Below are 55,554 nucleotides of genomic sequence, written 5' to 3'. Positions count from 1 at the left end.
AAGGATGATGGGCCTGGCCTCTGAATCTGAAGCTCAACTCACCACCGCCAGCGCCAGCGCCGATTCCGCCAGCGTCAGCACCACCCTCCCCCGCACCCGCAGCCCGCTCGATGCCGCTGCAAACCCCACCATGTGCACGCCTGAATCGAGCTGCGCCGCGACTTCATCGCCGCCCTCGCCGCGCGCCACGCGCGTGATGCGCGCGGGCCAGCGGTTTTCGCCGCCAGCTTGACCCGATGCGTCCATCCGCTGCACCTGCACCGCCGTGGCTTTGGCCAGCGCCAGCACCGGCAGGCCGGGCGCCAGCGCCAGCAGTTCTGCGCTTTCGCGCGTGATGCGCGCCACCAGCTGCAGCGCCTGCGCGTCCGCGCCGCGCAGCTGCACGCGCACCAGCGGCCCCTGGCCCTGCAGCGCCTCGACCACGCAGGGCCACTGGTTGCGCATGCTGGTGCGCAGCGCCAGCCGCGCCGCCACCGGGGCCTGGCCGCTCAGGCGCGCCAGCACCTCGGCACGCGCGGCGTCCATGGCCGCGGCCGCGTCCAGCAAGGATTGGCCCGCAGGCGTGAGCATCGCGCCGCCGCCGCCCGCGCCGCCCACCACGCGCTCGACCAGCGGCACGCCGGCGAGATTGGTGAGCGTGTCCAGCGCCTGCCACGCGGCCTTGTAGCTCACGCCCACGCTGCGCGCCGCCTCGGAGATCGAGCCGCCAGCGCCGATCTCGCGCAGGATGGCAATGCGCCGGTCGGCCGGGCCGTGGTCCAGCGCCGCGGCCAGAGACAGGGAAGAGGACGGATGTTGCATGGCGCCATCATGCCCCCGGTACGGGCAGCCCGGGCGCAACCGGCGCACCGGATGCGCGCTACACTGCGTTATTCATCCAAGGAATAGCGCCATGAACCACCCTTCGATCCGTCCCGTGCTGCGCCTTGCAGCCCTCGCTGCTGCCTGCCTGGCTGCCTGGCTGCCGGCGCAAGCCGCCGAAGTCGCGGTGGCCGTGGCCTCGAACTTCACCGCGCCGATGAAGCAGATCGCCCAGGACTTCGCCAGGGACACCGGCCACACCGCCCAGCTGTCCTTTGGCGCCACGGGCAAGTTCTACGCGCAGATCGTCAACGGTGGCCCCTTCGAGGTGCTGCTCGCGGCCGATGACACCACCCCCGAGAAGCTGGTGCGCGAAGGCCATGCGCTGGCCGCGTCGCGCTTCACCTATTCCACCGGCCAGCTGGTGCTGTGGAGCCCGCGCGCCGGCTTTGTGGACAGCCAGGGCGAAGTGCTCAGGAGCGGTGATTTCAGGCACATCTCGGTGGCCAACCCGCGCCTGGCCCCCTATGGCGTGGCGGCGATGCAGACACTGGACAAACTGGGCCTGACGGCCACGCTGCAGCCGCGCATGGTGACCGGCGAGAACATTGCCCAGACCTACCAGTTCGTCGCCAGCGGCAACGCCCAGCTGGGTTTCGTCGCGCTGTCGCAGGTCATGGAAAACGGCAAGATCATCTCGGGCTCGGCCTGGCAGGTGCCGGCCAGCATGCATGAGCCGATCCGCCAGGATGCGGTGGTGCTGAACAAGGGCAAGGACAACGAGGCCGCCACCGCGCTGATGGACTATCTGCGCGGCGAGAAGGCACGCGCGGTGATGAAATCGTTCGGCTACAGTTTCTGAACGGGCCGATGCCGCTGTCTGCCGAAGACCTGTCCGCCATCGTTCTGACACTGGAACTGGCCGCCACCACCACCGTGCTGCTGATGCTGCTGGGCACGCCGCTGGCCTGGTGGCTGGCGCACACCGCATCGCGCTGGCGCGGCGCCGTCGGCGCGCTGGTGGCGCTGCCGCTGGTGCTGCCGCCCACGGTGATCGGCTTCTACCTGCTGGTGGCCATGGGCCCGCATGGCGCGGTGGGCCAATTCGTGCAGTGGCTGGGCCTGCCGCAGCTGCCCTTCAGCTTTGCCGGGCTGGTCATCGGCTCGCTGGTCTACTCGCTGCCGTTCACGGTGCAGCCGCTGCAGCGCGCCTTCGAGAGCCTGGGCCGGCGCCCGCTGGAAGCCGCGGCCACGCTGGGCGCGGGGCCGGTGGACCGCTTTCTCACCGTGGTGCTGCCGCTCGCGCGCCCTGGCTTCATCACCGCCGCGGTATTGACATTCGCGCACACCGTGGGCGAGTTCGGCGTGGTGCTGATGCTCGGCGGCAATATCCCCGGCGTGACGCGCGTGGTCTCGGTGCAGATCTACGACCATGTCGAAGCCATGGAGTACACCCAGGCGCACTGGCTGGCCGGCGGCATGGTGCTGTTCTCCTTCCTGGTGCTGATGGCGCTGAACCTGCTGCAGCCCAAGGAACGCCAGGCATGAGCGCGCGCATCCATGCCCGGCTGCAGCTGCAGCGCCCGGGTTTCCTGCTCGATGTCGATCTGGACCTGCCGGGGCGCGGCGTGTCGGCGCTGTTCGGGCCCTCGGGCTGCGGCAAGACCAGTTGCCTGCGCGCCATTGCCGGGCTGGAGCGCGCCAAGGGCCGCGTCGAGGTCAACGGCCAGGCCTGGCAGGACGACGCCCATGGCCTGTGGCTGCCCACGCACCGCCGCCAGCTGGGCTACGTATTCCAGGAAGCCAGCCTGTTCAGCCATCTCACCGTCCAGGCCAATATCGCCTATGGCGCGAAGCGCCAGCCGCTGGCGCGCGTGGCCATCGAACAGGCCGTGGAGCTGCTGGGCATTGGCGCATTGATGGCGCGCATGCCGGCCAGCCTCTCGGGCGGCGAGCGCCAGCGCGTGGCCATTGCGCGCGCGCTGGCTTCCAGCCCGCAGCTGCTGCTCATGGACGAACCGCTGGCCGCGCTCGATGCCCAGCGCAAGGCCGAGGTGCTGCCCTATCTCGACCGGCTGCAGCGTGCGCTCGATCTTCCGATCCTTTACGTCAGCCATGCACTGGACGAGGTGGCGCAGCTGGCCGATGCGCTGGTGCTGCTGCAGGACGGCCAGGTGCGCGCGCAGGGCACGACCGAAAGCCTGCTGGCGCGGCTGGACCTGCCGCTGAGCCGGGGCGACACGGCCGCGGCGGTGGTGTCGGGCATCGTGACCGCGCATGATGCCGCCGACCATCTGAGCACGGTGGATTTTCCCGGCGGGCCGCTGCAGCTCGTAGCCTCGCACCCGCATCCCGTGGGCTCCCGGGTGCGGCTGCGCGTGCCGGCCGGCGGCGTCAGTCTGGCGCTGGCCGCGCCGCAGGGCAGCTCCATTCTCAATATCCTGCCGGCACGGGTGCAGGCCATGCGCGACGATGGGCCGGGCCTGGTCATGGTGGCGCTGCAGGCCGGGCCGACGCCGCTGCTGGCGCGCATCACGCAGCGCTCGGCGAGGCAGCTCGGTCTGGCGCCTGGAGTGGGGGTCTATGCGCAGGTAAAGGGGGTGGCGCTGCTGGATTGATGGCTGCATTCGATAATGCGCCATGTCTTCCGCCATCGCCCCTTTGCACCCGCAATCCGTCACGCTGCACCGCCTGCCCGAAGTCCAGGGCCAGCCCGCTGAAATACTGGCGCAGCAGCGCACCCTGGCCAGCGAAGTGCCGATCGCGCTGGTCTTCAACGGCATCTCGCATGCCGTGATGCTGGGCACCCCCCTGGACCTGGAGGATTTCGCGCTGGGCTTTGCGCTCAGCGAGGGGATCGTCGACAGCGCAGCCGACTGCTTTGGCGTGGAAGCCGCGCCGGTGGCCGCCGAAGCCGCGGGCCTGCCGGCGGGCATGGACGGCATGGAGGTGCAGGTGGAGATTTCCTCGCGCTGCTTTGCGCGCCTGAAGGACCACCGGCGCAGCCTCAGCGGGCGCACCGGCTGCGGCGTCTGCGGTGTGGAGAGCTTTGCGGCGCTGGACCTGTCCTTTGCGCCGCTGCCCGCGCGTGAATGGATTGGTGGGATCGAACTACCGCAGGTGCTGCGCGCGATGGATTCGTTGAAAGACAAGCAGCTGCTTAATGCGCAGGCCGGCGCCATCCACGCCGCCGGCTGGGCACTGGCCGACGGGCAGCTGCAGGATGTGGTGGAGGACGTGGGCCGGCACAATGCGCTCGACAAGCTGCTGGGCCGGCTGGCGCGCGCCGGGCGGTTGCAGGAGCCGGGCTTTGTCGTGCTGTCGAGCCGCGGCAGCCATGAGCTGGTGCGCAAGTGCGCCAAGCTGGGCATCGGCGCGCTGGCAACGATCTCCGCGCCCACGGCCATGGGGGTGCGCATGGCCGAGCTCACGGGCCTGCGTTTCTGGGGCCTGTGCCGCTCGCCCAGCGCCGTGCTGTATGCGCCGGGCGCGGGCCAGCCGCCCATTGCCTCCTAGCTGCGCATTGTCCCGGCGCGCCGCTGCGCCAGCGTCAACTTTCGTAGAATCGCGGGCTCAGCCACTGGATATACACCATGCACCGCTGCTCTCATCCATCTTTCGCGCGCGCGCTTGCCGCCAGCCTTGTGCTGCTGGGCAGTGCCGCCGCGCTGCCCGTCCAGGCGCAGCCCGTGTCCTCCGTGACCGCTGCCGCCGCCGGCACGCGCAACTTCCCGCCCGATGCCCAGCGCGGCAAGCTGGTGATCGGCACCATGCCCGAGGTCACGCTCAACGGCAAGGCGATCCGCACCACGCCGGGCTTTCGGCTGTTCAGCGCCGAAGGCCGGCTGCTGATGGCCCACACCCTGGCCGGCCAGAACCTGCTGGTCAACTATGTGATCGAGCCCAGCACCCAATGGCTGCATGCGGCCTGGATCCTGACGCCTGAAGAAGCTGCGCTGAAGCGCCCCTGAGTAACGGGGCTGCATGCCCTGCCCTGATCCATTGCTGCCTTGCGCCTGCGCGCAGGGCATGTCCTTTTTCCCGAGAATTCCACGATGTCCAAAAAAGTATTTATCAAGACCTTCGGCTGCCAGATGAACGAGTACGACTCGGACAAGATGGCCGACGTGCTGGGCGCCGCCCAGGGCTACGAGCCGACGCAGGATGTCGATGAAGCCGACCTGATCCTGTTCAACACCTGCTCGGTGCGCGAGAAGGCGCAGGAAAAGGTCTTCAGCGACCTGGGCCGCATCAAGCACCTGAAGGACAAGGGCGTGCTGATCGGCGTGGGCGGCTGCGTCGCCAGCCAGGAAGGCGCCGAGATCATCAAGCGCGCGCCCTATGTCGATGTGGTGTTCGGCCCGCAGACCCTGCACCGCCTGCCCGAGCTGCTGAACGCGCGCGCCGCCAAGGCCAAGCCGCAGGTCGACATCAGCTTTCCCGAGATCGAGAAGTTCGACCACCTGCCGCCGGCGCGCGTCGAGGGCGCATCGGCCTTCGTGTCGATCATGGAAGGCTGCTCCAAGTACTGCAGCTACTGCGTCGTGCCCTACACGCGCGGCGAGGAAGTCAGCCGCCCCTTCGACGACGTGCTGGTCGAGGTCGCGGGCCTGGCCGACCAGGGCGTGAAGGAAGTCACGCTGCTGGGCCAGAACGTCAACGCCTACCTCGGCAGGATGGGCGATACCCAGGAGATCGCCGACTTCGCGCTGCTGCTGGAATACGTCAGCGAGATCCCCGGCATCGAGCGCATCCGCTACACCACCAGCCACCCGAACGAGTTCACGCCGCGGCTGATCGAGGCCTATGCGAAGCTGCCCAAGCTGGTCAGCCACCTGCACCTGCCGGTGCAGCATGGCTCGGACCGCATCCTGATGGCGATGAAGCGCGGCTACACCGCCATGGAATACAAGAGCACGGTGCGCAAGCTGCGCGCCATCCGCCCGGAGCTGGCCATGAGCAGCGACTTCATCGTCGGCTTCCCTGGCGAGACCGAGGAAGACTTCCAGAAGATGATGAAGCTGATCGACGACCTGCGCTTCGACAACAGCTTCAGCTTCATCTTCAGCCCGCGCCCGGGCACGCCCGCCGCCAACCTGCACGACGACACGCCGCATGAAGTCAAGCTGCGCCGCCTGCAGGAGCTGCAGGCCGTGATCAACCGCAACATCTTGGACATCAGCCGGGAGCGCGTGGGCACGGTGCAGCGCCTGCTGGTCGAAGGCGTGAGCAAGCGCGACGGCAGCGAACTCATGGGCCGCACCGAATGCAACCGCGTGGTGAACTTCGCGGGGCAGGAGCGGTTGATCGGACAGATGATCGATGTGCGGATCACCGAGGCCAAGGCGTACACCTTGCGGGGTGAGGTGGTGTTACGGGATTGAGGGTGCGGGGCTTCGGGCCTGTGGCCGGCCGCGTCAACAATTCTGTAGGGGTGGCCCTTCACCCCGCAAACACCGTCCGCGCTTCAGTAAACCGCTTGCTGAAATAAGCGCTCCCCATCCCCACCACCTGCACCGTGCCCCCGCTCGACGGCGCATGCACGAAGCGGTCGCCCCCCACATAGATCCCCATATGTGAATAGCGCCCCCCCGAGGTGTTGAAGAACACGAAGTCCCCGCGGCGCAGATCGCTGCGGCTCAGCGGGGTGCTGACGCCAGCCCACTGGCTGGTGCTGCGCGGCAGGCGCTTTTCGGTGATGCCCTGCAGCGCGTACTGCACCAGCCCGCTGCAGTCGAAACCGCCATCGGGCGTGTTGCCGCCATAGGTATAGGGCGTGTTCACCACCAGCATGGTGCGCGCGTAGAGCGCATCGCGCAGTGAACCGTCAAGCGCCAGTGGTTTGACTGGAGGCGGGGCAGTACGTCCGCGGCGCGTTGGCGACGAACTGCAGCCGGCCAGGATCGCGGCGCTGGCGAGGGCTGCGGAAAGCATGAGCCTGCGTGGCGGCACGATGGGGGTTTCGGTCGGCATTTGCATGCGGACATTATGGGCGTGGGGGGCTGGGGGAAACAAATCGGGCTTGTACGACCGGATACGCTGGGGCTTTTCTCCCGGGCAGGCCGTCCACCCTTCGACAGGCTCAGGGCGAATGGAAAACCGGGTACGGGTACGGGTACGGGTACGGGTACGGGTACGCGGACGCGGACGCGGACGCGGACGTAGCCTAGGGCGAACGGAAATTACCGTTCGTCCTGAGCTTGTCGAAGGATGAAGGGCCTGCCCTCCAAAACAAAAAACCGGCCTGTGCATCACGCACGGCCGGTTTCCAGGGGGACCCGTCAACTTCAGAAGGGCAGCTTCGGCATCCCACCGCCGCCACCCATCATCCCCTTCATCGCCTTCATCCCGCCCATGCGCTTCATCATCTTCATGAGGCCGCCGCCCTTCATCTTCTTCATCATGTCCTGCATCTGCTCGAATTCCTTGAGCAGGCGGTTGACTTCCTGCACCTGCACGCCCGCGCCCATGGCGATGCGCTTCTTGCGCGTGGCCTTGATCAGCTCGGGCTTGCTGCGTTCCTTGGCGGTCATCGAGCAGATGATGCCTTCCTTGCGGCGGATCTCGCGCTCGGCCTTGTCCATGTCGACCTGGCCGGCCTTGGCCGTCATCTGGCTCGGCAGCTTGTCCATCAGGCTCGACAGGCCGCCCATCTGCTTCATCTGCTGGATCTGGCCGAGGAAGTCATTGAGATCGAAGCCGTCGCCGCTCTTGACCTTGGCCGCCAGGCGCTGCGCGGCTTCCATGTCCACGCCGGCCGTGACCTGTTCCACCAGCGCGACGATGTCACCCATGCCCAGCACGCGGCCCGCGTGGCGCTGCGCGTCGAACACTTCCAGGCCGTCGAGCTTTTCGGAGACACCCGCGAACTTGATCGGCGCGCCCGTGATCTGGCGCACCGACAGCGCCGCGCCGCCGCGCGAGTCGCCGTCGAGCTTGGTCAGCACGATGCCGGTCAGCGGCAGCGCCTCCTTGAAGGCCTTGGCGGTGTTGATCGCATCCTGGCCCTGCATCGCGTCGACGACGAACAGCGTTTCGACGGGCTTGAGCGCGCCGTGCAGATCCTGGATCTCGCGCATCAGCGCTTCGTCGATGGCCAGCCGGCCCGCGGTATCGACCAGCAGCACGTCGAAGAAGTGGCGCTTGGCGTAATCGAGCGCGCCGCGCGCGATGTCCAGCGGCTTCTGGTCCGGGGTGCTCGGGAACCATTCGGCACCGGCCTGCGCCGTGACGGTCTTGAGCTGCTCGATGGCCGCGGGGCGGTACACGTCGCCCGAGACCGTCAGCACCTTCTTCTTACGCTTCTCGATCAGGTGCTTGGCCAGCTTGGCGGTGGTCGTGGTCTTGCCCGCGCCCTGCAGGCCGGCCATCAGGATCACGGCCGGCGGCTGGGCGTTGAGGTTGATGTCGCTCACGCCCTCGCCCATGGTCGCGGCCAGCTCGGTGTTGACGATGGACACCAGCACCTGGCCCGGCTGCAGCGAGGACAGCACCTCCTGGCCCAGCGCCTTTTCCTTGACGCGCGCGATGAAATCGCGCACCACGGGCAGCGCCACGTCGGCCTCGAGCAGCGCCATGCGCACCTCGCGCAGCATGTCCTGCACGTTGGATTCGGTGATGCGGGCCTGGCCACGCATCTCCTTGACGAGGCGCGAGAGTTTGTCGGTAAGAGCGGAGGCCATAGGCGGGAAGTTCCGGTAGGTGCTGCCGCCCGCGGGGCAGCCTGGGGCATGCAGCATGCAAGAGTGAAGAGCGGATTTTACCCGCAGGCCCGGCGCGCGGTGGCCGCCCCTGCGCTTGCCGCGGCGCACCTGCGGGGATTGGAATGTGTACGATTTGATACACCCGCGCGCACCGGCGCATGCTGCAGCCCTGCGTGGGCCTGGCCGGGCTGCGCCGGTCTATCATTGCACGATGGTTCCCTTTGCTTCCATGCATACCCCCTCTCCTACCGTGACCTGGCTGCTGGCCCTGTTGGCGGCCTGCGCCTACGCCCTTCCCGCCGCACGCATCGGGGAAACCGCGGCGCGCACCGCGCTGGCCATCGCCTGGGGGCTGCACGCGGCGTTTCTCGCCTGGGGGCTGCTGGGCATGGCGCCGCATTTCGGCTTTGCCACGGCACTGTCGATCACTGCCTGGCTCATGCTCACGGTGTATGGCGTCGAGCAGCAGCTCTATCCGCAACTGCGCACGCGCGCGCTGCTGGGGCTGCTGGGCGCGGCCGCGGTGGTGCTGGCGGCGCTGTTTCCGGGCATGCCGCTGCAGGTCAATTCCTCGGCCTGGCTGCCGCTGCACCTGGCGCTGGGCATTGCCTCCTATGGCCTGTTTGCCGCGGCCGTGGTGCATGCGGCGCTGATGAACCACGCGGAAAAACGCATCCGCGTGGCGGCCGATGACGACAGCGGCATTCCGCTGCTGGCGCTCGAGCGGCTGACCTTCCGTTTCGTTTCCGCCGGCTTCTGGCTGCTCTCGGCCACGCTGCTCGCCGGCTGGCTGTTCGGCGAGGCGCTGTACGGCCGGGCCTGGCGCTGGGACCACAAGACGATCTTCTCGCTGCTGGCATGGTTCACCTTCGCCACGCTGCTGATCGGCCGCGCGCGCTTCGGCTGGCGCGGCCGGCATGCGGTGCATGTGCTGTATGCGGGTGCACTGTTGCTGCTTCTGTCTTACGCTGGCTCGCGTTTCGTGATGGAAGTGCTCTTGGAACGTTTCGTATGAAGTACCTCCTGGTCTTGCTGGTGATCGTCATCGCCATCGGCATCTGGCGCAGCCGCCGCCGTGTCGAACGCGCGCAGCGCCCGGCGGCGCCCCGCGCCGCCCCGCTGCAGCCGCCCCAGGACATGGTGGCCTGCGCGCGCTGCGGGCTGCATCTGCCGCGCAGCGAGGCGCTGGTGCTCGAGGCGCCGCAGCCGCGCTACTACTGCTGCGCCCAGCACCGCGCGCAGGGCCCGGCCTGAGCCGGCGCCGCGCCCTGGCCATGCTCAGCGCCGCGCCCCGCCCCTTCACCGCCGAGCCGCAGGTGGTGCGGCTGTGGAACGGCTTTCTCAACGGCCGCGTGCTGGTCGGCACGGTGCTGCTGGTGCTGCAGGGCCTGAGCCTCACGGTGCACAATCGCAATGCGCCGCTGCTGTGGGTGATCTGCGCGGTCTATCTCGCCTTCACGCTGTTCGCGCGCATTGCCGGGCGCCGCACGCCGCCGCCGCCGCAGGTCGGCTGGCATTGGCTGCCGCTGATCGGGCTCGACATCGCCGTCGTCTGCCTTCTGCAGCTGCTGCAGCCCAGCCCGATGAACTACGCGCCGCTGCTGGCGCTGCCGATCCTCATGGCCTCAGCGCTGGGCACGCTGCTGCTGGCCTTTGCCACCACCGCCAGCGTGACGCTGCTGCTGCTGGGCTGGACCGGCTGGGCCGGCCGTTCGGGCATGACGGACCTCACGCAGCAGTACTTCCAGACCGCCCTGACCTGCGCCGGCTATTTCCTGATGGCCTACCTCACGCACCAGCTGGCGCAGCGCCTGCAGCGCGAGCGGCAGCTGGCGCAGCAAAACCGCGAGGCGGCGCATCTGCAGGAGCAGGTCAATCACCTGATCATCCACCATCTCGACGACGGCGTGCTGGCCATCGACCGCGAAGGCCTGGTGCATGCGGCCAACCCCGCGGCGCTGCTGCTGCTGGACTGCGCGGCCGGCCTGCGGCTGCCCTTTGCGCTGTCGGCCACGGTCGGCAACGCCCCGCTGGCGGCGTTGGTGGAGCAGACCTTTGCCAGCGGGGCCGAGCTGACCGCGGACATGGACCTGGTGCATGCGGGGCGCAACCCGCTGGGCCTGCATGCGCGCACCTGGCTCACCAGCCCGCTGGACACCGCGCTGCCCGAAGCCGCGCAATGGTGCCTGGTGTTCCTGCACGATCTGCGCGAGATGCAGGCGCGGCTGCGCACCGAGAAGCTCGCCGCCATGGGCCGCATGTCGGCCGCCGTGGCGCACGAGATCCGCAATCCGCTGGCCGCGATCAGCCAGGCCAATGCGCTGCTGGCCGAGGAACTGGGCGCGCCGGCCCAGCAGCGCCTGAGCCAGATGATCGCCAACAACGCCCAGCGCCTGGCGCGCATTGCCGAGGAGGTGCTGGACATCGCGCGCGTGCAGCAGCAATTGCATGGCGCCGAGGCCAGCGCGCTGCCGCTGGACGAACAGGTGGCGGCGATCTGGGAGGAATGGAGCGACCAGGGGCCCGCCATTGGGGCGGCGGGGACTGCATCCGAGCGCACGGCGCTGGTCCAGCTGCAGGCGCCGCAGGCCATGGTGGCCTTCGATGCCGAGCATCTGCGGCGCGTGCTGGTCAACCTGCTGGACAACGCCCAGCGCTTTCGCAGCAGCGCCGCCGACGGCCTGCAGCTGCACACCGGCCATGCGGCGGCGGCCCCGGCGGCGGGCGCGGCGCCGGTCTGGCTGCAGGTCTGGAGCGACGGGCCGCCATTGGAGGCATCGGTGCAGCGCCACCTGTTCGAGCCTTTTTTCTCGTCGCAAAGCCGCTCCACGGGCCTGGGGCTGTACATTTGCCGCGAACTGTGCGAGCGCTACGGCGCGCGCCTGGGCTACCAGCGGCTGGCGCGCAGCACCGCGCGCGGCAGCGTCGAGGGCAATGCCTTCACGCTGGTGTTCTATCCCACCGCCGTCCTGGGTACGCCCGCCTACCGCCTCGACACCATTGTGGTCTGACCTTCGCCCATGCCTGACATCGCCGCCTCCATCCTGGTCATCGACGACGAGCCCGACCTGCGCACGCTCTACGAGCTGACGCTGCTGCGCGAGGGCTACCGCGTGGAAACCGCCGACTGCGTGCACGAGGCGCGTGCGCAGCTGCAGGCGCAGCGCTTCGACGCCGTGCTCACCGACATGCGCCTGCCCGACGGCCTGGGCCTGGAGCTGCTGCACGAGCTGCGCGCCCAGCAGCGGCCCGAGCGCTGCGTGGTCATCACCGCGCACAGCTCGGCCGAGAACGCCGTCGAGGCGCTGCGCGCGGGCGCGTTCGACTACCTGAGCAAGCCCGTGGACCTCAAGCAGTTCCGCGCCGTCGTGGCCTCGGCCGTGCGCCGGCCCGCCGACTCCGGCGATGCCGCGCTGCGCGGCGCGCGCGGCGCCGGCCCGCGCGACATCGAGCTGCTCGTGGCCGATCCCGCGAGCGCACTGGCGCAGCTGGTGGGCGAATCGCCGGCCATGCGCGCGGTCAAGCAGAACATTCTCAAGGTCGCAAAGAGCATGGCCCCGGTGCTGGTGCAGGGCGAATCGGGCACCGGCAAGGAACTGGTCGCGCGCGCGCTGCATGCCTGCAGCCACCGCGCCGACGGCCCGCTGGTGGCGGTGAACTGCGGCGCGATTCCCGACAACCTGCTAGAAGCCGAGTTCTTCGGCGCGCGCAAGGGCTCCTACACCGGCGCGACCCAGGACCGCGGCGGCTACTTCCAGGCCGCGCGCGGCGGCACGCTGTTCCTCGACGAGATCGGCGACCTGCCGCTGGCCATGCAGGCCAAGCTGCTGCGCGCGATCCAGGAGCGGCGCGTGCGCCCGCTGGGCTCGACCCAGGAGGAGGCGGTTGACGTGCGCATCGTCAGCGCCACGCACCGCGACCTGGCCGAGGAGGTGGCAGCCGGGCGCTTCCGCCAGGACCTGTACTACCGGCTCAATGTCATAGAGATCCGGCTGCCGCCGCTGCGCGAGCGCCGCGAGGACCTGCCGGCGCTGTGCGAGGTGCTGCTGGCGCGCATCGCGGCCGAAAGCGGCTGCGCCGTGCCGCCGCTCACCGCGCAGGTGCTCGAACAGCTGGCGCGGCTGCCGCTCACCGGCAATGTGCGCGAGCTGGAGAACCAGCTGCACCGCGCGTTGGCGCTGGGCGAGGACCAGCAGCTGTCGCTCGATGTTGCGGCGGCCGACGCCGCGGCGGCCGACCCGTTTGCACCCGCGCCGGTGGCCACGCCCGGCCCCCTGCCCCATGACCTGCAGGCCTGGCTGGACCAGCAGGAGCGCGACATCCTGGTGCGCGCGCTGCACGAGGTGGGCTTCAACCGCACCGCGGCTGCCGCCCGGCTGGGCATCAGCCTGCGCCAGATCCGCTACCGCATCGCGCGCCTGAACATCGCCGCACCCCATGACAGCGACAGCAGCGAGCACTGAAGCCTGCGGCCGCTGGCAGGGCGGCTGGTACCAGCCCGCGCGGATCCTGCCCTCGCCCAACTTCGGCCCGCGCCCACCGGGCGCCTGCATCGACCTGCTGGTGCTGCACTCGATCAGCCTGCCGCCCGGCGAATACGGCACGGGCGCGGTGCAGCAGCTGTTCACCAACCAGCTCGACTGGGACGCGCACCCCTATTACCAGGGTATCCGCGGCCTGGAGGTCTCGGCGCATTTCTTCATCACGCGCGCGGGCGCCATCTGGCAATTCGTCGACTGCGATCAGCGCGCCTGGCATGCGGGCGCATCGTGCTGGCGCGGGCGCGGCAACTGCAACGACGACTCGATAGGCATCGAGCTCGAAGGACTCGAAGGCCTGACTTTCGAGTCCGCGCAATACCAGGCGCTGGCGCAGCTGTGCGCCGACCTGTCGGCGCACTACCCGATCCGCCATGTCGCCGGCCACGAGCACATAGCGCCGGGCCGCAAGTGCGACCCCGGGCCGGGCTTCGACTGGCCGCGGCTGCGCGGGGAGCTGGGCAATGCCCTGGACTGGCCGCCAGGCACTGAGGCCAGGACCTGCTGAACAGGTCCGTGCCCGACGCCTAAAACGTTTTTCCGGCAGCGTCAATTGGCCTGCGTGGACTCCGGCTTTTTCGCCACGCCGGCAAAAATTTTTTTTGCTGTAAGCCAACACGCCATGCCCCGCCGCAAGCCCGCGCAGCCATTGGTGCCGACCCCTTTCGCATCGCGCTGGAGCCGGCGGCTTTTCTTCCTGCAGCAAGGTTTTGGCGGTCTCCCACGTGGTTTTGGCAGGTACGCCGCGCTAAACTAGCATCCGAATCACAGACACTACCTGTAGTGGTCGGCGCCTTCCAAAAGCACTACATTTAGTGTAAAACTTGTGCACAGCGTGTGCACGGCTTGTGGAAAAAACGGCCATCCACCACTGCAGCGCCATCCATCAAACGCCCAAGAGGAATCCATGCAAGAAGCGTTGAACCCCGTATCCACCACGCCCGCCGATGCGGCGCGCCCCTCGGCCGACCAGCAGTACCACGTCATGCGCCGCAACGGCGACGTCGTGGACTTCACGCCGCAGAAGATCGCCGTGGCCGTGACCAAGGCCTTTCTCGCCGTGCGCGGTGCCCAGGGTGCGGCATCGGCCAGCGTGCGCGAGATGGTGGACGAGCTCACGCAGGGCGTGGTGCGCGCGCTGCAGCGTTCGCGTCCCGCAGGCGGCACCTTCCATATCGAGGACATCCAGGACCAGGTCGAACTCGGCCTGATGCGCGGCGGCCACCATGAAGTGGCGCGCGCCTATGTGCTGTACCGCGAGCGCCGCAACCAGGAGCGCGCCGAGCAGAAGAAGGCCACCCAGCCCGCGGCCGCGCCCGCACCCGAGCTGCAGGTCACCGACAAGGGCCAGCGCGTGCCGCTGAACCGCGAACGCCTGCTGGCGCTGATCGAGTCCGCCTGCCAGGGCCTGAACGCCGACATCCAGTCCGAACCCATCGTGCAGGAAACCCTGCGCAACCTGTACGACGGCGTGCCGATCGACGAGGTGTTCAAGGCCGCGATCCTGGCCGCGCGCACGCTGATCGAGAAGGACCCGGACTACACCTACGCCACCGCGCGCCTGCTGCTGCACACCATCGTGCGCGAGGTCATGGGCCGCGAGGTCGCGCCCGCCGACATGGCCACGGCCTATGCCGAATACTTCCCCGGCTTCGTGCAGAAGGGCGTCGACAACGAGCTGCTCAACCCCGAGCTGCTGAACTTCGACCTGCCGCGCCTGGCCCAGGCCCTGAAGGCCGAACGCGACCAGCAGTTCGACTACCTGGGCCTGCAGACGCTCTACGACCGCTACTTCCTGCACGTCAAGAAGACGCGCATCGAGCTGCCCCAGTCCTTCTTCATGCGCGTGGCCATGGGCCTGGCGCTGGGCGAGACCGACCGCAACGCGCGCGCCATCGAGTTCTACGAGCTGCTGAGCTCCTTCGACTTCATGAGCAGCACGCCCACGCTGTTCAACAGCGGCACGCTGCGCTCGCAGCTGTCGAGCTGCTACCTGACCACGGTGCCCGACGACCTCGACGGCATCTACGAGTCGATCAAGGAAAACGCGCTGCTGTCGAAGTTCGCCGGCGGCCTGGGCAACGACTGGACGCGCGTGCGCGCGCTGGGCTCGCGCATCAAGGGCACGAACGGCGAATCGCAGGGCGTGGTGCCCTTCCTGAAGGTGGTCAACGACACGGCCGTGGCCGTGAACCAGGGCGGCAAGCGCAAGGGCGCGGTCTGCACCTACCTGGAGAGCTGGCACCTCGACATCGAGGAGTTCCTGGAGCTGCGCAAGAACACTGGCGACGACCGCCGCCGCACGCACGACATGAACACCGCCAACTGGATTCCCGACCTGTTCATGCGCCGCGTGATCGAGAAGGGTTCGTGGACGCTGTTCTCCCCCGCCGACGCGCCCGACCTGCACGACCTGTACGGCGCCGACTTCGAGAAGGCCTACACCGCCTACGAAGCCAAGGCCGCCAGCGGCGAGCTCAAGCTGCACAAGACCCTGCCCGCCACCGACCTGTGGCGCAAGATGCTCTCGATGCTGTTCGAGACCGGCCACCCCTGGATCACCTTCAAGGACCCCTGCAACATCCGCTCGCCGCAGCAGCACGCGGGCGTGGTGCATTCGTCCAACCTGTGCACCGAGATCACGCTCAACACCAGCGACACCGAAACCGCGGTCTGCAACCTCGGCTCGGTCAACCTGGTGCGCCACATCAAGGACGGCCAGCTCGACCACGAGAAGCTGCGCAAGACCATCACGACGGCAATGCGCATGCTCGACAACGTGATCGACATCAACTACTACGCGGTGCAGAAGGCCAGGGATTCGAACCTGCGCCACCGCCCCGTGGGCCTGGGCCTGATGGGCTTCCAGGACGCGCTGTACGAGATGCGCATGCCCTACGCCTCGATGCAGGCGGTGGAGTTCGCCGACCAGTCGATGGAAGCCATCTGCTACTACGCCTACTGGGCCTCGACCGAACTGGCCAAGGAGCGCGGCAGCTACTCGAGCTTCAAGGGCTCGCTGTGGGACCAGGGCATCCTGCCACTGGACACGCTGGACCTGCTGGAGAAGGCCCGCGGCGGCCATGTCGAAGTCGACCGCTCGATGCGCCTCGACTGGGCCGGCCTGCGCAGCAAGATCGCGGCCGACGGCATGCGCAACTCGAACTGCGTGGCCATCGCCCCGACGGCGACGATCTCCAACATCGTCGGCGTCGATGCCTCGATCGAGCCCTCGTTCGGCAACCTGTCGGTCAAGTCCAACCTGTCGGGCGAGTTCACCATCATCAACAACTACCTGGTGCGCGACCTCAAGCGCCTGGGCCTGTGGGATGACGTGATGGTCATGGACCTGAAGCACTTCGACGGCTCGCTGCGCCCCATCGACCGCGTGCCGCAGGAGATCAAGGACCAGTACGCGACCGCCTTCGAGGTCTCGCCCGAATGGCTGGTCGAGGCCGCGTCGCGCCGCCAGAAGTGGATCGACCAAGCGCAGAGCCTGAACATCTACATGGCCGGCGCCTCGGGCAAGAAGCTCGACGACACCTACAAGCTGGCCTGGCTGCGCGGCCTGAAGACCACCTACTATCTGCGCACCACCAGCGCCACGCAGGTCGAGAAGTCGACGGTGCAAAGCCGCACGCTGAACGCCGTGTCGTCGGCCGCCCCAGCCGCAGCGACCGCTGCCGCAGCCACCGCCGCCGTCACCGTGGCATCGGCTGCCGCCGCCGCGGTGCCCACTGCGCTGGAAAAGGCCGCGGCCGCTGCCCGCGCCAGCGTGCCGGCAACGGACATCAAGTTCTGCGCCATCGACGACCCGGGCTGCGAAGCCTGCCAGTAAAGCGCCGGACGCCTTCGGGTGTCCGCCCTCGCGGCCTCCGGTCCCGCCCGCTCTGCAAGCCGGCGCCCGGGGGCCGTTGGCCCTGCCCTTGCTGCTTTTTTAGGAATACACCATGCTGACCTTCGACGACGACATCACCCCCAGCGCCCCGGCCACCGACGCCCAGGCACCCGCGCCCCAGACCTTCAAGCGCGTCAATGCCGCGGACAAGCGCATCATCAACGCCAAGACCGACGTGAACCAGCTGGTGCCGTTCAAGTACAAGTGGGCCTGGGAGAAGTACCTTGCCACCTGCGCCAACCACTGGATGCCGCAGGAAGTGAACATGACGCGCGACATCGCGCTGTGGAAGGACCCGAACGGCCTGACCGAAGACGAGCGCCGCATCGTCAAGCGCAACCTGGGCTTCTTCGTCACGGCCGATTCGCTGGCCGCGAACAACATCGTGCTGGGCACCTACCGCCACATCACCGCGCCCGAATGCCGCCAGTTCCTGCTGCGCCAGGCCTTCGAGGAAGCGATCCACACCCACGCCTACCAGTACATCGTCGAGTCGCTGGGCCTGGACGAGGCCGAGATCTTCAACGCCTACAACGAGATCAAGTCGATCCGCGACAAGGATGAGTTCCTGATCCCCTACATCGAGGCGATCATGGACCCGAACTTCCACACCGGCACGCCCGAAACCGACCAGACGCTGCTCAAGTCGCTGATCGTCTTCGCCTGCCTGATGGAAGGCCTGTTCTTCTATGTCGGCTTCACGCAGATCCTGGCGCTGGGCCGCCAGAACAAGATGACCGGCGCCGCCGAGCAGTACCAGTACATCCTGCGCGACGAGTCCATGCACTGCAACTTCGGCATCGACCTGATCAACCAGCTCAAGCTCGAGAATCCGCACCTGTGGACCAGCGAGTTCAAGGAAGAGATCAAGGCCCTGTTCATGCATGCCGTCGAACTCGAATACCGCTATGCCGAGGACACCATGCCGCGCGGCGTGCTGGGCATGAACGCGTCGATGTTCAAGGGCTACCTGCGCTACATCGCCAACCGCCGCGCCACGCAGATCGGCCTGGAGGAACTGTTCCCCGGCGAGGAAAATCCCTTCCCGTGGATGAGCGAGATGATCGATTTGAAGAAGGAACGTAACTTCTTTGAGACACGCGTGATCGAGTATCAGACCGGCGGCGCACTTTCCTGGGATTAATCGCCTTCCTGCAGGCACAATGTGACTCACCAACCGCCTCACGCAATTGGGCTTGTGTCAAGGTCAAATGCGAGGCGATTTCCGAGTTCATTGCGATGCGTCACTCCACATCGCTATGGATCGCTTCCTGCCGATGTGCAGTCGAAGTGTTTTGTGCAAATCGACCAAGGAGAAGATGATGGCAACTGCGAAGAAAACGGCCGACAAGAAGGCCTCGACTGCAAAACCGGCAGACTCCGTGACCAAGGCCGCCCAGCCTGAAACGGCTTCCGCCACCAAGGCTGCTGCACCGAAGAAGGCGGCTGCGCCCAAGGCGGCTGCCAAGTCCGAAACGGCTGCCGCACCCGCTGCCGCCAAGAAGACCTCCGCCGCCAAGCCGGCTGCAACCTCTACCAAAGCCGCGGTGACCAAGACCTCCACGGCTTCGGCCAAGGCTGCTCCCGCGAAGGCGGCCTCCGCGAAGGCGGCCTCCGCAAAGGCGGCCTCCGCCAAGACGGCTGGCGCATCCAAGGCTGCGGCACCGGCCAAGAAGGCTGCTGCGCCGGCGAAGGCCGCCTCGGCAAAGGCCGCCTCGGCGAAGGCCGCCCCGGCAAAGGCCGACTCGGCGCCTGCCAAGAAGAGCGCTGCATCTGCCAAGGCTGCTGCGCCGGCGAAGAAGGCGGCTGCTCCTGCGAAGTCCGCTGCGGCCACCAAGGCCGCCGCGCCCGCGAAGCAGTCGGCTGCCTCTGCAAAGAGCGCCACCCCCGCCAAGGCCGCCGCACCTGCAAAGAAGTCGGCTGCTTCCGCAAAGGCCGACGCTTCGGCACAGGCGCCCGCGAAGAAGGCTGCTGCTCCGGCAAAGACCGCTGCTTCCGCAAAGGCGGCTGCGCCGGCCAAGAAGGCTGCCGCGCCCGCCAAGGCCGCCGCACCTGCGAAGAAGTCTGCCGCTTCGGCAAAGGCTGCTGCACCGGCCAAGGCCGCCGCGCCCGCCAAGAAGGCCGCTGCACCCGCCAAGAAGGCTGCTGCACCCGCCAAGAAGGCTGCTGCAAAGAAGGCTGCCGCACCCGCCGCCGCTGCCGCTCCCGTGGCCCAGACCGCACTCAACCCGCAGGCCGCCTGGCCCTTCCCCACGGGCACCAAGCCCTGAGGCATTGGTCCCGGCCACACAAGCCCGAAGCCGCGAGGCCTCGGGCTTTTTTCATGGGCGGTGCCAGATGCGCTGCCACAGCTCCCTGAGCGCCTCGCCCACCGGCAGCTGCAGCGGCTGCTGCTCGGCGCGGCTTTGGCCCGCGGCCACCTCCGCCGGGCTGCCCAGCAGGAAGCGGAAGCTGTAGCGCCCTTCGCTGCCCATGCGCAGATCGCTCAGGTACAGCGCATCGCCTTGCCGCTCGAGCTTCACGAAGCCATCGGCAAAGCGCGCCAGCTGCTGCACGGCAGGCGCCTGCGGCGCGTACTGTGCCTGCAGCGCCGTGCCGCGCTCATGGCGTGTCCAGGCCATCGTGCGGTCGGGATCGAACAGCGAATGGAAGCCTTCCCAATAGTGCGTATCGTCCATGGCCACCACGCGCCACAGCAGCGTATTGAGCGGCGCGGGCGTCACCAGCAGCTGCGGCGCCGCGATGCGCTGCGCCGCGAGCGATTCGCGCGCCACGCCGCCCACATATTGCTGCGCCAGCACGCTCCAGCCCAGATACAGGCAGCTGAGCGCCAGGCCGATCCGATTGGCGCGCAGGCCTGCAAAGGACCTGCGGCACAGCGCTACGCCGATGCCGATCAGCAGCGGCAGCGTGTAGAGCGGGTCGATCACGAACACGCTGCCCAGGCCATAGGCCTCGGTGGAAAACGGCCGCAGCAGCTGCGTGCCGTAGATCGTGAACCAGTCGAGTATCGGGTGCGTGACCAGCACCAGCGCCATCGCCAGCCACCAGCGCCGCCAGTGCGCGCCCTCCCCCTGCAGCCGCGCGATGCCCCAGCCCAGCAGCGGCGACAGCAGCAGCAGGTAGAGCAGCGAATGGCTGTTGCCGCGGTGGTTGATCATGTTGGCCAGCGCGCTGCCATGGTCGATGAACACATCGAGATCGGGCAGCGTGCCCGCCACCAGGCCCCAGAAAGCGGCCTTCCACACGGCGGTGCGCCGGCCCAATGTGGCAATGGTCAGGGCAGAGCCCAGCGCAATCTGCGAAACGGAATCCATGGAGAATCCAGAAGGAAGATGGATGACTCACGATCGGAAAAATCGTTCGTCCTGATCCTGAGCCTGTCGAAGGATCGAAGGATCGAAGGATGAAGGGCCTGTTCTCGAGAACAAGCACGCGCCTTGGTTTCGAGTGCAGGACGTCCATGGTTCGACAGGCTCACCACGAACGGTCAATAGGCTCACTAACAATGGTCAATGGGTCCGCCACAAAGGTTTTTCCGAGCAGCCTAGAGAATTCTCACTCCACCGAGAAATCCAACCGATAGTTCTGCGGCCCCTTGCTGGCGATCTTCAGCGCGCCCACGCGATTGCCCAGTTCCGCACAGCGCACCAGCGGCCACCCCTTCTCCAGCCCGAACAGCAGCGCGCCGCGCCAGGCGTCGCCGCAGCCCGTGGGATCGACCACCTGCTTCGGCGCGACGGGCGCCACCAGCGTCTTCTCGCCCTGCTCCCAGACTTCGCAGCCCTCGGCGCCCAGCGTCACGATCAGGCCCTTGACCTGCTGCGACAGCGCCGCGAGGTCCATGCCGGTGCGGTCGCACAGCACCTTGGCTTCGTAGTCGTTCACGGCGATCCAGCTGGCCTGTTCGATGAAGACCTTGAGCTCCTCGCCATTGAACATCGGCAGGCCCTGGCCCGGATCGAAGACAAAGGGAATGCCCATCTCGTGGAACTGGCGCGCATGCTGGATCATCGCCTCGCGGCCATCGGGCGCGCAGATAGCCACGTCGGCGCGCGCCCCCTCGTCGATCTGCAGCAGGTGCGCGTGCGACATCGCGCCGGGGTGGAAGGCGGTGATCTGGTTGTTGTCGACGTCGGTCATGATCATCGCCTGCGCCGTGTAGATCTCGTCGCTCTGGCCCACGTGGCGTGTGGAGATGCCCAGCGCGCGCATGTGCTCCAGATAGCTTTCGCCATCGCTGCCGAGCATGGCCATCGGCAGCGGCTCGCCGCCCAGCAGCTTCAGGCTGTAGGCAATGTTGCCAGCGCAGCCGCCGAAATCGCGGCGCAGCGTGGGCACCAGGAACGAGACGTTGAGGATGTGCAGCTGGTCGGGCAGGATCTGGTCCGCGAACCGGCCCTCGAAGGTCATGATGGTGTCGAACGCAAGGGAGCCACAGATGAGAGCGGACATGGATGAGGTTTCCAGGAATCAGGGATAGAAGACAAGCACACGATAACCCGCGATGCGGGCGGGCGTGGCGGTGACGGCCAGTGGAAGGCGCACGCTCCACTCGGCATGGGCCCCCAGGGTCGTGGGCGCCTGCATGTCGGCGGGCAGCAATACCCGGCGCAGCACCGGCTGGTCCTGCAGGTCGGTGAACGTGAGCTCCACCGCGGGCATGGCCAGCTCGGTGGCGGCCTGGTTTTCAATGGTCAGCGACAGCAGGTATTGGCCGGCCTGCGCGGTGCGCGCGAAGGCCGAGCCGGCAATGACCACCCGATCGATGTCCTGGCGCGCCGAGAGCGTGCAGCCGGTCAGCGCGCACAGGCCCTGCAAAGCCGGGCGCAGCGCGGGATTCCACGCCGCCAGCGCATTGCGCTCCTGCAGCGCGACCTGCAGCGCCAGTGCCAGCAGTAGCAGCGCGCTGCCCAGGCCCAGCGCCAGGCGCATGCCGGGCGCATGCCACAGCGCGCGGCGCCGGGCGGCGCGGATGAAGCCGGGCTCGGCGTCAGGCGGCGGTTCGCGATCACGGCCACGAACCCGGTCGTGGTCAGGGTCGTGGTAGGGCAGCGCAAAAGGATCGCTGGACGCCTGCGCCGCGTCCGCGGAAGCGGCCAATGCAGGTTCGGGCTCCAGCCTGGGCGCGGGCTCCGGGTCCTGCGCCCTCTCCAGCATCGGTCCCGGTTCCGGTTCCGGTTCCGGTTCCGGTTCCGGTTCCGGTCCCGGTTCCAGTTTGGAATCCGGTTCCGTCGCAGGTTCGGGGTCTGGCTCAGGCCCCGGCGCAGCCAGTGCGGGCGGCTGCGATTCGGCGGCGCGTTCCGGCTCGTTCCCCACCAGAGGCAGCGCTTCCTCGTCTTCGTCTTCGACCGCAGCGGGAAGCGCATAGCCCGCGGCCTCCACGGTTGCCGCGGCCGGCACGGGCGGGGATGCCACAGGCACGGCGGGAGCTGCAGCCATGGGTCCGGGTACCGTTGCAGGCGCAGGCGCAGGTGCCGGTGCATCCAGCGACAAAGTGGCGTCGAATACCTCGCTGCACTGGCCGCAGCGCACCCAGCCCTGGGAGATGCGCAACTGGTCGGCCACCACCTTGAACCTCGTTCCACAAGAAGGGCAGCGCGTCGTCTGGCTCATCGGCAGTTCCTGTCAAAAGTGGGGGCCGGCGTGCGGATTCAGCGCGCGGCGGTCATCAGGATCCAGCCGTCTTCGCTGTCCGCGACTTCCAGCTGGATCCAGGGCGCGTAGGCCTCCTTGAGCTCGTCGGCCTGGCGCTCCAGGATACCGGCCAGCACCAGATGGCCGCCCTCGGCCACATGCGCGCACAGCAGCGGCGCCAGCACCTTCAGCGGCGAGGCCAGGATGTTGGCCAGCACCGTGCCGTATTCGCCGCGCGCCTTGTCGGGCAGGCCGGCGGACAGCTGCACCTCGTTGGCCTGGGCGTTCTGCAGCGTCGAATCGACGGCCGCGGTGTCGATGTCGACGGCATCGATGTCCACCGCGCCGAACTTGGCGGCGCCGATGGCCAGGATGCCCGAGCCGCAGCCGTAGTCCAGCACGCGGCCCAGCGATCCCTTGGGCTGGCGCGCGATCCAGCGCAGGCACATGCGGGTCGTGGGATGGGTGCCGGTGCCAAAAGCCAGGCCTGGGTCGAGCCGGATGCTCACCTTGGCCTGCTCGGGCAACTCGTGCCAGGTGGGCACGATCCAGAACTCGGGCGTGATGTCCACCGGCGCGAACTGCGACTGCGTCAGCCGCACCCAGTCCTGCTCGGGCACCTCGTTCACTCCCAGCAGCTTGCAGCCCTCGAAGAAGTCCTGCAGGCTCAGCACCTGGCGCGCTTCCTGCGCCAGTGCCTCGCTGGGAAACAGCGCCACCACGCGGCTGCGCTGCCAGCCCTCCTTGGGCGGGGGCATGCCGGGTTCGCCGAACAGGGCCTGCTCGGCCTCGGTCTGTGCGTCGGCGTCTTCGACGGACACGCTCAATGCATCCAGCGCATCGAGTGCGTCGCTGATGGTTTCCACCCGGTCTTCCGGGCACAGCAGGCTCAGTTCAAACATGAGGCCGTTCCTTGTAAAAAATAAAATGCCGGCCTCCGTTGCCAGAGGCCAGCATGTGCGGTCACAGCCCTGGGGCCGGACTCATCGCTTGGGGTTGCGCAGCTGCAGCCACTCTTCCAGGTAATGGATGTTGGTGCCGCCTTCCATGAACTTGGCATCCACCATCAGGTCCTTGTGCAGCGGCACGTTGGTATTGATGCCTTCGACCACGGTTTCCAGCAGCGCCGTGCGCATGCGGGCCAGGGCCTGCTCGCGGGTGTCGCCGTGCACGATCAGCTTGCCGATCATCGAGTCGTAGTTCGGGGGCACGAAGTAGTTGGTGTACACGTGCGAATCGACGCGCACGCCCGGGCCGCCCGGCGCATGCCAGGTGGTGATCCGGCCGGGGGACGGCGTGAACTTGTACGGGTCCTCGGCGTTGATGCGGCATTCGATCGCATGGCCGCGCAGCTCGATCTGGCGCTGCGTGAACGGCAGCTTCTCGTCGGCCGCGACCATGATCTGCGTCTTGACGATGTCCACGCCCGAGATCATCTCCGTGACCGGGTGCTCGACCTGGACGCGGGTGTTCATCTCGATGAAGTAGAACTCGCCGTTCTCGTACAGGAACTCGAAGGTGCCCGCACCGCGGTAGCCGATCTTCTTGCAGGCCGCGACGCAGCGCTCGCCGATGCGCTCGATCAGGCGGCGCGGGATGCCGGGCGCGGGCGCTTCCTCGATCACCTTCTGGTGGCGGCGCTGCATCGAGCAGTCGCGCTCGCCGAGGTAGACGGCGTTCTTGAACTTGTCGGCCAGCACCTGGATCTCGATGTGGCGCGGGTTCTGCAGGTACTTTTCCATGTACACGGCAGGATTGCCGAAAGCGGCACCGGCTTCGGCCTTGGTCATCTGCACGGCATTGATCAGCGCGGCTTCGGTATGCACCACGCGCATGCCGCGGCCACCGCCGCCGCCGGCGGCCTTGATGATCACCGGATAGCCCACGGCCTTGGCGATGCGCCGGATCTGCACCGGGTCATCGGGCAGCTCGCCGTCGGAGCCGGGCACGCACGGCACGCCGGCCTTGATCATGGCCTGCTTGGCCGAGACCTTGTCGCCCATGATGCGGATCGACTCGGGCGTCGGGCCGATGAACTGGAAACCGCTTTTCTCCACGCGCTCGGCGAAGTCGGCGTTCTCGCTCAGGAAGCCGTAGCCGGGATGGATGGCTTCGGCATCGGTCACTTCGGCCGCGGAGATGATGGCCGGCATGCTGAGGTAGCTCAGCGGCGACGGCGCGGGGCCGATGCAGACGGCCTCGTCGGCGAGCTTGACGTACTTCGCGTCGCGGTCGGCCTCGGAATAGACCATCACGGCCTTGATGCCCAGCTCGCGGCAGGCACGCTGGATGCGCAGGGCGATCTCGCCCCGGTTGGCCACCAGAATTTTCTTAAACATGGAAGTCCTCGCGGCGCAGTGCCTGCGTATGGGCGCACGCCACAGTCATGGGCTCAGCCGGGCGACGCGCGCGGCTGCTACTTTTTGCTTCACGCAGCATCACGGCGCGCCAATCACTCGATGACGAACAGCGGTTGTCCGTATTCCACCGCCTGGCCGTTCTCGCCCAGGATGCGGGTGATCTTGCCCGACTTGTCGGCCTCGATCTCGTTGAGGATCTTCATGGCCTCGATGATGCAGATGGTGTCGCCTTCCTTGACTTCGGAGCCGACGTCGACGAAGGGCTTGGCGCCAGGGCTCGACGAGCGGTAGAAGGTGCCGACCATGGGCGACTTCACGACATGACCGGACTCGGCTGCGGCCGCGGCGGGCAGCTCGGCTGCGGGCGCGGCGGCGGCGGCAGGCGCGGCTGCCACGGGTGCGGCCACGGGAGCGGCAACGTACTGCTGCTGCACCTTCCCTTCGCTCTTGACGATACGCACCTTGCCTTCGGCCTCGGTGATTTCCAACTCTGACACGTTGGATTCAGAGACCAGGTCAATCAGGGTCTTGAGTTTTCGCAAATCCATGGGAGCTCCAGCGACTAAAACTTGTAAGGGCGCGAATTTACTCCAATTTCGCCCTTCTGCGCGTTTCGTGGAACATTTTTCACCAACATCGCAAGGAGATTGAAGGGAAAAGCGGCTGCGTGCACTAGCTTTTGGCCCATTGCGCAAGATCCTGTGCGCTCAATTCGCCTATTTTACGTTGTTGCAATCTGCCGTCGCGTCCAAGAAGGACCGTGAACGGCAAACCACCGTTGGCGTTGCCCAGTTCGCGCGTGAGCTGGCTGCCGTTCTCCGCCATGCCGACCGGAAACGCCAGCGGCTGGCGCTGAAGGAATTTCTGCACCGCCGGCTGCTTGTCGACCGCCAAGCCTACCACCTGGATGCCATGCGCGGCCTTGCGGCCGGCGAATTCGCTCAGCAGCGGCAGCTCGCGCACGCAGGGCGGGCACCAGGTGGCCCAGAAATTCACGATCAGCGGCTGCCCGCGCCAGTCGGCCAGCGCCAGCGGCGCGCCTTCGGGCGTGACGAAGCTGCGCTGCCACAGTGCCTCCTCGACGCCTGGCCCTGCCGTGCCGGGCCCGAGGCGCCACCAGGCAAAGCCGGCCCCGGCAACTGCCGCCGCGCCGGCCACGCCCGCGCCAAGCCATGACCGGCGGCGAGGCGATTGGGGGGCAGAGGTGTCAACGGGCGGATTCGGTGGATTTGTCATGGGCTCCATTCTCGTCGGACAGCAGCCTGCGCACCGCCGCGATATCCCCGCGCGGGCTGCGGCCGCGGGCATCGGGCCGCAGCGCGCCGCGCAGGTCGTCGAGATCGTAGACCAGCAGATGCACGCCGACGACCACGCCCAGCTCGCGGCACATCGCGCCCAGGCTCAGCGCCTCGACATCCTCGCCATGGAAGCCCGTGACGGTGCTCGGGTCGTAATCGACATGGTGGTTGATCAGCGCGATCTCCGCCGATTTGCAGTCGTCGCAGAACAGCTGCAGGTAGATGTCGGATTGGCGCGTCGCGGTGCCGCGCCACACGGCCCCGCCCAGATGCGGGCGGAACTCTGCCATGCGCTCCATCCACTCGAGCGCCAGGCGGCGCAGCGCGCGCAGTTCTCCCGGCTGGGTGTCGGCGCAGAACAGGTCGATGTATTCGCGCACCGCATCCTCGACGCGGTCGTTGTCGGGCAGCGCGGTGCGCGCCGGCAGGCCCATTTCACGCAGCGCGCGGCGCTTGGCGGCGCCCCAGTCCAGCCCGTCTTCCACGACCAGGCGCGCTGCGGTTTGGGCGATTTCATCCATGAGTGTGTCCTGTTGCATACCGCCCCCCGAAAAACGCCAGATCGAACTGCCCGCAGCGCGCTGCAGGCCCCTGCCGACAGGATAGCGGCATGCGGTCGCCCGGCCATGCCAGTGGTGATTCCGAATGCCGCCGCCTGCCCCGGCGCTGCTGCCATTAAATGCCGGACGCCGCCTTTTTTGCAAGCCCTTGTGAACCCGCCGCACGCGAGCCGGCGGTCCTGCCCGGCCAAACGTAGAATCCCGGCCCATGCACATACATATATTGGGGATTTGCGGCACCTTCATGGGCGGGCTCGCTGCGCTGGCACGCGAAGCCGGCCACCGCGTGACGGGCTGCGACAGCGGCGTCTATCCCCCGATGAGCGACCAGCTGCGCGAGCTGGGCATCGAGCTGATCGAAGGCTACGATGCCGACCAGATCGGCCTGCGCCCCGACATGTTCGTGGTCGGCAATGTGGTCAGCCGCGCGCGCCTGCCCGACGGGCGCGCGAAGTACCCGCTGATGGAAGCCATCCTCGACGCGGGCCTGCCCTACACCAGCGGCCCGCAGTGGCTGAGCGAGCATGTGCTGCGCGGGCGCCATGTGCTGGCCGTTGCCGGCACGCACGGCAAGACCACGACCACCTCGATGCTGGCCTGGATCCTCGAATGCGCGGGCCTGCAGCCCGGTTTCCTGGTCGGCGGCGTGCCGCTGGACTTCGGCGTGTCCGCCCGGCTGGGCGCCGCGGCGCGCCCGGTGCCCGGGCCCGGCCCCGAAGGCGCCGCGCCGCTGTTCGTCATCGAGGCCGACGAGTACGACACCGCCTTCTTCGACAAGCGCAGCAAGTTCGTGCATTACCGACCGCGCACCGCGATCCTCAACAACCTCGAGTTCGACCACGCCGACATCTTCGACGACCTGGCCGCGATCGAGCGCCAGTTCCACCACCTGGTGCGCACCGTGCCGTCCTCGGGACGCATCGTCAGCAACGCGCTCGAGGAAAGTCTGGTCCGGGTGCTGCACCAGGGCTGCTGGAGCGAGGTCTGCGACTTCGGCGCGGCCGTGAGCGACTTCAGCGCCCAGGGCGAGCCCCAGGCCTTCGACGTGCTGCAGCGCGGCAAGGTGGTCGGCCGGCTGGAATGGACATTGACCGGCGTGCACAGCCAGCTCAATGCGCTGGCTGCGATTGCCGCCGCCGAGCATGTGGGCGTGGCGCCGGCCGAGGCCTGCGCGGCGCTCGCGCGCTTCCAGAACGTCAAGCGCCGCATGGAGCTGCGCGGCACGGTGCGCGGCATTGCCGTGTTCGACGACTTCGCCCACCACCCCACGGCGATCCGCACCACGCTCGACGGCCTGCGCCGCACCACCGCGCCCGGGCAACGCATCCTGGCGGTGTTCGAGCCGCGCAGCAACACCATGAAGCTCGGCGCGATGAAGGCGCTGCTGCCCTGGTCACTGGAAAGCGCGGACTTGGTCTTTTGCCATACGGCGGGGCTGGACTGGGATGCGGCAGCGGCGCTGGCGCCGCTGGGCGTGGGGCCGGGACAGCGCGCGCAGACGGCTGCCGATATCGACACTCTTGTGGCACAGGTCGTGGCTGCGGCGCAGCCTGGGGATCAGGTGGTTTGCATGAGCAACGGGGGGTTCGGGGGGATCCATGCGCGGCTGATGGAGCGGCTGGGGGCTTCTTGAGTGCAATGCATGTAATGGAACCCGTTTGCCCTGGGGCTATAGGACAGGCCGCTCACCCTCCGACAGGCTCAGGGCGAACGGTTTGATACGTTCGTCCTGAGCCTGTCGAAGGATGGACGGCCTGCCCTACAGCAAACCATTTGTTCGTTGCCAAGACAAACGATCAACCCCGCACGCCTTGGCTCAATACCCCACCGTCATCCCCGGCACATCCACCCTGACCACCGGCCGCCCCGTCACCCCCGTCGCCGCACGCGCATAGGCGTGCAGCCAGTCGGGGTTCGCAAGAAGCCTGGCCCCCGCCGCATGCGCCACCGTCAGCAGCTTGTCGGCCAGCAGCACCTTGCCGCTGGGGCGCAGGGGTTCGCAATCGAGCGCGATGAATTGATCGTCGAGCCACTGGCGCGCAGCTTCGTGCCCCAGCGCGTCGACGCCGCGCAGGTCGGCATGGAATTCCTGTTCGGGAGCCAGGGTCACGGTCACTTCGCTGTGCATGGAAAACCTTTGTTCGGAGGGCGGGAATGCCCGGGAAATCAGCTTAAACACAATCCCGGTGCGGGCGCCAGCGGGTCAGCGAGCAGTGCTTGCTCGCTGTCGCTAAAATCGCCCTCCCTTCCTCATCACAGGCACTCCATGTCCCTTACTGCCCAGCACGCGGAAATCCGGGAACATCTGCAGAACCTGCAGGCGCAATTGCAAGCCCTCGATCTGTGGTCGGCCATGCCGCCGAGCGCCGAGGCCATGGCCTCGACCATGCCCTTCATGTATGACACGCTGGAGTTCCACCAGTGGCTGCAATGGGTGTTCATGCCGCGGCTCAATGCACTGATAGAAGCCGGCAGCCCCCTGCCCAACAACTGCCACACCCACGCCCTGGGCGAGCACGAGTTCGCGCGCCTGGCGCCGCGCGACTGCGGCCCGCTGCTGGCGGTGCTGCAGCGCATCGACCAGCGGCTCAACGCGGGCGCGGCCGCGCACTGAGCCCGGCGCCGGGTGGGCGACGCCCGGCGACGCCCGGCCTTCAGGCCAGCGCTGCCGCCTCGGACGGAGCCTGCTGGCGCACGCGGCGCGCCTGCACGGCCTGCGACAGCACGGCCAGGGTCTGCAGCGAATCGTCCCAGTCCAGGCAGGCATCGGTGATGCTCTGGCCGTACTTGAGCGCGCACACATCATCCTTGCCCGGCGTGAACTTCTGCGCGCCGCCATGGATGTGGCTCTCGATCATCAGGCCGAACACCGAGTCCGAACCACCCGCCACCTGGCCGGCGATGTCGCGCGCGACGTCCTTCTGGCGCTCATGCTGCTTGGAACTGTTGGCGTGGCTGCAATCGACCATCAGGTTGTCGCGCAGTCCCGCGGCGCGCAGGTCGGCGCAGGCTTCGGCCACGCTTTGCGCGTCATAGTTGGGCGCCTTGCCGCCGCGCAGGATCACGTGGCAGTCCTGGTTGCCGGTGGTGTTGACGATGGCCACCTGGCCGTTCTTGTGCACCGACAGGAAGTGGTGGCCGCGGCTGGCCGACTGGATGGCGTCGGTGGCGATGCGGATGTTGCCGTCCGTGCCGTTCTTGAAGCCGATGGGCGCCGAGATGCCCGAGGCCAGCTCGCGGTGGACTTGGCTCTCGGTGGTGCGCGCGCCAATGGCGCCCCAGCTGATCAGGTCGGCGATGTATTGGGGCGAGATCACGTCGAGGAATTCGCTGGCCGCGGGCAGGCCCAGGCGGTTGATGTCGATCAGCAGCTGGCGCGCGATGCGCAGGCCCTCGTCGATGCGGTAGCTCTGGTCGAGGTAGGGGTCGTTGATCAGGCCCTTCCAGCCCACGGTGGTGCGCGGCTTCTCGAAGTACACCCGCATCACGATCTCCAGCGTGTCCTTGTACTGCTCGCGCACCGCGGCCAGGCGGCGCGCGTAGTCCAGCGCCGCGGCCGGATCGTGGATCGAGCAGGGGCCGATAATGACCAGCAGCCGGTCGTCCTCGCGCGCCATGATGCGGTGGATGGTGTGCCGCGTGTTGGCGATCAGCGCTTCCACCGGGGTGCCGCAGATCGGGAAGAAGCGGATGAGATGCTCTGGAGGGGGTAACACAGTGATGTCCTTGATGCGTTCGTCGTCAGTCTGGCCGGTCTTGTGGGCAGAGCTGCGATACCAGGAATCGCTGGATGCGGTGTGAGCAGTCATCGTTGGCTTTCGTGGAATGCGTGGAAAAGGGGACCAAAAAAAACCGCCGGGCTTTTCAGCTTCGGCGGTCTTTGGAGAGTTTGCTTCGGGTGCTTGTGCGCTCGCCTCTCATCCGCCAGGGACCGAGAACCAAAAGTAGGCAAAGTAAGCGCGTGCTGCATTCATGGGTTCAAAATGTAGCACAGTCGCGCCGCCTTCCAGGTGGTGCAGACGTTGCCGCGGAGCAACGGCACATTCAATAAACCTGCAATATGGGATTTTTTCAAAGCATTGACGCAATTTAAATGCGCAAAAACGCCTTCCAATGGATGAAAACAGCGTTTATCCGAAAAATTAAAAATCTCACGGATACGCTGCACCCCCTGTCCCGGCATGCTTTGCATCCCACCCATCCACACATGAAAAAAGAGGGCCTGGGCCCTCTTCCTGGTCGATATCCAATGCGGTGAAGCCTGGCTCAAGCCGTGCCGCCCACCGTCAAGCCATCGATGCGCAGCGTCGGCTGCCCCACGCCCACCGGCACGCTCTGGCCTTCCTTGCCGCAGGTGCCCACGCCGGGATCGAGGCGCATGTCGTTGCCGATCATGCTGATCTTCTTGAGCGACTCGGGGCCGCTGCCGACGATCGTGGCGCCCTTGACCGGGTACAGGATCTTGCCGTTCTCGACCCAATAGGCCTCGCTGGCCGAGAACACGAACTTGCCGCTGGTGATGTCGACCTGGCCGCCGCCGAAGTTGGTGGCGTACAGGCCCTTCTTGATGCTGGCCACGATTTCCTCGGGCTCGCGGTCGCCGCCGGTCATGTAGGTGTTGGTCATGCGCGGCATGGGAATGTGCGCGTAGCTCTCGCGCCGGCCGTTGCCAGTGGGCGCCACGCCCATCAGGCGCGCGTTCATCGAGTCCTGGATGTAGCCCTTGAGGATACCGTCCTCGATCAGCACGTTGCGCTGGCTGGCGCAGCCCTCGTCATCGACGTTGAGCGAGCCGCGGCGGTCGGCAATGGTGCCGTCGTCCAGCACGGTGACGCCCTTGGCCGCCACGCGCTGGCCGATGCGGCCGCTGAAGGCGCTCGAGCCCTTGCGGTTGAAGTCGCCTTCGAGGCCATGGCCCACGGCTTCGTGGAACAGGATGCCGGGCCAGCCCGGGCCAAGCACCACGGTCATCTCGCCGGCTGGCGCGGGCCGCGCCTCGAGGTTGACCAGCGCCGAATGCACGGCTTCATCGACATACTGGCTGATCTGCTCGTCGCTGAAATAGGCCAGGCCGAAGCGGCCGCCGCCGCCGGACGAACCGACCTCGCGCCGGCCCTTGTGCTCGGCGATGACCGTGACCGACAGGCGCACCAGCGGGCGCACGTCGGCCGCCAGCGTGCCGTCGGCGCGCGCCACCAGCACCACGTCGTATTCGCTGGCCAGCCCCGCCATGACCTGCACCACGCGCGGGTCCTTGGCGCGCGCCAGCTTCTCGACGCGGCCCAGCAGCTCGACCTTGGCGGTGCTGTCCATCGAGGCGATCGGGTCGATGCCCGGATACAGCGAACGGCTGGAGGCGACCTTCGGGCGCACCACCCTGGCGCGCTGGTTCAGCGCGCTGCTGGAGATGCTGCGCACGGTGCGCGCCGCGTCGAGCAGCGAGGCCTCGGAAATATCGTCTGAGTAGGCAAACGCCGTCTTTTCGCCGCTGACCGCGCGCACGCCCACGCCCTGGTCGATGCTGAAGGAGCCCGTCTTGACGATGCCCTCCTCCAGGCTCCAGCCCTCGGCGCGGGTGTATTGGAAGTACAGGTCGGCGTCGTCGACCTGGTGCGAGCGGATCTCGGCCAGGGCGCGTGCGAGGTGGGATTCATCCAGGCCGAAGGGTTCGAGCAGCAAGCTGCGGGCCGTGGCCAGGCGTTCGATGGTGGGTTCGCGGGAGATCATCCGCACATTGTAGGCAGCGCTTGCCAAGCCCGCCGGGCGACGGCGCGCGGCACTGCGTCGGCCGGGGCTTTGCGCACCGCGCGACGCGCGGTCAGCGCGACAGCGTGTTGTCCTGGGGCAGCTGGCGCTGCGAGCGGGCCACCGACATCAGCACGCCCAGCGCCAGCCCCAGCGTGACCATCGCCGTGCCGCCATAGCTGACGAAGGGCAGCGGCACGCCGACCACCGGCAGGATGCCGCTGACCATGCCCATGTTGACGAAGGCATAGGTGAAGAAGATCATCGCCACCGCCGCCGCCATCAGCCGCGCGAACAGCTGCTGGGCGCGCATGGCGATGACCAGGCCGCGCCAGACCAGGAACAGGAAGGCGGTGATCAGCAGCAGGTTGCCCAGCAGGCCGAACTCCTCGGAGAAGGCCGCGAAGATGAAGTCGGTGGTGCGCTCGGGAATGAATTCCAGGTGCGTCTGCGTGCCGGCCATGAAGCCCTTGCCCCAGACGCCGCCCGAGCCGATGGCGATCATGCCCTGCAGGATGTGGAAGCCCTTGCCCAGCGGATCGCGCGTCGGGTCGAGCAGCGTGCAGACCCGGGTCTGCTGGTACTCGTGCAGCACCGGCCAGCGCACGCCCTCGGCGCATAGCTGCGGCTCGAACCAGACGATCAGCACGATGCCCACGAACCCCAGCACGACCGGCGGCAGCACCAGCTTCCACGGCAGCCCGGCAAAGAAGATGACCGACAGGCCCGCGGCCATGACCAGCAGCGAGGTGCCCAGGTCGGGCTGCTTCATGATCAGGCCCACGGGCACCAGCAGCAGCACCATGGCCAGCGCGAAGTCGCTCGAGCGCAACTGGCCTTCGCGGCGCTGGAACCACCAGGCCAGCATCAGCGGTGTCGCGATCTTGAGCAGCTCGCTGGGCTGGATCACCACCCCCACGTTGACCCAGCGTTGCGCGCCCTTCTTGGTGATGCCGAAAACCGCCACCGCCACCAGCAGCGCCACGCCCAGCAGATACAGCGGCACCGCCACCTTCATGATGTGCTGCGGCGGCACCTGGGCCACGACGAACAGCAGCGTGGCGGCAATCAGCATATTGCGGCCATGGTCGATGAAGCGCGTGCCATGGTCGAAACCCGAGGAATACATGGCCGTGAGGCCGATCGACGCCAGCAGCAGCACCAGCAGGACCAGCGGGCCGTCAAAGCCGCGAAACAGCGGCACGATGCGTTGGAGGACCGAAGGCTTGTCGAATTCTGCTGCAGACATATGGGCGGGATTATCCGTTGCGGCGCAAATCCAGCGCCGGGCAACGCACAATCGGCACATCGTCCTCCACGACCGCACTCCATGGCCACAACCCATCTGCTGTACCTGCATGGCTTTCGCTCCTCGCCCGAATCCGCCAAGGCGCGGCTGATGGCCGCGCATGTCGCGGCGCACCATCCGGGCGTGCACTGGTGGTGCCCGCAGTTGCCGCCCTCCCCGCGCGAAGCCGCGCAGTTGCTGCTGGACGGCACGGCCGACTGGCCGCGTGCCACGACCGCGGTCATCGGCTCGTCGCTCGGCGGCTTCTACGCCAGCTGGTTCGCGCAGCAGCGGCGCTGCCCGAGCGTGCTGCTCAACCCGGCGGTTTTCCCGGCGCGCGACCTGCAGCGCCATATCGGCGAGCAGACCGGCTGGCACGATCCCGAGGCGAGTTTCTTCTTCCGCGCGGAGTTCATCGACGAGCTGCAGGCGCTGGACACGCGCGCGCTGCCCGCCGCCGCGCCCGCGCTGGCCATCATTGCCAAGGGCGACGAAGTGCTCGACTGGCGCGAGATGGTGGCGCGCTACCCCGAGGCGCAGATCGAGTTGCTCGAAGGCGGCAACCATGCGCTCGATGACTTCGCTTTCCATATGGAACGCATCGGGCGCTTTCTGGAATTGGTTTAGCCGCTGCGGTCGTATCCGATCCCAACGCGCGGGGAAATGCCCAGCGCCTTCCCCGTGCCTCATGGGACAATTGCGGCCATGCACGCATTGTTTGAAGAAGCCGGCAAATTCCTCGCCGGCCGCATCCTGTCCGAAACCGACGCTTCCGCCCAGGTCGAGCTCGACACCGGCAAACGGGTCAAGGTCAAAGCCGCCCATATCCTGATCAGGTTCGACAAGCCGGCTCCGGCCGAACTCATGGCGCAGGCCCAGTCGCAGGCCGCCGGCATCGAGCTGGACCTGGCCTGGGAATTCGCCCCCGAGGAGGAGTTCGGCTTTGCCGAGCTGGCGCGCGACTATTTCTCCGAGAACGCCACGCTGGTCCAGCAGGCCGGCATGCTGCTCGCGCTCTATGACGCGCCGCATTACTTCCGCCGCGCCGGCAAGGGGCGCTTTCGCAAGGCCTCGGCCGAGATCCTGCAGCAGGCGCTGGCCGCGATCGAGAAGAAGAAGCTGGTGCTGGCGCAGATCGACGAATGGGCCGCGCAACTCGGCCGCGGAGAATGCCCGGCGCCGGTGCGCGAGCAGCTCTACAGGATCCTGTTCCGCCCCGACAAAAACGCGCCCGAATACAAGGCCGTGGTCGAAGCCAGCCGCGCCACGCACCTCGCGCCGCTCGACCTGCTGCAGCGTGCCGGCGCCATCGACTCGGCCTACGAGTTCCACTGGAAGCGCTTCCTGTTCGACAACTTCCCCAAGGGCACGGGCTTTCCGGCGCTGGCCGCACCGCAGCCGCCGCAGGAACTGCCGCTTGCCGATGTGCAGGCCTACTCCATCGACGACTCGCAGACCACCGAGATCGACGACGCGCTGTCGGTGCAGGGCCTGGGCAGCGGCACGGTGACGCTGGGCGTGCACATCGCCGCGCCGGGCCTGGCCATCGTGCCGGGAACGCCGCTCGACCAGCTCGGCCGCAACCGCCTGTCGACCGTGTACATGCCCGGCTACAAGATCACCATGCTGCCCGACGAGGTGGTGCAGGTCTACACGCTGGACGAGGGCCGCGCCAACCCGGCGGTGTCGCTGTACGTGCAGATCAACGAGGAGACGCTGGATTTCATCGGCAGCGAGACGCGCCTGGAGCGCGTGCCGGTGCAGGTCAACTTCCGCCACGACAAGCTCGACCACATCGTCACCGAGGAATGGCTGGCCGACCCGACGCTGCAGGTCGAGGGCACGCCCGAGCTGCTGCAGCAAAAGCGCAGCGAGTTCAGCTTCCTGCACCGCCTGGCCAAGCACCTGAAGGCGCAGCGCGAGGTCGTGCGCGGCAAGCCCGAGACCTTCAACCGCCCGGACTACAACTTCCGTCTGCTGAACGGCAGCGGCGGCGAGCCCACCGGCCACGAGCAGGTGCAGATCACCACGCGCCGGCGCGGCGCGCCGCTGGACCTGATCGTCGCCGAGGCCGCGATCGTCGCCAACAGCACCTGGGGCAACCTGCTGGCCGAGCACGGCGTGCCCGGCATCTACCGCAGCCAGGCCAGCCTCGCGCCCGGCGTCAAGGTGCGCATGGGCACCAAGGCGCTGCCGCACGCCGGCATCGGCGTCAAGAGCTACGCCTGGGCGACCTCGCCGCTGCGCCGCTACGTCGACCTGGTGAACCAGTGGCAGATCATTGCCTGCGTGCGCCACGGCAGGGCGGCGGCGCTGGCCGCGCCCTTCAAGCCCAAGGACGCGGACCTGTTTGCCATCATCAGCAGCTTCGACACCGCCTACAGCGCCTACAACGGCTACCAGGCCGGCATGGAGCGCTTCTGGACGCTCAAATACCTGGAGCAGAACGGCATCACCGAGATCGAGGCCAGCGTCATCAAGGAAGGCCCGGGCGGCAGCTTCCTGGTGCGCGCCGAATCGCTGCCGCTGGTGCTGCCGGTGCTGGGCGCGCAGGGCCTGCCGCGCGGCGCGCGCATCCTGGTGCGCCTGGGCGAGATCGATGAAATCACGCTGGACGTCAACGGCACGCTGATCGAGCGCCTCGACAGCCCGGAAACCGCGGCGGCCGATGCTGCGGCCGCCAATGCCGCCGAGGAAGCCGCGGAAGACGAGGAAGAGGCCGTGGCCGGCCCGATTGCCATTGCCGTCGATGTCAACGAGGCCGAAAGCGCCACGCCCCCTGCCGCACCGTGAAAACCCTTGCCGCGCTTCGCTCCCTGAGCACCCTGCAGCTCGCGCTCGGCATCTCGCTGGCGCTGCATGCGGCGGTGCTGTCGATACGCTTCGTCCAGCCGCAGGCCTTCGAGCGCGTGTTCCAGGACACGCCGCTGGAAGTGATACTGGTCAACGCCAAGTCGCAGGACACCCCGGACAAGGCCCAGGCCATCGCCCAGGCCTCGCTGGCCGGCGGTGGCGACGCCGAGGCCGGCCGCGCCACCAGCCCGGTGCCCTATTCGGCGCTCACCGCGGTGGGCGACGATTTCGAGGAGGCGCAGCGCAAGCTCGACGCGATGCAGGAGCAGCAGGCGGTGCTGCTGGCGCAGCTGCGCCAGCGCGTGGCGACGATGTCCCCGCTCGATCCGCGCGAGACCTCGCCCAGCCCGCAGCAGCTGAGCGAGCAGGAGCGGCGCCTGCAGCTGGTCAAGCTGCTGGCCGAGATCGAAAAGCGCATCAACGAGGAGAATGCGCGTCCCAAGAAACGCTACATCAGCCCCGCCACGCGCGAGGAGGTGTATGCGGTCTATTACGACACGCTGCGCCGCAAGGTCGAGGACAAGGGCACGGAGAACTTCCCCGAGCAGGCCGGGCGCAAGCTCTATGGCGAGCTGACGATGATCATCACCGTCAACCACGACGGCCAGGTGCTGGAAACCGAGATCGTGCAGAGCTCGGGCAACCCGCTGCTCGACAACCGCGCCGCGGCCATCGCGCGCGCCGCCGGGCCCTTCGAGCGCTTCAGCCCGGCCATGCGCATCAAGGCCGACCAGATCGCCGTGGTGTCGCGCTTCAAGTTCACGCGCGAACAGACGCTGGAGACCAGCGTGCGCTGAGGCCTTGGCGTACTGCGCCGGTATCCATTGCTGATTTTTCCCTGTAGCCATGCCATCCACTGCCGATCTCTACTGCGTCATGGGCAACCCCGTCGAGCACAGCCGCTCGCCCTGGATCCATGCACGCTTTGCCGAACTCACCGCACAGTCCCTGCGCTACACGCGCGAGCTCGTCGCCCTCGATGGCTTTGCCGCCGCGGTGCACGGCTTCGCCGACGCCGGCGGGCGCGGCTGCAACGTCACCGTGCCCTTCAAGCTGCAGGCCGCGGAGCTGGCAGACACCCGCAGCGAGCGCGTGCAGCTGGCGGGCGCGGCGAACACGCTGGTATTCGACGCGGGCCGCATCCATGCCGACAACACCGACGGGCTGGGCCTGGTGGCCGACATCACGCGCAACGCGGGCGAAGCGATCGCGGGCCGCGCGCTGCTGCTGATCGGCGCGGGTGGCGCCGCGGCCGGAGCGCTGGGCGCGCTGCTGGCCGAGAAGCCGCGGCGCGTGGTGGTGGCCAACCGCACGGCGCAGAAGGCGCAGGCGCTGATCGAGCGCCACGCGGCGCTGGCCGCGCGCCATGGCGTCGAGCTGCAGGCCCAGGGGCTGGATGTGGCTGGCAGTTTCGATCTGGTGATCAACGCCTCGGCCAGCAGCCTGGGCGGCGCCGCGGCGCCAGTGCCCGCCAGCGTGCTGCGCCCGGGTTGCCTGGCCTACGACATGATGTACGGCCCGGCGGCGCAGGGCTTTCTCGACTGGGCCGCCGCGCATGGCGCGCGCGGTCGCGACGGCCTGGGCATGCTGGTCGAGCAGGCAGCCGAGGCCTTCGCGCTGTGGCGCGGCGTGCGCCCCGCGGGCGCGCCGGTGCTGGCCGAGCTGCGCGCGCTGATGCAGGCATGAGCATGCAGGCCGTCTGGCGCGCCCTGGCCCTGCTGCTGTGCGGCGTGCTGGTGCTGGAGCTGTTCTTCGTGGGCCGGATCGCGGCCATGGCGGCGATCGATCCCGCATCGACCAGCTTCCAGCGCTCCGAAGCCTGGCAGCTGCTGCAGGCCGGCAAGCTCGGCCAGTGGCGCCAGCAGTGGGTGCCCTATGCGCGGATTTCCGAGCATCTCAAGCGCGCCGTGGTGGCAGCCGAGGACGACGGCTTCGTGGACCACGGCGGCATCGAATGGGACGCGATCGAACGCGCCTGGGAGCGCAACCAGCGCCTGGAGCAGCGCGCGCAGGCCGCGGGCCGCGCGCCGGCAAAGGTCTATGGCGGCTCGACCATCACCCAGCAGCTGGCCAAGAACCTGCTGCTGTCGGGCGAGCGCCAGTTCGCGCGCAAGGGCCAGGAGCTGGTGCTGGCCAAGCTGCTGGAGCTGTTCCTGAGCAAGCAGCGCATCCTGGAAATCTACCTCAACCATGTGGAATGGGGCCCCGGCATCTTTGGCGCCGAGGCCGCGGCCGGGTACTACTTCGGCAAGCCCGCCGCCCGGCTGAGCGCCGCCGAGGCCGCGCGCCTGGCGGTGATGCTGCCCCAGCCCAAGCGCTTTGCGCTGCAACCCAACTCCCGCTATCTGGCCCAGCGCGCGCGCGCCGTCATGCGCCGCATGAACCATACCGTATTACCCTAGAATTTTTTGCATGCGCATCCTTGGCATTGACCCCGGCCTGCAGACCACCGGCTTCGGCGTGGTCGACGTGGACGGCCACCGGCTCAGCTACGTCGCCAGCGGCACCATCCGCACGACGGCGCTGGAGCGTGGCGACCTGCCCGGCCGCCTCAAGCTGCTGTTCGACGGCATCACCGAAGTCACGCAGCGCTATCAGCCCGACAGCTCGGCGGTGGAAATCGTTTTCGTCAACACCAACCCGCAGTCGACGCTGCTGCTGGGCCAGGCGCGGGGCGCGGCGCTGGCGGCGCTGGTCACCAGCCTGCTGCCGGTGGCCGAATACACCGCCCTGCAGATGAAGAAGGCCGTGGCCGGCCACGGCCGCGCCGGCAAGGACCAGATCCAGGCCATGGTGCAGCGCATGCTGCAGCTGCCCGGCCTGCCGGGGCCCGATGCGGCCGATGCGCTGGGCATTGCGATCACGCATGCGCATGTGGGGGCGGCGATGGCCAGGCTGGCGGAGGTGGCGCCGCTGCAGAGGAAGCAGCATGCGATGTACAAAGCGGGTCGGGCGTACTAATTTCCACCATTGAGGCTGCAACTTCCCTTGAGAGCAGGCCCGTCATCCTTCGACAGGCTCAGGACGAACGGATGATTGCCCATGCATTTCTAATGGAGTTGTAGGTTCCCCACGAAGGGTTGTTCCAGGCTGAGCACTCGTTCACCCGTTCGTCCTGAGCTTGTCGAAGGATCGAAGGATGGACGGCCTGTCCTCAAGCCGGGCCCCCAACGCAGAAACCCGCCCCACAAATCCGCGAGACGGGTTTCCAAACGGCCGACTCCGGCCCAAAAATCAATTGCCCAGAATGATCTGCGCAATCACCCCCGTGGCAATCGCCACCAGCAGATAGTCCGCGCCGTTCTGCACCCACTGGTAGCCGCGCGGCGGGGCCGAGAGGCGGTGGCCGCGCCAGTCCTGGACGACGTAGTGGCGCGTGCGGTAGTGCGGCGGCACGCGCGAGCCGCGCACCCAGTCATGGTTCGGGCCGGCGCCGTGGCGGCCGTGGGCGTGCGGCGGCGGGCCGCGGTGGTCATTGCGGTCGTGGCGGTCGAAGCGGTCATGGCGGTCGGGGCCATGGCCCTGCGAGTGGCCCGGCGGGCCGCGGCGGTGGTCGGGTTGGGCCTGGGCCACGGTGGCGCCAAGGCCCAGGGTCAGCGCCACGGCGGCGGCGGCAGCCTTCCAGGCAGCGGAATGGAGGGAGTTGTTATGTGTCATATGGCCCCTTTGCAGTGGTTGGATGGCTGCATGATGGCCCATCCTGCACGCAATGGGAGGTCAGACAGAGGCGCTTTACACAAGTTTTGCGCGGCGCTTGCGTTGATTCACGTGGGCAGCGAATCGACACAATTGCAGCCGCCCAAACGTTGCCGGATGCAACGCCGGCGCGGCTGCGAGGCGCGTTTCAGCCGATGCGGCTCAGGATCAGAACGCCGAAGAATCCCAGCGCCGCAATGACCATCCACTTGAGGATCAGCAGGCTCCAGCGCTTGTAGCCGGGCTGGCCAGTGCCCAGATAGAAGGCAAAGCAGATCAGCGATGCGACAAACAAAAACCCGACGAGCGCGCGGAAGATCAGCATCAGAGGCCCTTACCAGGCATGCACCGGCTGCGCAAAGCCACGCGGCGCCTGGCGCTCGTTCTCGAAAGTGACGATTTCCCAGGCATCGGGCTGCTCCAGCAGCGCGCGCAGCAGCTGGTTGTTCATGCCGTGGCCCGAGCGGAAGGCGCTGTAGGCCGCCAGCAGCGGCTTGCCGATGACGAACAGGTCGCCGATGGCATCGAGGATCTTGTGCTTGGCGAACTCGTCGTCATAGCGCAACCCGTCGCTGTTGAGCACCTTGTAGTCGTCCATTACGATCGCGTTGTCGAGACCGCCGCCCAGCGCCAGACCGCTGGTGCGCAGCATCTCCACGTCCTTGGTGAAGCCGAAGGTGCGCGCGCGCGCGATGTCGCGCACGTAGTTGTCCTCGCCCAGGTCGAACTCGACGCACTGGCCCGTCGAATCGACAGCCGGGTGGGCGAAGTCGATCTCGAAGCGCAGCTTGAAGCCGTGATAGGGATCGAAGCGCGCCCACTTGAGGCTCTTGCCCTCGCCTTCGCGCACCTCGACCGGGTGCTTGACGCGGATGAAGCGCTTGGGCGCGTTCTGCAGCTCGATGCCCGCGCTCTGCAGCAGGAACACGAAGGAGGCGGACGAACCATCGAGGATCGGCACCTCCTCGGCGGTGATGTCGATATACAGGTTGTCCAGCCCCAGGCCGGCAATGGCCGACATCAGATGCTCCACGGTGTGCACCTTCGCGCCGCCAACGCCGATCGTCGATGCCATGCGCGTGTCGGTGATGGCATGCGCGGAAATCGGGATGTCGACGGGTTCGGGCAGATCGACACGCCTGAACACAATGCCCGTATCCACCGGCGCGGGGCGCAGGGTCAGCTCCACGCGCTGGCCGCTGTGCAGGCCCACGCCCACGGCACGGGTCAATGTCTTGAGGGTGCGTTGCTTCAACATCCCGTCATTTTAAGTTCGCGGACCAAATCCTGGGGGATGCCGGGCATCCAGTTGTCGCTATGGCGGTGATGAATTAAGCCGTGGGCAAATTGCTTGACCAGCGCGTGGCCGTGTGAACAGCGGACTGGTCTTGAGAACTGGCCGTTCATGGTTCGACGGGGCCGCCCAGGCAGGCTCACCACGAACGGTGTTTTTTGCACAGCGTCTGCTTACCCGTTCGTCCTGAGCCTGTCGAAGAATGAACGGCAACCGATGAAGCGGGCATACCCGTTCATTGGAAAGCCGGCGTCCCTTCTTCGACAGCTGCTCAGGCAGGCTCAGGACGAACGGATAGAAACGGTTCGCCCTGAACCAAAACTCAGGGCGAACAGGTTGACAGACTTAATCCGCCTGCTTGCGCAGGAACGCCGGAATCTCCAGGTCCTCCATCCCGCCCGAAGCCAGCGCATCCACGCGCGCGGCGGCCTGGGTGCGGTTGGTGCGCCACACGCTGGGCACGGACATGTTGCCCATGTTGCCGAAGTCGGTGCCGGTGCCGCCGAGGCCCTGCGCGCTGCCCATGTTGCCGGTGGGCAGCTGGTAGCTCAGGTTGTCGGTGCCGGTGCGCAGGCCGCCTTGCAGCACGGCCATGTTCTGGCGGCGCGCGTTGGGGCGGGCCAGGCCGGTGGCCACCACGGTGACGCGGATCTCGTCGCCCAGGCTGTCGTCGTAGGCGGCGCCGAAGATCACGTGCGCGTCGGGCGAGGCGTAGGCATTGATGGTGTTCATCGCCAGGCGCGATTCGGACAGCTTCAGGCTGCCCTTCGACGCCGTGACCAGCACCAGCACGCCCTTAGCGCCCGACAGGTCGATGCCTTCGAGCAGCGGGCAGGCGATGGCCTGCTCGGCGGCGATGCGCGCGCGGTCGGGGCCGGCGGCGGTGGCCGTGCCCATCATGGCCTTGCCGGGTTCGCCCATCACGGTGCGCACGTCTTCGAAGTCGACGTTCACCTGGCCGTATTCGTTGATGATTTCAGCGATACCGCCGACGGCGTTCTTCAGCACGTCGTTGGCGTGGGCAAAGGCTTCGTCCTGGGTGATGTCGTCGCCCAGCACGTCCAGCAGCTTCTCGTTGAGCACGACGATCAGCGAGTCGACATTGGCTTCGAGCTCGTTGAGGCCGTTGTCGGCATTGGCCATGCGGCGCCCGCCCTCCCAGTCGAAGGGCTTGGTCACCACGCCCACCGTGAGAATGCCCATTTCCTTGGCCACGCGCGCGATCACGGGCGCCGCACCGGTGCCGGTGCCGCCGCCCATGCCGGCGGTGATGAACAGCATGTGCGCGCCGTCGATGGCGGCGCGGATGTCTTCCACTGCGGCTTCGGCGGCTTCGCGGCCCTTTTCGGGCTTGCTGCCGGCGCCCAGGCCGCTCTGGCCCAGCTGGATGGTGCGGTGGGCAGCGCTGCGGATCAGCGCCTGCGCATCGGTATTGGCGCAGACGAATTCCACGCCCTGCACGTTGCGGGCAATCATGTGCTCGACGGCATTGCTGCCGCCGCCGCCTACACCGATCACCTTGATCTGTGTGCCCTGGTTGAACTCTTCGGCTTCGATCATTTCGATGGTCATGTTGCTGCTCCTAAAACTCGTGTATTGGGTGTTACGGCCGTTCTGAAAAAGGAATCTGGAATCACACGTATTCGGACATCCGTGGGCGGGCCGGTAATGCGCAGGCGAGTCGCATCCATGGCTAGAAGTTTCCCACAATGAAGTCTTTGAAACGGCCAAAAGCGGTCTTCATCGATCCACTCTTTTGTGCCACCTTGAAACCGCGCAAGCGCGCCAGGCGTGCTTCATCTAGCAAACCCATGACTGTAGCCGAGCGGGGCTGGGCCACCATGTCAGCCAAAGCGCTGGAATACTTCGGAATGCCGCGGCGCACGGGCTTGAGGAAGATGTCCTCGGCCAGCTCGACCATGCCCGGCATGACCGAGCTGCCGCCGGTGATGACGATGCCCGAGGACAGCACCTCCTCGTAGCCCGATTCGCGGATCACCTGCTGCACCAGCGAGAAGATTTCCTCGACGCGCGGCTCGATGACGCCGGCCAGCGCCTGCTTGCTGATCATGCGCGGGCTGCGGTCGCCCAGTCCCGGCACCTCGACCTGGCTGTCGGGGTCGGCCAGCAATTGCTTGGCATAGCCGCTCTCGACCTTGATGTCCTCGGCGTCCTTGGTCGGAGTGCGCAGCGCCATGGCGATATCGCTGGTGATCAGGTCGCCGGCAATGGGAATGACGGCGGTGTGGCGGATCGCGCCGCCGGTGAAGATCGCGACGTCGGTGGTGCCCGCGCCGATGTCCACCACGGCCACGCCCAGCTCGCGCTCGTCGTCGGTGAGCACTGCCTGGCTGGAAGCCAGCGGGTTGAGCAGCAGCTGCTCGACCTCCAGGCCGCAGCGGCGCACACACTTGATGATGTTCTCGGCCGCGCTCTGCGCGCCGGTGACGATGTGGATCTTGGCTTCCAGGCGGATGCCGCTCATGCCGATGGGCTCGCGCACGTCCTGGCCGTCGATCACGAATTCCTGCGGCTCGACCAGCAGCAGCCGCTGGTCGGAGGAGATGTTGATGGCCTTGGCCGTCTCGACCACGCGCGCCACGTCGGTGGGCGTGACTTCCTTGTCCTTGACGGCCACCATGCCGCTGGAATTGAGCCCGCGGATATGGCTGCCGGTAATGCCGGTGCATACGCGCTGGATCTTGCAGTCGGCCATCAGCTCGGCTTCCTTGAGCGCGAGCTGGATGCTCTGCACCGTGGCGTCGATGTTCACCACCACGCCGCGCTTGAGCCCGTTGCTGGGCGCCACGCCCAGGCCGGCGAGCTTGAGTTCGCCATTGGGCAGCACTTCGGCCACCACGGCCATGACCTTGGCGGTGCCAATGTCCAGGCCGACGACCACATCTTTGTATTCTCTAGCCATATCAGAGTCCGCCCTCGGTTGGTCCCATCTTCTCGTTCTGTCGCATATGCCGTCTTTCAGTTCCGCGCCGCTGCAGCCGGTTGGGGCTTGGGCTGGGGTTTGGGGCGTGGGGGCGGCATCTTGCCCTGTACCGTGCTCACGCCGTGCAGCCGCAGCGCATAGCCATCCTCATAACGCAGGTCTGCCGATTCCAGCGCGTCGGCGCGGCGCTGGTATTGCGCCGTGACGGCCTCCAGCGTGCGCACGAAGCGCTGCACGCGCTGCAGCACCTGCTCGACCGTGCCGCCGCCGAGCTCGACCTGCGCGCCATTGCCCAGCCGCGCGCGCCAGCTGCCGCGCTCGCTGAGCACCAGCTCGTCGATCTCCAGCGACAGCGGCGCCAGCGCCGGCGCCAGCATGCGGTAGAACTGCAGCACCTGCTGCGAGCTGTTGTCCGGGCCCTGCAGCCGCGGAATGCCCTCGCGGTCGACCTCGCCGACGTTGGCCTCGAACACCTCGCCAAAGCTGTTGACCATCTCCGCGCCGGTGTCGGGGCCCCAGAAGGCCTCGGCCACATGCTCGTGCAGCTCGACGCGCAGGCTGTTGGGGTATTCGCGCCGCACCTGGGCCTCGCGCACCCAGGGCACCTGCTCGAAGGTCTCGCGCGCCGCGCCCAGGTCGATGGTGAAGAAATTGCCCGTCAGGCTGGGCGCGACGTTGGCGCGCAGCGTGACCGCGTTGTTGTGCACCAGCTCGCCCTCGACGATGATGCGGCTGATGGCGAATGCCGGATGGCGCACCACCCACCAGCTGGCCGCCGCCAGCACCAGCGCGGCGCAGCCCAGGAACAGGACCGTGGCGGTCACGTTCATGAGCTTGACGTCGAGCGGAGCGGGCAGCGTCTGCTTCATCATGGCCGGCCTGCGCCTCCATCGAGGGCCGCATTGGCCAGGATGCGCAGGCACAGCGCCTCGTAGCTGATGCCCGAGGCGCGTGCCGCCATCGGCACCAGCGAATGGCTGGTCATGCCGGGCGAGGTGTTGATCTCCAGCAGGAAGGGCTGGCGGTCGCTGGCGCGGACCATGATGTCGGCGCGCGCCCAGCCGCGGCAGCCCAGCGTGCGGAAGGCCTTCTCGACGATGCGCTGGATGGCTTCCTCCTCGGCCGCGGGCAGGCCGCTCGGGCAGTGGTACTGCGTGGTGTCGGTGAAGTACTTGTTCTGGTAGTCGTAGTTGCCTTCGGGCGCAACGATGCGGATCACCGGCAGCGCCTGTGCCTGGCCGGCGCTCTCGAGCACCGGGCAGGTGGTCTCGTCGCCGGCGATGAACTGCTCGCACAGCACCTCGGGGTCGTATTGCGAGGCCAGCGCATAGGCTTCGGCGCATTGCTCGGCGCTCGTGACCTTGGTCAGGCCGATGGTGGAGCCTTCGCGCGCGGGCTTGACGATCATCGGCGCGCCCAGGGCGGCGAGCGCGGCGCGGGTTTCCTCGGCGCTGGCCACCAGACGCCAGTCGGGCGTGGGCAGGCCCTCGAAGCGCCAGATGCGCTTGGTCATGATCTTGTCCATGGCGATGCTCGAGGCCATGACGCCGGGGCCGGTGTAGGGAATGTCGAGCAGCTCGAGCGCGCCCTGCACCGTGCCGTCCTCGCCGAAACGGCCGTGCAGCGCGATGAAGCAGCGCGCGAAGCCCTCGGTCTTGAGCGCCGACAGATCGCGCTCGGCGGGATCGAAGGCATGCGCGTCGACGCCGCGCGCGCGCAGCGCGTCGAGCACGCCCTGCCCCGACATCAGCGAGACCTCGCGCTCGGACGAGCGCCCCCCCATCAGCACGGCCACCTTGCCGAATGCCTTCACATCGATATCCATATCCGCCTTTGCGTCCACTGCGCTCATACCACGACCTTCTCTTCGCTGGGCTGCACGGCCAGCAGCTGCACCACCTTGCCCGGCACGGCGCCGATCGAGCCCGCGCCCATGCACAGCACCACATCCCCGGCGCGCGCATTGTCCGCGATGACCCTTGGCAGATCGGCCACGTTCTCCACGAACACCGGCTCGACGCGCCCGGCCACGCGCAGCGCGCGCGCCAGCGAGCGGCCGTCGGCGGCCACGATCGCGGCCTCGCCCGCGGCGTAGACCTCGGTCAGCAGCACCAGGTCGGCATCGCCGATGACCTTGACGAAATCCTCGAAACAGTCGCGCGTGCGGCTGTAGCGGTGCGGCTGGAAGGCCAGCACCAGGCGCTGACCCGGGAACGCGCCGCGCGCCGCGGCCAGCGTGGCCGCCATCTCCACCGGGTGGTGGCCGTAGTCGTCGATGACATGGAAGCTGCCGCCGTCGCGGCTGGGCACCTCGCCGTAGCGCTGGAAGCGCCGGCCCACGCCCTTGAAGTTCTGCAGCGCGCGCAGCAGCGCGGCGTCGTCGAGGTCGAGTTCCATGGCCACGGACACGGCCGCCAGCGCGTTGAGCACGTTGTGCTCGCCCGGCAGGCTCAGCACGACGTCCAGATCGGGATAGGTGCCATTGCCCGGCGGGCCTTCGCGGCGCACCGTGAAGTGCATCTCGCCGCCGCGCGCCTGCACGTTGATGGCGCGCACCTGGGCGTCGGCACTGAAGCCATAGGTGGTCATGGGGCGCGCGACGCTGGTCAGGATGTCGCGGATGCCGGGGCTGTCGACGCACAGCACCGCGCGGCCGTAGAAGGGCATGCGGTGCAGGAACTCGACGAACGCGCTCTTGAGCCGGCCGAAGTCGTGGCCGTAGGTCTCCATGTGGTCGGCATCGATGTTCGTGACCACCGCCATGCACGGCAGCAGGTTCAGGAACGAGGCGTCGGATTCGTCGGCCTCGACCACGATGTAGTCGCCCTGCCCCAGCTGGGCATTGGCGCCGGCGCTGTTGAGCTTGCCGCCGATGACGAAGGTCGGGTCCAGCCCGGCCTCGGCCAGCACGCAGGTCACGAGGCTGGTGGTGGTGGTCTTGCCATGCGCGCCGGCAATGGCAATGCCGTGCTTGAAGCGCATCAGCTCGGCGAGCATGAGCGCGCGCGGCACGACGGGAACCTTCTTCGCGCGTGCGGCCAGCACCTCGGGGTTGTCGGCCGTGACGGCCGTGGAGGTGACGACGACGTCGGCGCCCTCGATGTGCTTGGCAAGGTGGCCGACGCAGGTCTTGATGCCCAGGCCCTTGAGCCGCTGCAGCACCGGGCCGTCCACCAGGTCGGAGCCGGAAATGCGGTAGCCGAGGTTCTTCAGCACTTCGGCAATGCCGCTCATGCCGGAGCCGCCGATACCGACGAAATGGATGTGGTGGATGGCGTGTTTCATGCCGCCAGCTCCTCGCATGCGCGCACCACCGCGGCGGTCGCCTCGATCTTTTGCATTTTCTTCGCTTGTTCTGCCCGCTCCAAAAGCGTGGAGCGCTGCATATTTTGTAGCATTTTGGATAACACTTCAGCGCTCATCTCGCGCTGTGGCAGCAACCATCCACCGCCGGCATCGACCAGGAAGCGCGCGTTGCGCGTCTGGTGGTCGTCGACGGCCGAGGGAAAGGGCACATAGACCGCGGCCGCGCCCACGGCGGCGATCTCGGTCACGGTGCTGGCGCCCGCGCGGCAGACGATCACATCGGCATCGGCAAAGGCCTGCGCCGTGTCGTCGATGAAGGGCGTGAGCGTGGCTTCGACGCCCGCGGCCGCGTAGTTCGCGCGCAGCGCCTCGATCTCCCTGGCGCCGCTCTGGTGCAGCACCTGCGGGCGCTGTTCGGCTGGAATCAGCGCCAGCGCCTGGGGCACGGTCTCGTTGAGCGCGCGCGCGCCCAGGCTGCCGCCCACGACCAGCAGCCGCAGCGGCCCGCTGCGGCCGGCGAAGCGCTCGGCCGGCAGCGGCTGCTGCGTGAAGGCCGGGCGCAGCGGATTGCCGACCCATTGGCCCTTGGCGAACACCTTGGGAAAGGCCGTGAACACGCGGTCTGCCACGCCCGCCATGACGCGGTTGGCCATGCCGGCCACCGAGTTCTGCTCGTGCAGCACCAGCGGCTTGCCGGCGAGCACCGCCATCATGCCGCCGGGAAAGCTGATGTAGCCGCCCAGCCCCACGACCACATCGGGCTTGACGCGGCGCACCACGGCCAGCGCCTGCCAGAAGGCCTTGAGCAAACGCAGCGGCAGCAGCGCCAGCGTCAACAGGCCCTTGCCGCGCACGCCGGAGAAGTCGATGGTCTCGAGCGTGAAGCCCTGGGGCGGCACCAGCCGCGACTCCATGCTGCCGGGCGCGCCCAGCCAGTGCACCTGCCAGCCGCGCTCGCGCAGCGCGTGCGCCACGGCCAGGCCCGGGAAGATATGGCCGCCGGTGCCGCCGGCCATGACCAATGCGGTCTTGCTCATGGATGTCCTCCGCGCATGAGTTCCTTGTTTTCGTAATCCACGCGCAACACCACGGCCAGCGCCACCAGGTTCATCAATATCGCCGACCCGCCAAAGCTCATGAACGGCAGCGTCAGCCCCTTGGTGGGCAGCGCGCCGAGGTTCACCCCCATGTTGATGAAGGCCTGGAAGCCCACCCAGACCGCGACGCCCTGCGCCACCAGCCCGGAGAACACCCGGTCCAACGCCACCGCGCGGCGGCCGATGTGCATGATGCGGCGCGTGATCCACAGGAACATGATGATCAGCGTCAGCACGCCCATCAGGCCGAATTCCTCGCCGATGACGGCCAGCAGGAAGTCGGTGTGCGCCTCGGGCAGCCAGTGCAGCTTCTCGACGCTGCGGCCCAGGCCCACGCCGAAGATCTCGCCGCGGCCGATGGCAATGAGCGCATGCGAGAGCTGGTAGCCCTTGCCGAGCGCGTGCTTCTCGTCCCAGGGGTTGAGGTAGGCGAAGATGCGCTCGCGCCGCCATTCGGAGAAGCCGATCATGATGACGAAGGCCAGCACCACCAGAAAGGCGATCAGGAAGAACATGCGCGCGTTGACGCCACCCAGGAACAGGATGCCCATGGCAATGACCACGATCACCATGAACGCGCCCATGTCGGGCTCTGCCAGCAGCAGCACGCCGACCACGACCACCGCCGCGCCCATCGGCAGCACGGCGCGGAAGAACCGCTCCTTCACCGCCATCTTGCGCACCATGTAGTCGGCCGCGTAGATCAGCACCGCGAACTTGGCCAGCTCCGAGGGCTGGAAGTTCATGATGCCCAGCGACAGCCAGCGGCGCGCGCCGTTGACCACCGTGCCCACATGCGGGATCAGCACCGCCACCAGCAGCACCAGCGACAGCAGGAACAGCTTGCGCGCGATCTTCTCCCAGGTCGCCATAGAGACCTGGAAGGCCAGCAGCGCGCCGACGAAGGCCATGCCGATGGCCATGCTGTGGCGCAGCAGGAAATGGGTGGGCGCGATCTTGCCGAAGCGCGGGTTGTCGGGCATCGCGATCGATGCCGAATAGACCATGATGATGCTCCAGGCCAGCAGCCCGATCACCATCCAGATCAATGCCTGGTCCAGGCCCAGCACGCTGGCCGGGGTCACCGTCGGGCGGCGGTACTGCGGCCCGCCCACGCGCACCGGCAGCACGTCGACGGCCTTGTCGGAGATGCCGCCGAACCAGGCGCCAAAGCGCTGCCTGAAGGAAGCGGCGGCGCTCATACCCAGCCCTCCAGATCCTGGCCCGCGTCCTGCGCGAGCTCCTGCACGGCGCGCACGAACTGGCGCGCGCGGTCCTCGTAATCCTGGAACATGTCGAAGCTGGCGCAGGCCGGCGACATCAGCACCGCCTCTCCCGGCCGCGCCTGCGCCTGGGCCAGGGTCACGGCCTGCTGCATCGAATCGGCCGCCAGCAGCGGCACGCCGCTGGCCTCGAGCGCCGCGCGGATCAGCGGCGCATCGCGCCCGATCAGCACCACGGCGCGCGCATAGCGCGCCACGGGCGCGGCCAGCGGCGAGAAATCCTGGTCCTTGCCGACGCCTCCCATGATCGCCACCAGGCGCCGGTCGGCGCCCAGGCCCGTGAGCGCGGCCACGGTGGCACCCACGTTGGTGCCCTTGCTGTCGTCGAAGAATTCGATCTCGTTCACCACGCCCACCGGTTCCACGCGATGCGGCTCGCCGCGGTACTCGCGCAGCCCATAGAGCATGGGCGCGAGCGCGCAGCCCGCGGCGGTGGCCAGCGCCAGCGCCGCCAGCGCGTTGATGGCGTTGTGGCGGCCGCGGATGCGCAGCGCATCCGCTGGCATCAGCCGCTGGATATGCAAATCGTCCTGCGGCGCGCGCGCGCGCTTGGCCGGCCCATCGGCTTCCAGCGCGCGCACCAGCCAGGCCATGCCGGCCACGACCTCGATGCCGAAGTCGCCGGGGCGCCGCGGCATGTCGCCGCCAAAGGTGACGTGCACGCGCTCCTGCGGGCGCTGCAGCTTCACGCGCGTGGGCGCCGGCAGCATCTGCATGACGGCGGGGTCTTCGCGGTTGAGCACCATCAGCCCGTTGCCGAAGATGCGCGCCTTGGCGGCGGCATAGGCATCCAGATTGCCATGCCAGTCCAGATGGTCCTGGCTGATATTGAGCACCGTCGCGGCGGTGGGCGAAAAACCCGTCGCTGCATCGAGCTGGAAGCTCGACAGCTCGAGCACCCAGGCCTCGGGCAGCGTGCCGGCATCGATATGGCCGGACAGCGTGTCGAGCAGCGTCGGGCCGATATTGCCGGCCACGGCCACGCTCTTGCCGGCATGCGCCAGCAGCTGGCCGGTCAGCGAGGTCACGGTGGTCTTGCCATTGGTGCCGGTGATCGCCAGCACCCTGGGCTGGTAGCCATGGCCCTGCGCCAGCGCCTGCAGCGCCAGCGCGAACAGATCGAGCTCGCCGCTCAGGCGCAGGCCCTGGGCCTTTGCGGCCTCGAGCACAGGAGCGAGCTGTTGCGGGCTCAGGCCCGGGGAGCGGTAGAGGGTGGTGAAATTCTGGCCGTCGAGCAGCGCGGCATCGAAGGCGCCGGCGACGAAGCGCACCTGCGGCAGCTCCTGCTGCAGCACGGCCCGCTGCGGCGGATTGTCACGCGTATCGGCCACCGTCACCTGGGCGCCCAGGCGCGCGCACCAGCGCGCCATGGCCAGGCCCGAGGCGCCCAGGCCCAGCACCAGCAGTTGCTGGTCCGCCATCGGCAATGCCTCGGCCTGTGGCCAGCCCGCGGGTACCGGGGGCAGCTCGGGCGCGGCTTCTTCCTGTGCCTGCACCTCCACCGTCTCGATTTCGGCATCTCCGGCCGGCGCGGCCTGCGCAAAGATCTGCGCGACAAAGGCGGCTGCATCCTCGGCGGCATGCAGCGTGCCCAATGCGGGCATGGGCTGCGCAGGAGCTTCGGCAGGCGCGGCCTCAGGCTGCGCCACGTCCACGGCGGGCAGCGCCTCGTCCGGCAGTTCGCCGTCCGCGGGATGGAAAGTGGCGTCGGGCGTATTCATCGCAGTTTCAGCGTGGACAGGCCGACCAGGCACAGCAGCATGGTGATGATCCAGAAACGCGTCACGACCTGCGTCTCCTTCCAGCCGCTCTTCTCGAAATGGTGGTGCAGCGGCGCCATCTTCAAGAGGCGCCGGCCTTCGCCATAGCGTTTCTTGGTGTACTTGAACCAGACCACCTGCAGCATGACGGACAGCGCCTCGGCGACGAAGATGCCGCCCATGATGGCCAGCACGATTTCCTGGCGCACGATCACCGCGATGGTGCCCAGCGCGCCGCCCAGCGCCAGCGCGCCGACGTCGCCCATGAACACCTGCGCCGGATGGGCGTTGAACCACAGGAAGGCCAGGCCCGCGCCGGCCATGGCGGCGCAGAACACCAGCAGCTCGCCGGCGCCCGAGATATGCGGGAACAGCAGGTAGCGCGAGAAATTGACGCTGCCCGTCACGTAGGCGAAGATGCCCAGCGCCGAGCCGACCATGATCACCGGCATGATCGCCAGGCCGTCGAGGCCGTCCGTCAGGTTGACGGCGTTGCTCGCGCCGACGATCACCAGGTAGGTCAGGATCACGAAGCCCAGCACGCCCAGCGGGTAGCTGACCTCCTTGAAGAAGGGCACCAGCAGCCCGGCCTTGGGCGGAAGGTCCATGGCGAAGCCCGACTGCACCCAGCGGATGAACAGCTCGAACACCTGCATGTTGCTGTTCTCGGAGATGCTGAACACCAGGTAGAGCGCGGCCAGCAGGCCGATCACCGACTGCCAGAAATACTTCTCGCCCGAGCGCATGCCCTCGGGGTCCTTGTTGACGACCTTGCGCCAGTCATCGACCCAGCCGATCGCGCCAAAGCCCAGCGTCACCAGCAGCACGATCCAGACGAAGCGGTTCGACGGCTCGAACCACAGCAGCGTCGAGATGGCAATGGATATCAGGATCAGCACGCCGCCCATGGTGGGCGTGCCGCTCTTGGCCAGATGGGTCTCCATGCCGTAGCCGCGCACCGGCTGGCCGATCTTCAGCGAGGTCAGCAGGCGGATCACGCGCGGGCCGGCCACCAGGCCGATCAGCAGCGCCGTCATGGCGGCCATCACGGCGCGCAGTGTCAGATACTGGAAGACGCGCAGAAAGCCGAATTCCGGCGACAGGCCCTGCAACCATTGAAAAAGCATCAGCAGCATGCGGCCTCCGCTGCTGCATTGTCCGCGCACGCCGAAATGGCCTGCACCACCTGTTCCATCTTCATGAACCGAGATCCCTTGACCAACACGCTGCCCACCGCGGGCAGCCCTTCGCGCAGCGCTGCCTGCAGCGCCGCCATGTCCTTGAAATGCCGCGCCGCCGCGCCGCAGGCCGCAGCCGCATGCGCGCTCTGCTCGCCCAGCGCCAGCAGCCGCTCGATGCCCTTCTCCCGCGCATAGGCGCCGGCCTCGGCATGGAACTGCGGCCCCTGGTCGCCAACCTCGCCCATGTCGCCCATGACCAGCCAGCGTGGCGCCGGCAGCTCGGCCAGCACGTCGATCGCGGCGCGCATCGAGTCCGGGTTGGCGTTGTAGCTGTCGTCGATGACCGTGATGCCGCGCCCGCCGATCTGCACGCTCAAAGCGCGCGAGCGGCCGGTGACGGGAACGAAGGCATCGAGCCCCGCGGCAATGGCGGCCAGCGGCACGCCGGCGGCCAGCGCGCAGGCGGTGGCGGCCAGCGCATTGCGCACATTGTGGCGCCCGGCAATCCGCAGCCTGGCTTCGAACTCGCCCGCGGTCGTGGCAATGCGCACCTGCCAGGCGCCCTGCTGCCACTGCGCTGCCAGCGCATGCACCTGGGCACCGTCCGCGCGCTCACCAAAAAGAATGCAGCGGCGCTCGCCTGCCAGCCCTTGCCATACCGGCGAATATTCCTCGCCTGCCGGAAACACCGCCACGCCATCGGCGGGCAGCGCCGCCAGCACCGAGCCATTTTCCTCGGCCACGGCCTGCACCGTGCGCATGAATTCCAGATGCTCGCGCTGCGCGTTGTTGACCAGCGCCACCGTGGGCCGCGCGATGCGCGCCAGCTCGGCGATCTCGCCGGGGTGGTTCATGCCCAGCTCCACCACGGCCAGCCGGTGCGCGGGCGCCAGGCGCAGCAGCGTCAGCGGCACGCCGATGGCGTTGTTGAAATTGCCGCGCGTGGCCAGCGCCGCGTCGCCCGCCTGCGCCGAAAGGATGGCGGCGATCATCTGCGTGACCGTGGTCTTGCCGTTGCTGCCGGTGACGGCGATCAGCGGCAGCGCGAATTGCGCGCGCCAGCCCCGGGCCAGGATGCCCAGCGCCGCCAGGCTGTCCTCGACTTCGATGCCCGGCAGACCGGATTCCGCCAGGCGCCCGGGATGCGCCAGTGCCGCGGCCGCGCCGCTGTCTTTGGCCTGGCCCAGGAAATCATTGGCATCGAAACGCTCGCCCTTGAGGGCCACGAACAGGTCGCCCGGCTGCAGGCTGCGCGTGTCCGTGTGCACGCGCGCGAGCTGCGTCCGGCCGTCGCCGATCAGGCGGGCCGTGGGGATCTGCGGCTGGATCAGCGCCAGCGCTTGGTTCAGGGTCATCATGACCGTTTCATTCCTTCTCGCGCCGCCAGCGCCTTGCGCGCCTCGGCCATGTCCGAGAACGCGCGCTTCACGCCCGCGATCTCCTGGTAATCCTCGTGTCCCTTGCCGGCAATCAGCACCACGTCCTTGGGCCCCGCCTCGGCCAGCGTTTCGGCAATGGCTGCGGCGCGGTCGGCTTCGGAATGCAGCTGCTGCGACGGCACCATGCCGCCCAGGATCTGCGCGATGATCGCGTCCGGGTCCTCGCCGCGCGGGTTGTCGCTGGTCACGACCACGCAGTCGGCATGGCGCTGCGCCGCCGCGCCCATCAGCGGGCGCTTGCTGGCGTCGCGGTTGCCGCCGCAGCCGAAGATGCACCACAGCCGGCCGCCGCGCTGGCGCGCCGCCGGGCGCAGTGCCTGCAGCGCCTGCTCCAGCGCATCGGGGGTATGTGCGTAATCCACCGCCACCAGCGGCTGGCCCGGCTGCGCGATCTGCTGCATGCGCCCGGGCACGGGCTCGAGCTCGGCGCAGGCGGCCACCGCCTGGTCCAGGCCCAGGCCCAGCGCGCGCAGCGCGGCGAGCACGCCCAGCAGATTGGCGACGTTGTATTGCCCGACCAGGCGGGTGCGCAGCACATGGCTGTGCGCGTCCTCGATGACGGTGAATTGCAGGCCCTCGCGGCCCAGCGTGATGTCCTTGGCCTGCAGCCGCGCGGGGCCTTGCGTGGAAACGCTCCACACATCCAGGTCGCGCGACTGCAGCCGTGCCCACAGGCGCGCGCCCTGCGGGTCGTCGACATTGACCACCGCCGCCTGCAGGCCGGGCCAGTCGAACAGCGCCGCCTTGGCCTGCCAGTAGGCCTGCATGTCCAGGTGGTAGTCCAGATGGTCCTGGGTGAAATTGGTGAAGATCGCCACGCGGATGCGCGTGCCGGCGAGCCGGTGCTCGGCCAGGCCAATGGAAGAGGCTTCC

53 protein-coding genes and 1 pseudogene (1 of these 54 cut by a window edge) are annotated in these 55,554 nt (G+C 67.9%); 22 read left to right on the top strand and 32 right to left on the bottom strand.

Annotated features, from left to right (window positions below; translation table 11 throughout):
• Positions 1–33: 33 nt before the first annotated feature.
• On the bottom strand, positions 34–801 hold the full coding sequence (locus tag M9799_RS10920; protein WP_231041706.1) for a TOBE domain-containing protein: 768 nt from the start codon (positions 799–801) through the stop codon (positions 34–36).
• A 91-nt stretch (positions 802–892) separates the two neighbouring features.
• On the opposite strand from M9799_RS10920, the gene modA reads away from it, so the two are divergent.
• The 6 genes from modA (at position 893) to miaB (ending at position 6,185) form a co-directional block, all read left to right on the top strand.
• Entirely contained in the window at positions 893–1,663 is a 771-nt protein-coding gene (gene modA / locus M9799_RS10915; protein WP_231041705.1) for a molybdate ABC transporter substrate-binding protein, read from the top strand.
• An 8-nt stretch (positions 1,664–1,671) separates the two neighbouring features.
• Positions 1,672–2,349, top strand: a complete 678-nt coding sequence (gene modB, locus M9799_RS10910) for a molybdate ABC transporter permease subunit (RefSeq protein ID WP_231041704.1) — start codon at positions 1,672–1,674, stop codon at positions 2,347–2,349.
• Complete coding sequence (modC, locus tag M9799_RS10905) at positions 2,346–3,419, top strand: molybdenum ABC transporter ATP-binding protein (protein ID WP_231041703.1); 1,074 nt, start codon at positions 2,346–2,348, stop codon at positions 3,417–3,419. The genes modB and modC overlap by 4 nt, the downstream gene beginning before the upstream one ends.
• A gap of 22 nt (positions 3,420–3,441) precedes the next feature.
• Complete coding sequence (gene fdhD / locus M9799_RS10900; protein WP_231041702.1) at positions 3,442–4,317, top strand: formate dehydrogenase accessory sulfurtransferase FdhD; 876 nt, start codon at positions 3,442–3,444, stop codon at positions 4,315–4,317.
• Between the two features lie 77 nt (positions 4,318–4,394).
• On the top strand, positions 4,395–4,772 hold the full coding sequence (locus M9799_RS10895; protein ID WP_231041701.1) for a hypothetical protein: 378 nt from the start codon (positions 4,395–4,397) through the stop codon (positions 4,770–4,772).
• Between the two features lie 84 nt (positions 4,773–4,856).
• The gene (gene miaB / locus M9799_RS10890; RefSeq protein WP_231041700.1) at positions 4,857–6,185 is read left to right on the top strand and encodes a tRNA (N6-isopentenyl adenosine(37)-C2)-methylthiotransferase MiaB; all 1,329 of its coding nucleotides are present in this window, start codon (positions 4,857–4,859) and stop codon (positions 6,183–6,185) included.
• A 58-nt stretch (positions 6,186–6,243) separates the two neighbouring features.
• On the opposite strand, the gene M9799_RS10885 is transcribed toward miaB, so the two are convergent.
• Both M9799_RS10885 and ffh read right to left on the bottom strand, forming a co-directional pair.
• Positions 6,244–6,780, bottom strand: a complete 537-nt coding sequence (locus tag M9799_RS10885) for a C40 family peptidase (RefSeq protein ID WP_231041699.1) — start codon at positions 6,778–6,780, stop codon at positions 6,244–6,246.
• Positions 6,781–7,088: 308 nt separating this feature from the next.
• The gene (ffh, locus tag M9799_RS10880; protein WP_231041698.1) at positions 7,089–8,483 is read right to left on the bottom strand and encodes a signal recognition particle protein; all 1,395 of its coding nucleotides are present in this window, start codon (positions 8,481–8,483) and stop codon (positions 7,089–7,091) included.
• A 250-nt stretch (positions 8,484–8,733) separates the two neighbouring features.
• Here ffh and M9799_RS10875 point away from each other — a divergent pair, with 250 nt between their 5' ends.
• The 7 genes from M9799_RS10875 (at position 8,734) to M9799_RS10845 (ending at position 18,084) form a co-directional block, all read left to right on the top strand.
• Entirely contained in the window at positions 8,734–9,519 is a 786-nt protein-coding gene (locus M9799_RS10875; RefSeq protein ID WP_231041697.1) for a cytochrome C assembly family protein, read from the top strand.
• Positions 9,516–9,758: a PP0621 family protein gene (locus M9799_RS10870; protein WP_231041696.1), complete on the top strand. Its 243-nt coding sequence runs from the start codon at positions 9,516–9,518 to the stop codon at positions 9,756–9,758. The genes M9799_RS10875 and M9799_RS10870 overlap by 4 nt, the downstream gene beginning before the upstream one ends.
• Before the next feature lie 20 nt (positions 9,759–9,778).
• Entirely contained in the window at positions 9,779–11,515 is a 1,737-nt protein-coding gene (locus M9799_RS10865) for a sensor histidine kinase (protein WP_231041695.1), read from the top strand.
• Between the two features lie 9 nt (positions 11,516–11,524).
• Entirely contained in the window at positions 11,525–12,967 is a 1,443-nt protein-coding gene (locus M9799_RS10860) for a sigma-54-dependent transcriptional regulator (protein ID WP_231041694.1), read from the top strand.
• Positions 12,942–13,550 carry a 1,6-anhydro-N-acetylmuramyl-L-alanine amidase AmpD gene (gene ampD, locus M9799_RS10855; protein WP_231041693.1) on the top strand — a complete coding sequence of 203 codons (609 nt, stop codon included), beginning with the start codon at positions 12,942–12,944 and terminating at the stop codon, positions 13,548–13,550. Before M9799_RS10860 ends, ampD begins: the two co-directional genes overlap by 26 nt.
• A gap of 399 nt (positions 13,551–13,949) precedes the next feature.
• Positions 13,950–16,880 carry a ribonucleoside-diphosphate reductase subunit alpha gene (locus M9799_RS10850; protein ID WP_231041692.1) on the top strand — a complete coding sequence of 977 codons (2,931 nt, stop codon included), beginning with the start codon at positions 13,950–13,952 and terminating at the stop codon, positions 16,878–16,880.
• A 112-nt stretch (positions 16,881–16,992) separates the two neighbouring features.
• Positions 16,993–18,084: a ribonucleotide-diphosphate reductase subunit beta gene (locus M9799_RS10845; RefSeq protein WP_231041691.1), complete on the top strand. Its 1,092-nt coding sequence runs from the start codon at positions 16,993–16,995 to the stop codon at positions 18,082–18,084.
• An 87-nt stretch (positions 18,085–18,171) separates the two neighbouring features.
• Here the strand turns inward: M9799_RS10845 and M9799_RS10840 are convergent, their stop codons facing one another.
• Entirely contained in the window at positions 18,172–18,516 is a 345-nt protein-coding gene (locus tag M9799_RS10840) for a hypothetical protein (RefSeq protein ID WP_231041690.1), read from the bottom strand.
• On the opposite strand from M9799_RS10840, the gene M9799_RS10835 reads away from it, so the two are divergent.
• A complete protein-coding gene (locus M9799_RS10835; protein WP_231041689.1) occupies positions 18,488–19,210 on the top strand; it encodes a histone H1 in 723 nt (240 codons plus the stop codon). The two genes, M9799_RS10840 and M9799_RS10835, sit on opposite strands and share 29 nt — an antisense overlap.
• A 51-nt stretch (positions 19,211–19,261) precedes the next feature.
• Here the strand turns inward: M9799_RS10835 and M9799_RS10830 are convergent, their stop codons facing one another.
• The 9 genes and pseudogenes from M9799_RS10830 to M9799_RS10790 form a co-directional block, all read right to left on the bottom strand.
• A complete protein-coding gene (locus M9799_RS10830; RefSeq protein ID WP_231041688.1) occupies positions 19,262–20,257 on the bottom strand; it encodes a metal-dependent hydrolase in 996 nt (331 codons plus the stop codon).
• Between the two features lie 241 nt (positions 20,258–20,498).
• Complete coding sequence (locus M9799_RS10825; protein ID WP_231041687.1) at positions 20,499–21,395, bottom strand: carbohydrate kinase family protein; 897 nt, start codon at positions 21,393–21,395, stop codon at positions 20,499–20,501.
• Between the two features lie 18 nt (positions 21,396–21,413).
• Positions 21,414–22,043, bottom strand: a complete 630-nt coding sequence (locus M9799_RS10820) for a DUF3426 domain-containing protein (RefSeq protein WP_231042160.1) — start codon at positions 22,041–22,043, stop codon at positions 21,414–21,416.
• 444 nt (positions 22,044–22,487) lie between these two features.
• Positions 22,488–22,556: pseudogene (locus tag M9799_RS10815) on the bottom strand (MJ0042-type zinc finger domain-containing protein); the annotation flags it as partial.
• A gap of 38 nt (positions 22,557–22,594) precedes the next feature.
• The gene (prmA, locus tag M9799_RS10810) at positions 22,595–23,479 is read right to left on the bottom strand and encodes a 50S ribosomal protein L11 methyltransferase (RefSeq protein WP_231041686.1); all 885 of its coding nucleotides are present in this window, start codon (positions 23,477–23,479) and stop codon (positions 22,595–22,597) included.
• A gap of 81 nt (positions 23,480–23,560) precedes the next feature.
• A complete protein-coding gene (gene accC, locus M9799_RS10805) occupies positions 23,561–24,916 on the bottom strand; it encodes an acetyl-CoA carboxylase biotin carboxylase subunit (RefSeq protein ID WP_231041685.1) in 1,356 nt (451 codons plus the stop codon).
• Between the two features lie 113 nt (positions 24,917–25,029).
• Positions 25,030–25,485, bottom strand: coding sequence for an acetyl-CoA carboxylase biotin carboxyl carrier protein (gene accB, locus M9799_RS10800; RefSeq protein ID WP_231041684.1), 456 nt, complete (start codon positions 25,483–25,485; stop codon positions 25,030–25,032).
• 124 nt (positions 25,486–25,609) lie between these two features.
• Complete coding sequence (locus tag M9799_RS10795) at positions 25,610–26,173, bottom strand: TlpA family protein disulfide reductase (RefSeq protein WP_231041683.1); 564 nt, start codon at positions 26,171–26,173, stop codon at positions 25,610–25,612.
• A complete protein-coding gene (locus tag M9799_RS10790; RefSeq protein ID WP_231041682.1) occupies positions 26,145–26,756 on the bottom strand; it encodes a hypothetical protein in 612 nt (203 codons plus the stop codon). Before M9799_RS10790 ends, M9799_RS10795 begins: the two co-directional genes overlap by 29 nt.
• A gap of 247 nt (positions 26,757–27,003) precedes the next feature.
• Between M9799_RS10790 and mpl the strand changes: the two genes are divergently transcribed.
• Positions 27,004–28,428, top strand: a complete 1,425-nt coding sequence (gene mpl / locus M9799_RS10785; RefSeq protein WP_231041681.1) for a UDP-N-acetylmuramate:L-alanyl-gamma-D-glutamyl-meso-diaminopimelate ligase — start codon at positions 27,004–27,006, stop codon at positions 28,426–28,428.
• 183 nt (positions 28,429–28,611) lie between these two features.
• Here mpl and M9799_RS10780 read toward each other — a convergent pair whose 3' ends face one another.
• On the bottom strand, positions 28,612–28,923 hold the full coding sequence (locus M9799_RS10780; RefSeq protein ID WP_231041680.1) for a hypothetical protein: 312 nt from the start codon (positions 28,921–28,923) through the stop codon (positions 28,612–28,614).
• A 138-nt stretch (positions 28,924–29,061) separates the two neighbouring features.
• Between M9799_RS10780 and M9799_RS10775 the strand changes: the two genes are divergently transcribed.
• A complete protein-coding gene (locus M9799_RS10775; protein ID WP_231041679.1) occupies positions 29,062–29,409 on the top strand; it encodes a YqcC family protein in 348 nt (115 codons plus the stop codon).
• A gap of 40 nt (positions 29,410–29,449) precedes the next feature.
• On the opposite strand, the gene M9799_RS10770 is transcribed toward M9799_RS10775, so the two are convergent.
• The 4 genes from M9799_RS10770 to rodA form a co-directional block, all read right to left on the bottom strand.
• Complete coding sequence (locus tag M9799_RS10770) at positions 29,450–30,604, bottom strand: 3-deoxy-7-phosphoheptulonate synthase (RefSeq protein WP_231041678.1); 1,155 nt, start codon at positions 30,602–30,604, stop codon at positions 29,450–29,452.
• Between the two features lie 161 nt (positions 30,605–30,765).
• Complete coding sequence (locus M9799_RS10765; RefSeq protein WP_231041677.1) at positions 30,766–30,987, bottom strand: hypothetical protein; 222 nt, start codon at positions 30,985–30,987, stop codon at positions 30,766–30,768.
• Between the two features lie 74 nt (positions 30,988–31,061).
• Positions 31,062–32,522, bottom strand: a complete 1,461-nt coding sequence (gene tldD / locus M9799_RS10760) for a metalloprotease TldD (RefSeq protein WP_231041676.1) — start codon at positions 32,520–32,522, stop codon at positions 31,062–31,064.
• A gap of 91 nt (positions 32,523–32,613) precedes the next feature.
• Positions 32,614–33,789 (bottom strand): rod shape-determining protein RodA, encoded by a 1,176-nt coding sequence (gene rodA / locus M9799_RS10755; protein ID WP_231041675.1) that lies wholly within the window; start codon positions 33,787–33,789, stop codon positions 32,614–32,616.
• 81 nt (positions 33,790–33,870) lie between these two features.
• On the opposite strand from rodA, the gene M9799_RS10750 reads away from it, so the two are divergent.
• The 6 genes from M9799_RS10750 (at position 33,871) to ruvC (ending at position 39,642) form a co-directional block, all read left to right on the top strand.
• Positions 33,871–34,455 carry a YqiA/YcfP family alpha/beta fold hydrolase gene (locus M9799_RS10750; protein WP_231041674.1) on the top strand — a complete coding sequence of 195 codons (585 nt, stop codon included), beginning with the start codon at positions 33,871–33,873 and terminating at the stop codon, positions 34,453–34,455.
• A gap of 78 nt (positions 34,456–34,533) precedes the next feature.
• Entirely contained in the window at positions 34,534–36,621 is a 2,088-nt protein-coding gene (locus M9799_RS10745; RefSeq protein ID WP_231041673.1) for a ribonuclease catalytic domain-containing protein, read from the top strand.
• Positions 36,618–37,478 (top strand): energy transducer TonB, encoded by an 861-nt coding sequence (locus tag M9799_RS10740; protein WP_231041672.1) that lies wholly within the window; start codon positions 36,618–36,620, stop codon positions 37,476–37,478. Before M9799_RS10745 ends, M9799_RS10740 begins: the two co-directional genes overlap by 4 nt.
• A 49-nt stretch (positions 37,479–37,527) precedes the next feature.
• Entirely contained in the window at positions 37,528–38,367 is an 840-nt protein-coding gene (aroE, locus tag M9799_RS10735) for a shikimate dehydrogenase (RefSeq protein ID WP_231041671.1), read from the top strand.
• A gap of 2 nt (positions 38,368–38,369) precedes the next feature.
• Positions 38,370–39,083: a monofunctional biosynthetic peptidoglycan transglycosylase gene (gene mtgA, locus M9799_RS10730; protein WP_231042159.1), complete on the top strand. Its 714-nt coding sequence runs from the start codon at positions 38,370–38,372 to the stop codon at positions 39,081–39,083.
• A gap of 10 nt (positions 39,084–39,093) precedes the next feature.
• Positions 39,094–39,642: a crossover junction endodeoxyribonuclease RuvC gene (gene ruvC, locus M9799_RS10725; protein WP_231041670.1), complete on the top strand. Its 549-nt coding sequence runs from the start codon at positions 39,094–39,096 to the stop codon at positions 39,640–39,642.
• A gap of 273 nt (positions 39,643–39,915) precedes the next feature.
• Here the strand turns inward: ruvC and M9799_RS10720 are convergent, their stop codons facing one another.
• The 14 genes from M9799_RS10720 to M9799_RS10655 form a co-directional block, all read right to left on the bottom strand.
• Positions 39,916–40,338 (bottom strand): RcnB family protein, encoded by a 423-nt coding sequence (locus tag M9799_RS10720; protein WP_231041669.1) that lies wholly within the window; start codon positions 40,336–40,338, stop codon positions 39,916–39,918.
• 187 nt (positions 40,339–40,525) lie between these two features.
• Complete coding sequence (locus M9799_RS10715) at positions 40,526–40,702, bottom strand: hypothetical protein (protein ID WP_231041668.1); 177 nt, start codon at positions 40,700–40,702, stop codon at positions 40,526–40,528.
• A 9-nt stretch (positions 40,703–40,711) separates the two neighbouring features.
• Positions 40,712–41,635, bottom strand: a complete 924-nt coding sequence (gene lpxC, locus M9799_RS10710) for a UDP-3-O-acyl-N-acetylglucosamine deacetylase (protein ID WP_231041667.1) — start codon at positions 41,633–41,635, stop codon at positions 40,712–40,714.
• Between the two features lie 381 nt (positions 41,636–42,016).
• Complete coding sequence (ftsZ, locus tag M9799_RS10705) at positions 42,017–43,243, bottom strand: cell division protein FtsZ (protein WP_231041666.1); 1,227 nt, start codon at positions 43,241–43,243, stop codon at positions 42,017–42,019.
• 121 nt (positions 43,244–43,364) lie between these two features.
• Positions 43,365–44,594 carry a cell division protein FtsA gene (gene ftsA, locus M9799_RS10700; RefSeq protein WP_231041665.1) on the bottom strand — a complete coding sequence of 410 codons (1,230 nt, stop codon included), beginning with the start codon at positions 44,592–44,594 and terminating at the stop codon, positions 43,365–43,367.
• 56 nt (positions 44,595–44,650) lie between these two features.
• Complete coding sequence (locus tag M9799_RS10695) at positions 44,651–45,484, bottom strand: cell division protein FtsQ/DivIB (protein WP_231042158.1); 834 nt, start codon at positions 45,482–45,484, stop codon at positions 44,651–44,653.
• Positions 45,484–46,467 (bottom strand): D-alanine--D-alanine ligase, encoded by a 984-nt coding sequence (locus tag M9799_RS10690; protein WP_231041664.1) that lies wholly within the window; start codon positions 46,465–46,467, stop codon positions 45,484–45,486. The genes M9799_RS10695 and M9799_RS10690 overlap by 1 nt, the downstream gene beginning before the upstream one ends.
• Positions 46,464–47,900: a UDP-N-acetylmuramate--L-alanine ligase gene (murC, locus tag M9799_RS10685; protein ID WP_231041663.1), complete on the bottom strand. Its 1,437-nt coding sequence runs from the start codon at positions 47,898–47,900 to the stop codon at positions 46,464–46,466. The genes M9799_RS10690 and murC overlap by 4 nt, the downstream gene beginning before the upstream one ends.
• On the bottom strand, positions 47,897–48,958 hold the full coding sequence (murG, locus tag M9799_RS10680) for an undecaprenyldiphospho-muramoylpentapeptide beta-N-acetylglucosaminyltransferase (RefSeq protein WP_231041662.1): 1,062 nt from the start codon (positions 48,956–48,958) through the stop codon (positions 47,897–47,899). The genes murC and murG overlap by 4 nt, the downstream gene beginning before the upstream one ends.
• On the bottom strand, positions 48,955–50,220 hold the full coding sequence (ftsW, locus tag M9799_RS10675) for a putative lipid II flippase FtsW (RefSeq protein WP_231041661.1): 1,266 nt from the start codon (positions 50,218–50,220) through the stop codon (positions 48,955–48,957). Before ftsW ends, murG begins: the two co-directional genes overlap by 4 nt.
• Positions 50,217–52,022 carry a UDP-N-acetylmuramoyl-L-alanine--D-glutamate ligase gene (murD, locus tag M9799_RS10670; RefSeq protein ID WP_422688387.1) on the bottom strand — a complete coding sequence of 602 codons (1,806 nt, stop codon included), beginning with the start codon at positions 52,020–52,022 and terminating at the stop codon, positions 50,217–50,219. Before murD ends, ftsW begins: the two co-directional genes overlap by 4 nt.
• The gene (gene mraY, locus M9799_RS10665) at positions 52,019–53,197 is read right to left on the bottom strand and encodes a phospho-N-acetylmuramoyl-pentapeptide-transferase (protein ID WP_231041660.1); all 1,179 of its coding nucleotides are present in this window, start codon (positions 53,195–53,197) and stop codon (positions 52,019–52,021) included. The genes murD and mraY overlap by 4 nt, the downstream gene beginning before the upstream one ends.
• Positions 53,188–54,600, bottom strand: coding sequence for a UDP-N-acetylmuramoyl-tripeptide--D-alanyl-D-alanine ligase (locus tag M9799_RS10660; protein WP_231041659.1), 1,413 nt, complete (start codon positions 54,598–54,600; stop codon positions 53,188–53,190). The genes mraY and M9799_RS10660 overlap by 10 nt, the downstream gene beginning before the upstream one ends.
• Positions 54,597–55,554, bottom strand: partial view of a UDP-N-acetylmuramoyl-L-alanyl-D-glutamate--2,6-diaminopimelate ligase gene (locus tag M9799_RS10655; protein ID WP_231041658.1) — the 3' portion only. It continues 542 nt past the right edge of the window; the window shows 958 of its 1,500 coding nt (coding positions 543–1,500); its start codon lies off the right edge, out of view; it ends in the stop codon at positions 54,597–54,599. Before M9799_RS10655 ends, M9799_RS10660 begins: the two co-directional genes overlap by 4 nt.

The sequence above is a fragment of the Comamonas endophytica genome, assembly GCF_023634805.2.
Lineage (GTDB): Bacteria > Pseudomonadota > Gammaproteobacteria > Burkholderiales > Burkholderiaceae_C > Comamonas > Comamonas endophytica.
The sequence above is the reverse complement of the archived record's forward strand: the minus strand, read 5'-3'. Positions and strand labels throughout refer to the sequence as shown.

Coding starts and splice junctions, on each gene's coding strand:
- ffh (WP_231041698.1), bottom strand. CDS start 8,483: ATGGCCTCCGCTCTTACCGACAAACTCTCGCGCCTCGTCAAGGAGATG.
- miaB (WP_231041700.1), top strand. CDS start 4,857: ATGTCCAAAAAAGTATTTATCAAGACCTTCGGCTGCCAGATGAACGAG.
- M9799_RS10690 (WP_231041664.1), bottom strand. CDS start 46,467: ATGAGCGCAGTGGACGCAAAGGCGGATATGGATATCGATGTGAAGGCA.
- M9799_RS10765 (WP_231041677.1), bottom strand. CDS start 30,987: ATGCAAAGCATGCCGGGACAGGGGGTGCAGCGTATCCGTGAGATTTTT.
- murC (WP_231041663.1), bottom strand. CDS start 47,900: ATGAAACACGCCATCCACCACATCCATTTCGTCGGTATCGGCGGCTCC.
- ftsZ (WP_231041666.1), bottom strand. CDS start 43,243: ATGACCATCGAAATGATCGAAGCCGAAGAGTTCAACCAGGGCACACAG.
- murG (WP_231041662.1), bottom strand. CDS start 48,958: ATGAGCAAGACCGCATTGGTCATGGCCGGCGGCACCGGCGGCCATATC.
- M9799_RS10695 (WP_231042158.1), bottom strand. CDS start 45,484: ATGAAGCAGACGCTGCCCGCTCCGCTCGACGTCAAGCTCATGAACGTG.
- tldD (WP_231041676.1), bottom strand. CDS start 32,522: ATGATCTCCCGCGAACCCACCATCGAACGCCTGGCCACGGCCCGCAGC.
- mraY (WP_231041660.1), bottom strand. CDS start 53,197: ATGCTGCTGATGCTTTTTCAATGGTTGCAGGGCCTGTCGCCGGAATTC.
- M9799_RS10825 (WP_231041687.1), bottom strand. CDS start 21,395: ATGTCCGCTCTCATCTGTGGCTCCCTTGCGTTCGACACCATCATGACC.
- aroE (WP_231041671.1), top strand. CDS start 37,528: ATGCCATCCACTGCCGATCTCTACTGCGTCATGGGCAACCCCGTCGAG.
- modB (WP_231041704.1), top strand. CDS start 1,672: ATGCCGCTGTCTGCCGAAGACCTGTCCGCCATCGTTCTGACACTGGAA.
- M9799_RS10750 (WP_231041674.1), top strand. CDS start 33,871: ATGGCCACAACCCATCTGCTGTACCTGCATGGCTTTCGCTCCTCGCCC.
- M9799_RS10780 (WP_231041680.1), bottom strand. CDS start 28,923: ATGCACAGCGAAGTGACCGTGACCCTGGCTCCCGAACAGGAATTCCAT.
- M9799_RS10660 (WP_231041659.1), bottom strand. CDS start 54,600: ATGATGACCCTGAACCAAGCGCTGGCGCTGATCCAGCCGCAGATCCCC.
- M9799_RS10895 (WP_231041701.1), top strand. CDS start 4,395: ATGCACCGCTGCTCTCATCCATCTTTCGCGCGCGCGCTTGCCGCCAGC.
- M9799_RS10860 (WP_231041694.1), top strand. CDS start 11,525: ATGCCTGACATCGCCGCCTCCATCCTGGTCATCGACGACGAGCCCGAC.
- ruvC (WP_231041670.1), top strand. CDS start 39,094: ATGCGCATCCTTGGCATTGACCCCGGCCTGCAGACCACCGGCTTCGGC.
- M9799_RS10845 (WP_231041691.1), top strand. CDS start 16,993: ATGCTGACCTTCGACGACGACATCACCCCCAGCGCCCCGGCCACCGAC.
- prmA (WP_231041686.1), bottom strand. CDS start 23,479: ATGTTTGAACTGAGCCTGCTGTGCCCGGAAGACCGGGTGGAAACCATC.
- M9799_RS10790 (WP_231041682.1), bottom strand. CDS start 26,756: ATGGATGAAATCGCCCAAACCGCAGCGCGCCTGGTCGTGGAAGACGGG.
- ftsA (WP_231041665.1), bottom strand. CDS start 44,594: ATGGCTAGAGAATACAAAGATGTGGTCGTCGGCCTGGACATTGGCACC.
- M9799_RS10850 (WP_231041692.1), top strand. CDS start 13,950: ATGCAAGAAGCGTTGAACCCCGTATCCACCACGCCCGCCGATGCGGCG.
- modA (WP_231041705.1), top strand. CDS start 893: ATGAACCACCCTTCGATCCGTCCCGTGCTGCGCCTTGCAGCCCTCGCT.
- M9799_RS10775 (WP_231041679.1), top strand. CDS start 29,062: ATGTCCCTTACTGCCCAGCACGCGGAAATCCGGGAACATCTGCAGAAC.
- M9799_RS10795 (WP_231041683.1), bottom strand. CDS start 26,173: ATGACAAATCCACCGAATCCGCCCGTTGACACCTCTGCCCCCCAATCG.
- mtgA (WP_231042159.1), top strand. CDS start 38,370: ATGCAGGCCGTCTGGCGCGCCCTGGCCCTGCTGCTGTGCGGCGTGCTG.
- M9799_RS10865 (WP_231041695.1), top strand. CDS start 9,779: ATGCTCAGCGCCGCGCCCCGCCCCTTCACCGCCGAGCCGCAGGTGGTG.
- lpxC (WP_231041667.1), bottom strand. CDS start 41,635: ATGTTGAAGCAACGCACCCTCAAGACATTGACCCGTGCCGTGGGCGTG.
- M9799_RS10770 (WP_231041678.1), bottom strand. CDS start 30,604: ATGACTGCTCACACCGCATCCAGCGATTCCTGGTATCGCAGCTCTGCC.
- ampD (WP_231041693.1), top strand. CDS start 12,942: ATGACAGCGACAGCAGCGAGCACTGAAGCCTGCGGCCGCTGGCAGGGC.
- M9799_RS10830 (WP_231041688.1), bottom strand. CDS start 20,257: ATGGATTCCGTTTCGCAGATTGCGCTGGGCTCTGCCCTGACCATTGCC.
- M9799_RS10875 (WP_231041697.1), top strand. CDS start 8,734: ATGCATACCCCCTCTCCTACCGTGACCTGGCTGCTGGCCCTGTTGGCG.
- modC (WP_231041703.1), top strand. CDS start 2,346: ATGAGCGCGCGCATCCATGCCCGGCTGCAGCTGCAGCGCCCGGGTTTC.
- M9799_RS10870 (WP_231041696.1), top strand. CDS start 9,516: ATGAAGTACCTCCTGGTCTTGCTGGTGATCGTCATCGCCATCGGCATC.
- ftsW (WP_231041661.1), bottom strand. CDS start 50,220: ATGAGCGCCGCCGCTTCCTTCAGGCAGCGCTTTGGCGCCTGGTTCGGC.
- M9799_RS10745 (WP_231041673.1), top strand. CDS start 34,534: ATGCACGCATTGTTTGAAGAAGCCGGCAAATTCCTCGCCGGCCGCATC.
- murD (WP_422688387.1), bottom strand. CDS start 52,022: ATGAATACGCCCGACGCCACTTTCCATCCCGCGGACGGCGAACTGCCG.
- M9799_RS10920 (WP_231041706.1), bottom strand. CDS start 801: ATGCAACATCCGTCCTCTTCCCTGTCTCTGGCCGCGGCGCTGGACCAC.
- M9799_RS10885 (WP_231041699.1), bottom strand. CDS start 6,780: ATGCAAATGCCGACCGAAACCCCCATCGTGCCGCCACGCAGGCTCATG.
- M9799_RS10720 (WP_231041669.1), bottom strand. CDS start 40,338: ATGACACATAACAACTCCCTCCATTCCGCTGCCTGGAAGGCTGCCGCC.
- rodA (WP_231041675.1), bottom strand. CDS start 33,789: ATGTCTGCAGCAGAATTCGACAAGCCTTCGGTCCTCCAACGCATCGTG.
- fdhD (WP_231041702.1), top strand. CDS start 3,442: ATGTCTTCCGCCATCGCCCCTTTGCACCCGCAATCCGTCACGCTGCAC.
- accB (WP_231041684.1), bottom strand. CDS start 25,485: ATGGATTTGCGAAAACTCAAGACCCTGATTGACCTGGTCTCTGAATCC.
- accC (WP_231041685.1), bottom strand. CDS start 24,916: ATGTTTAAGAAAATTCTGGTGGCCAACCGGGGCGAGATCGCCCTGCGC.
- M9799_RS10715 (WP_231041668.1), bottom strand. CDS start 40,702: ATGCTGATCTTCCGCGCGCTCGTCGGGTTTTTGTTTGTCGCATCGCTG.
- mpl (WP_231041681.1), top strand. CDS start 27,004: ATGCACATACATATATTGGGGATTTGCGGCACCTTCATGGGCGGGCTC.